Origin of the sequence: Bradyrhizobium sp. CCBAU 51745, assembly GCF_028128715.1 — a bacterium.
GTDB lineage: Bacteria > Pseudomonadota > Alphaproteobacteria > Rhizobiales > Xanthobacteraceae > Bradyrhizobium > Bradyrhizobium manausense.
Genome location: NZ_LBJP01000004.1, coordinates 56879 through 112992 on the forward strand (window position 1 = coordinate 56879; position 56114 = coordinate 112992).

Genomic DNA, 56114 nt, shown 5'->3' on the forward strand with positions numbered 1-56114 from the left:
ATCCAGGTGTCCTGCGAGACTTCCGTGATGAAGGTGTCGACCAGCGGACGGCCCTTCGGCTTGGCGTAGACGGTGGCAAAATGCGCATCCGGCAGCATTTCGCGCACGAGCTTGCCGGTCTTGCCGGTGTCGACGAGGTCATCGACAATCAACAGCCCCTTGCCGGTGCCGCCGCCGAGCTTCATCGCCTGTTCGGAAATGCCCTTGAGGACCTGGAGATCGCCCTGCTTGTCATGGTCGTAGCTGGCGATGCAGACCGTATCGATCACGCGCACGCCTAGCTCGCGCGCCACGATCGCCGCCGGCACCAGGCCACCGCGGGTGATCGCGATCACCGCGTGGAACGGCCCGACCTCGTTGAGCCGCCAGGTCAGTGCCCGGCAATCCCGGTGGAACTGGTCCCACGACACCGGAAAGGGCCTGCCTGCCCGCTCCTGCGCGCTCAGTTCCGGTGCTTCACCAGCCATCGTCGTCTCCTGCTTTCGTCTGCCGGCATTTGCTACCGGGTCACGTTCAATCCCGCCAGCATTTCCTTCACCGCCGCCATCGCTGCGGCGAGCTTATCCGCATCGCGCGAACGCACCACCAGATTGGTGTTGGGCTTCTGCTCTTCGTCCATGAAGGGATAGCTGCCGATGATGGTGTCGGGGTGGGCGGCGGCGATGGCCCTTAAGGGGCTGCCGATATCGCCCTCCCGCGCGTTGGCGCGGACCGATTCGGACAGCATGCGGACACCGGATTTTAATTTGGGTGAGACGATGTCCATCATCGCCTGCATGATCGAGGGCACGCCGGCCATGACGATGACATTGCCGATCTTGAAGCCGGGCGCGAGGATGGTCGCGCTCTGGATCAGCTCGGCGCCGTCGGGGATGCGGGCCATGCGCAGCCGGGCTTCGTTGAGGTCCTGCTCGCTCCAGCGCTCCCTGAAACGGGCGACCACTTCGGGGTGGTGGTCAATGCCGACACCGAACGCCTTGGCGACGCTGTCGGCGGTGATGTCGTCGTGGGTCGGCCCGATGCCGCCGGTGGTGAAGACATAAGTGTAGCGATGCCGCAGTGCATTCAGAGCTGCGATGATGTCGTCCTCGTCGTCGGAGACGATCCGCACTTCCTTCAGGTCGATGCCGATATTGGTCAGGTATTCGGCGATGAAGCCGATATTCTTGTCCTTGGTTCGGCCGGACAGGATTTCATCCCCGATGACCAGAATGCCCGCCGTGACGATCTCGCTCATGCCTTAAGTCCCTCACCTGTAGTCCCGAATTTGCCGGGGTAACGCGTTGAAGTCACGCGCTTTTGCTGCCGAAATAAGCAGTCCTCAGCCATTTTTTCAGGCAGGCCGCCGACTAGCCCCGGCAAATGCCCTCTCTCAATGCTTATCGCGCTGGCCCGCCCCTTGCTACCACATGAAAGTCATGCACTCTTGCCGCATGGCCAGGACGTTGCGGTCTTCACCAAGGCCAGACGACCTGCCACATGGCGCAACGCCTTGCGGAGACAAGTCGGGATCTATGGCAGTCGCGTTTGATGAAATGAATATTCCCGGCGGGGACCTTCGCCCCGCCTATCAGGAGCTGGCGCGCTGGCTCAAGGAGACGCCTCCCGAGGCGCTCGAATATCGCCGCCAGGAGGCCGAGCTCCTGTTCCGCCGGATCGGCATCACCTTCGCGGTCTACGGGGACTCCGAATCCACCGAGCGCCTGATCCCGTTCGACGTGATCCCCCGCATCATGTCCGGCAGGGAATGGACGGTGCTGGAAAAGGGACTGAAGCAGCGCGTCAAAGCGCTGAACATGTTCCTGCGCGACATCTATCACGGCCGCGACATCCTTCGCGCCGAGGTCGTGCCCGAGGATCTGATCTTCCAGAATCCGGTCTTCCGTCCGGAGATGAACGGCCAGCAGGTGCCGCACGACGTCTACGTGCACATCGCCGGCATCGACATCGTCCGGGTCGACGCCGAAGACTTCATCGTGCTTGAGGACAATGCGCGCACACCCTCGGGCGTGTCCTACATGCTGGAAAACCGCGAGATCATGATGCGGCTGTTTCCGGATCTGTTCGCCCGCCACAGGGTGGCGCCGGTCGAACGCTATCCGGATGAGCTGCTCGCCGCGCTGCGCTCGGTCGCACCGCACAGCGCTTCGAGCGAGCCGACGGTCGCGCTGCTCACGCCTGGCGTCTACAACTCCGCCTATTACGAGCACTCCTTCCTTGCCGACAAGCTCGGCGTCGAGCTCGTCGAAGGCCGCGACCTCGTCGTCAAGAACAACGAAGTGTTCATGCGAACGACGGAAGGGCTGAAACGCGTCGACGTCATCTATCGCCGCGTCGACGACGATTTCATCGACCCCCTCACCTTCCGCCCGGACTCCGTTCTCGGCGTACCTGGATTGATGTCGGCCTACGCGGCCGGCAACATCACGCTCGCCAACGCGGTCGGCACCGGCATCGCCGACGACAAGGCGATCTACTCCTACATGCCCGACATCGTGAAATTCTATCTCGGCGAGGAGCCGATCCTGAAGAACGTGCCGACCTGGCGCTGCCGCGAGCCGAAAGATCTGGCCTATGTGCTGGACAATCTCAGCGAGATCGTCGTCAAGGAGGTGCACGGCTCGGGCGGCTACGGCATGCTGATCGGCCCCGCCGCGACCAAGGCGACGATCGAGGCCTTCCGCGAGAAGCTGAAGCGCGAGCCGGAAGGCTTTATCGCGCAGCCGACGCTGGCGCTCTCGACCTGCCCGACCTGCACGGCCTCCGGCCTTGCCCCGCGCCATGTCGACCTTCGCCCCTTCGTGCTGACCGGCAGCAAGAGCACGACCATCGTGCCGGGCGGGCTGACGCGTGTGGCGCTGAAGGAAGGCTCGCTCGTGGTGAATTCGAGCCAGGGCGGCGGTACCAAAGACACCTGGATTCTGGACGAGTAGAGAGATGCTGTCGCGTACCGCCGAAAACCTCTACTGGCTCGCCCGCTATGTCGAACGGGCCGAATACCTCGCACGCACCATCGATGCGACCCTGCGCGTCACCGCCCTTCCCGCAACCTATATCGGCAAGACCAACGAATGGGATTCCGCCCTGCTCACCGCCGGCGTCGCGGAGAGCTTCTATCAGACCCATGAGGAGGCCAACGAGCACAACGTCGTCGACTACCTCTCGTTCTCGGCCGACAATCCCTCCTCGATCAGGAACTGCATCGAGGCGGCGCGGCTGAATTCGCGCTCGGTGCGCACGGCGCTGACCAGCGAGATGTGGGACACCATCAACTCGGCCTGGATCGAGTTGCAGGAGGTCTGGAGCAAGGGCACCTCGACCCGCGAAGAGCTCGCAAAGTTCCTGCGCTTCGTGCAGGAGACCTCGCTGCGTTTCGACGGCTCGGCCTACCGGACGATGCTGCGCAACGACGCCTACTGGTTCTCCCGCCTCGGCCTGCATCTGGAGCGCGCCGACAACACCGCGCGCATTCTCGACGTGAAGTATCACGTGCTGCTGCCGGAGGAGGAGCATGTCGGCGGCCCGCTCGACTTTTATCAGTGGAGCTCGATCCTGCGCTCGGTCTCCGCGTTGACGGCCTATCACTGGGTCTATCGCGAGACGCTGAAGCCGTGGCTGGTCGCGGACCTGCTCATCCTCAACGGCACGCTGCCGCGCTCGCTGGCGAGCTGCTACGAGAATCTCGTGCGCAATCTCGACCAGATCGGCGTCGCCTATGGCCGCCAGGGCCCGGCCCAGCGCCACGCCCGCGGCATCCGCAACCGGCTCGAACACAGCAACATGAACGACATTTTCCAGCATGGCGTGCATGAATTCATTCAGGAATTCATCGCAGACAATTCCAGGCTGGGCGAAATCATCACGAAGCAGTATTTGATTTGACATACGCCGTCATTCCGGGGGCGCCCGAAGGGCGAACCCGGAATCTCGAGATTCCGGGTTCGGTGCTGCGCACCGCCCCGGAATGACGCAAGAAAAACGGTCCACCATGCGCCTGCGAATCCAGCACACCACGACCTATCGCTACGAGCCGGCGGCGACGAGCGTGATCCAGATCCTGCGCATGACCCCGTGCAGCCATGACGGGCAATATGTGGCGGAATGGCAGATCGACGTCTCCACCGACACCAAGCTCGACATGCACGAGGACGCGTTCGGCAACGTCACCCATGTGCTGTCCTGCGGGCCCGTCAGCGACATCCGGATCACCGCCGAAGGTCTGATCGAAACCCACGACACCGGCGGGGTGTTGCGCGGTGCCGACGAACGCTTTCCCGCCGACATGTTCCTGCGCACCACCGACCTGACGACCGTCAATCCGGCGATGGCGGCGGTCGCGCGTCAGTTGCGCAGCGAGGCCGAGAGCGACACGCTCGGCTTCCTGCACACGCTGATGAGCGAGATCAGCGATCACATGACTTTCGACGAGGATCCGACCAACAGCGGCACCTCGGCCGCCGAAGCGTTCACGCTGAAACGCGGCGTCTGCCAGGATTATGCGCATATCTTCATCGCCTGCGCCCGCACCGGCGGCGTGCCGGCGCGCTTCGTGTCCGGGCATTTCCTGCGCTCCGACGGCACCGTGCATCAGGACGCCGGCCACGCCTGGGCTGAAGCCTATGTTCCTGATCTCGGCTGGGTCGGCTTCGATCCCGCCAACAGCATCTGCACGACCGATGCCCATGTCCGCGTCGCAATCGGGCTCGACTATCTCGGCGCGGCCCCCGTGCGCGGCACCCGTTACGGCGGCGGCGCGGAGACGCTGACCGTCGCGGTCAAGGTCGAGCAGGCCGGCCGCGGCGGGCAGTCGCAATCACAGTCGCAGCGGCAGGGATAGATTGTCATTCCGGGGCGATGCGACGCATCGAACCCGGGATCCATCGGGCCGCGGAGTTGGAGGAGAGATGGATTCCGGATTTCGCGCTTACGTGCGCCCCGGAATGACAGCCATCCCCCGGGAATCGGGGGTTGGAGCGGGCGGCGAAATTGGCTAGTAAGTCCGCGCAAACGCGTTCGGGGACTGGAAATGACCTATTGCTGCGGAATCCTGGTTCGGGACGGTCTGGTGATGATCGCCGACACCCGCACCAATGCCGGCCTCGACAATGTCTCGACCTTCCGCAAGCTGCATATCTTCTCCAAGCCCGGCGACCGCATCATGGCGATCGCCAGTGCCGGCAACCTCGCCATCAGCCAGTCGGTGCTGTCCACGCTGACCGAAGGCCTCGAAGACCCCAACACGGGCGAGATCGAGACGCTGATGAACGCGCCGACCATGTTCCAGGCCGCCCAGCGTATCGGCCGGGCGATCCGGGCCGTGCACGCGACCGAAGGGCCGGCGCTGAAGTCCGAGGACGTCTCCTTCGACGTCTCCTTCCTGTTCGGAGGCCAGATCAAGGGCGCGCGCATGCGGCTGTTCATGGTCTACACCGCCGGCAATTTCATCGAGTGCACCACCGACACGCCCTACTTGCAGATCGGCGAGCACAAATACGGCAAGCCGGTGCTTGACCGCGCCATGCATTACGACGTCGAGCTCTACGAGGCGCTGAAGACCGGCCTGATCTCGATGGATTCGACCATGCGCTCGAATCTCGGCGTCGGCCTTCCCATCGACGTGCTGGTGGTGCGCACGGACGCCTGCGAGGCCGATCTCAACCACCGCATCGAGGCGGGCGAGCCCTATTTCCACGACCTGCGCTCGCGCTGGTCGGCGGCGCTCCGCGCCGCGCATCAGAACATTCCGCGGCCGCCTTACAAGAACGAAAAAGAACCCAAAACCTGACAACAGAAAGAAAAGGCAGGAAACGATGAGTGAAGCAAAAAAGATCGCCCTGGTGACGGGTGCTGGCACCGGTGTCGGACGCGCGGCGGCACTGGCGCTGATGAACACCGGCTTCACCGTGGTGCTCGCCGGCCGCCGCCTGGAGATGCTCGAGGAGACCGCCAAGCTCGGCCCCGCGGGCAAGAGCCTCTGCGTCACCGCCGACATGACCAAGCCTGACTCCATCGCAGCTCTGTTCGACAAGGTGAAGGCGACCTATGGCCGCCTCGACGTGCTGTTCAACAATGCCGGCATGGGCGCGCCCGCCGTCAATTTCGAGGACCTCAGCCTCGAGCAGTGGCAGGCGGTGGTGAACACCAACCTCACCGGCCCGTTCCTGTGCACCCAGCACGCCTTCCGCATCATGAAGGACCAGAGCCCGCGCGGCGGCCGCATCATCAACAACGGCTCGATTTCGGCGCATGCGCCGCGGCCGTTCTCGGCGGCCTACACCTCGACCAAGCACGCCATCACCGGTCTCACCAAGGCCAGCAACCTCGACGGCCGCATGTATGACATCGCGGTCGGCCAGGTCGACATCGGCAATGCCGCGACCCCGATGACCGATCGCATGGTCAACGGCCCCGGCGTGCTGCAGCCGGACGGCACCACCAAGCACGAGCCGCGCATGGACGCGAAGGCGGTCGGCGATGCCGTCGCCTACATGGCCGGCCTGCCGCTCGATGCCAACGTGCTGTTCATGACCGTCATGGCGACCAAGATGCCGTTCGTGGGGCGGGGCTAGCGCCAAACTGCGAAAACAACCCCATGCACAGTAGACGCCGGAAGGCGTCTCCTGCCGGGGTGACGCGACGCAAGTCCGCGCGCTATCTCAACAATCGTCGTTGCGGGCGCTCAAACATCCGCCCGCCCCGCACGGATTGATCGGCCGACCTGCTGCAAGGCCTCGAAGGCTGCGAAGCGCTTCTCGTTCCAGCCTGCCAGGGCTGCGTGGGGCGTATGTATTTCTCCCAGAGCCGACATCACCTCCATCGCCTCCGCAACGCTCACGTGATCGCCGGACGCAACCGCCCCCAGCATCGCGGAGCCGAGCAACACGGGCTCGGGGGATGCCGAAGCAGCAACGGTCAAGCCGGTCGTATCGGCGAGCACCTGCCGCACCAGGCGGCTCTGGGCCGCGCCTCCGCTGACGACGATCGTATCGATGGCGATGCCTTTGTCCTGCTGGGCGCGCACGATCTGCCTCGCGCCGTAACCAAGGCCACACAGGCCGGCAAGATAGAGGGCGAGCAAGCTCTCCAGGTCCGCGCGCATATCCAGTCCAGCGATCAGCGCGCGCGCATCGGGATCGGCGAAGGGCGCGCGGTTGCCGAGAAATTCCGGCACGACATGAAGTTCGCCGACCAATTCCTTGATCATCCCCGCACCGCCGCGCACCTCCACTTCCGAAGCGAGCCAGTCGGAGGGCAACCGCTGATCCTGACCTGCCGCCTCTGTGGCCTGCGCGGAATAGGGATGCATCTGGATGAGATGGTCAATGGCTGCACCGGCGACTGACTGTCCGCCCTCATTGAGCCATAGTCGCGGCACCATGGCCGAGAAATAAGGCCCCCAAACGCCGGGAACGAACGTCGGCTCCGTCGTTGTTGTCATGGTGCAGGCGGACGTTCCGAACACGTAGGCCATGCGCGTGAGTACCGTCCCGGCAGCTCCGCGGGCGCCTACCGTGCCGACACCGCCGGCATGGGCGTCGATGAGACCTGCCGCAACTGATGTACCCGACATCAGGCCAAGGTCGCTCGCGGCCTCCGCCGTCAGGCCGGCGCCGAGCCGTGTCCCGCCGGGCACGATCTCGGTGCCGATCCGACGAAACTGCTCGTCCGCCAGCGAGCCGAGTCCGATCGCACGAAAGAAGTTGGCGTCCCAGCGGTCTTCGTGGCCGAGATAAGTCCACTTGCACGTGACGGTGCAGGTGGAGCGAGCAAGGCTCCCCGTTGCGCGCCAGGTCAGGAAATCGGTCAGGTCCATGAACTGCCAGGCGTCCGCAAAGCTGCGCGGCATGTTCTCGGCAAGCCATAGCAGTTTCGGCGTCTCCATCTCGGGTGAGATCGTCCCCCCGACATAGTCCAAAACTTTCGCGCCAGTGCGGTTGATCCGGCGCGCTTGATCGACGGCGCGGTGGTCCATCCATACGATGATATTGCGGGCCGGATCGCCGGACGGACCCACGGCAAGCGGCGCGCCGCCACTGCCTAGCACCACCAGCGAGCAGGTCGCGTCAAAACCAATTCCGGCAATACTGTCAGGCGCGATGCCGGCCTTTCCGACCGCGCCGCGCACGCTGCGGCATACGGCGCGCCAGACGTCCTCGCTCGATTGCTCGACAATATCGCCAGCCTCGCGCCAAAGCGTGATGTCGGCCCTGTCGGTGGCGACAAGCCTGCCGGAGCGATCAAAGATTCCGGCTCGCGCACTGCCCGTGCCGACGTCGATACCCAGAAAATGACGCGTCATCGCGGAGACCCTCACCATGAAGCAACGTTCAGATCGCAGATGCGAAAGCGCTAGAGATCGTTGCTCTGCGGCAGGATCACGAGGTCGCGGATCGTGACGTTTCTCGGACGGGTCAACATGAAGAGCACCGCCTGCGCTACTTCCGTGGGCTGGATGAGGCCCCCTGCCGCCATCTCTGCGTCGAGCTTCTCCTTCGGCCAGTCGCTGATGAGCGCGGTCACGACCGGGCCCGGCGCCACGGCGCCGACGCGCAGGCCATATTTCGCGACCTGCCGACGCACGGTATGGACAAAGGCCTGCACGGCATGTTTCGAGGCGGTGTAGATCGGCTCCCAGACCACGGGAACGAGACCGGCGATCGAACTGGTGACGATGATGTCACCGCTCTTGCGCTCTACCATGTGCGGCAGCACCGCGTGGATGGAGCGAAACAGCGCGTTGACGTTGAGGTTGAGCATGCGGTCCCACGCGTCGGGGTCGCCGCCAAGCACCTCGCCGCCGACATAGGTACCGGCATTGGCATGGAAGATGTCGAGCCGGCCCACTTTTTCCAGCACTTGCGGCATCATGCATGCCATGCTCGCGTGATCAGTGAGGTCGATACGCAGCGGGATCGCGTTCTCGCCAAGCTCGGAACAGACCTTGTTCAGCGCCTCCTCTGCCCGATCGACCAGCACGACACGCGCACCAGATTCGATCATCGTCCTGGCGCATTCGAGACCGATGCCAGAGGCGGCACCGGTGATGGCGGCAACTTTTCCTGCAAGTTCCTGGCCCACGGTCGGTCCTCTTGTTGGAGTTTGTTTAGGCTCGGCCATGGGAGACACGCGAGCGTCGTGCGAGCGAGTCGACGATGACCGCAACGGCAAGCACGGCGCCGGTGATCATGTACCGAAGCGACGATGAGAGATCGAGCAGCGTGAGGCCGCTGGCAATCGACTGGATGACGATGATGCCGAGCAGTGCGGAATAGGCGCTGCCGCGCCCCCCAAACAGGCTGGTGCCGCCGATGACCGCGGCTGCGATGGCGTTGAGGTTCACGTCGCCCGTGCCAGCCTGCTGGCTGGACGATGCGAGCCTGGCGGCGGCGAGGATACCGCCGGCGGCCGCGAGCGTGGAGCACAGCATGAAGGCGCTTGCATAGATCCGGCGAACATTGATGCCGGCACGACGGGCGGCCTCGCGATTGCCTCCGACCGCGCTCATCGAGCGGCCCCATTTGGTCCGCTTCAGCGCGTAGTTCATGACCACGCACAAGCCGACGAACAGGCCGAACATCCACGGGACGCCACGCGCGAGATTGAGATAGTAGACGATGAATTCGAGCACGATGACAACAAGCGCAGCCTTCAGCAGGAGGTGGCCGAGCGTGCTTGCAGACAGTCCCGCCGCGCGCCTGCGCGCGGCCATGCGGTAGCCGGTCGCGAACACGACCACGCCGGCAAGTGCCGCCAGCGTGTAGGATACGATCGGCGGCATGACCAGCATCTGCCCGAAATTGACCAGCGGCGATCCATAAGGAAGGTTGATCGAGCCGGACGAGCCGAGCAGATAGAGTTGCAGGCCGAGCCATGCCAACAGGCCTGACAGCGTCGAGACGAAGCTCGGCATACCCAGCCGATTGAACAGGAAGGCATAGAGGGCGCCGATCGAGGCGCCCAGCACCAGCGCCACGATAACAGCCACCGCCACAGGCCAATCCTGGTTGACCCAGAGCACGCCGATCAACGCAGAGGAGAAGCCACTCACCGAGCCGACAGAGAGGTCGATCTCGCCGACCATCAGGATACAAACGATGCCGAGCGAGATCACGCCTACGGTCGAGCAATCGAACAGCAGATTGACCAGATTGTCAGGCGCCAGGAAGACCGGGTTGAGGCTCTGGAATGCGGTGCAGATGATCAAGAGGCCGACCACCACCGGCAGAGAGCCGAGGTCGCCCGATCGCACGCGGTCGACAAAGGCGCCGATCGTGCCGCGGAGCGTATCAGCATGCGCGACGCGCTCGTCGCGACGGTCCAGCAACCGCGCGGTCGAGACCCGTTGCGTGTCGTCGGTCATATCAGCACCTCCCGCGACGGCTCCGCGCCGCGTCGGCTGGCACGCCGGGAGACCGAATTCTCGTCGGCCCCCGTGATGGCCGTGACCAGATCCTGGTTGGACACATCGGGTCCGAACTCGCCGTTGTTGCGGCCGAGGCGCAGCACCACGATGCGGTCGGCAACGGCGCGCACGTCCTCCATGTTGTGACTGATCACGATGACACCGAGGCCGCGGGCGCGCACGCGCTCGATCAGGTCGAGCACCTCTGCGGTCTGCGCGACGCCGAGCGCTGCGGTCGGCTCGTCGAGCAGAATGAGCTTCGGCTCGGTCAGCAGCGAGCGCGCGATCGCCACGGTCTGGCGCTGCCCGCCAGACAGCGACGCGACGGGTTCGCGCACGCTCGGAATGCGGGCCGACAATTCGTTGAGCAACGTCCAGGCCCGGATCTCCATGGACACCTCATCGAGCCTGACAGGATTGAGCTCGCGGCCGAGGAAGATATTGGCGACCACGTCGAGGTTCTCGCAGAGCGCCAGATCCTGGAAGACGGTGGCGATGCCGAGGCCGAGCGCCGTGGCCGGATCGGACAGGACGACCTGTTCGCCATCGAAGTCGATCGTCCCGGACGTAGGCTGGTGCACGCCGGCCAGAATCTTCACCAGCGTGGACTTCCCGGCGCCGTTGTCACCGACAAGCGCCACGACCTCGCCGGCATGGACGTCGAGGTCGACATCGGCAAGGGCGGACACCGCGCCGAAATTCTTCGAAATGCCGCGAAGCCTCAGCACCAGCTTGCCTGGCCCCTCCTGCGGGTGGTCGACATCCGGAATCGTGGACATGTCCGCTTACGCTTTCTCTTCGTTCGTCCCGGCCGCATTGAGCGGCCGGGACGCTGCTTCGCTCACTGCGTGATGCCGAGCTTCTTGCATCCGGCAGCATATCGGCCGGTGCAGAGCTGATCGGCGGTCTGGATCTTCTTGTCGATGATCTCCGCCTTCAGGTTCTGCTCGGTCACGACAGCCGGAATGAACAACTTTGATGGCGTATTAAAGAGCGTGGTTTCCGACTTGGGCGTGCCGCCCGAGAGGAACTCCACCGCCGCCTGGGCCGCGGCGGCTGCAACGATCTCGCTGGGCTTGGAGATCGTGTTGTACTGATCGCCGGCGATGATGAGCTGAAGCGCGGCGATCGTCGCATCGTTGCCCGTCACCGGCGGCACCGGCTCGACACCGGCGGCCTTGAGCGCGGCAATCGCGCCACCGCCCGTACCGTCGTTGGCAGCGACGACGCCAAGGATCTTCTTGCCGAAGCGGGTGACCTGGCCGCTCGCCCATTGCTGCGCCTTGGGCGGCGCCCAGTCCGGCGTGTCGTATTCGGCGAGGATCGGATAGCCGCTGTTGTCCAGGCCCGCGTGGATGCCCTTCTTGATGAGTCCCGCGGCGGCATCGGTAGGCGATCCGTTGATCTGGAGCACGCCCTCACCTTCCTTCGGCGTGACCTTGGCGTCCTTCAGATGCTTGACCAGCGATTCCGAGATGGCCTTGCCGATGCCTTCATTGTCAAAGGAGACGTAGAAGTCGGCCTTGGCGTCCGGGATCGGGCGATCATAGGCGATCACCTTGATGCCCTGGGACTGTGCCATCTTCACCAGCGAAGCGGCGGCGGCCGAGTCGACCGGATCGAGCACGATCACCTTGGCGCCCTGCGAGATCACCGAGTTGAACTGCTGTTGCTGGCGCGCGGCGTCCGCACTGGCATTCTGGTAGACGACCTTGCAGCTGGCGCAGAGCTTCTTCATCTCGGCAGCAAAGCCTGGATAGTCGTGCTGTTCGTAGCGGGTTGAGGCCTGGTCGGGCATCAGGAACGCGACGGTTGCATCCTTCACCTCCGCGGCACGCGAGGACATGGCCGTTGCGCCGAGTAGCGACAGGGCGAGAGCGGCCGAGCAAATAGTCTTGAGCGAGGGCTTTGTCATTCGGACTTCCCTTTCGGAAACTGGGTGTTAAAGTGCTGCTCGTTGATGTCTTGGAGACAAGCCATCCCTGCTTCCGCAGCCGGATGAGAACGGCGGTCAGCGCCGACAGCCTCCGAAGCCACGCGGAATTTTCGGACAGACGATCTCCTTCGCAGGCCGCCGTCGGCGCGCCCGCGTCATTCTTCCCGTAATCGTCCTCCTCCCTTGCTCCTCCCGGTTAGGCGGCGCGTGCCGCGTTGATGTTGTCCGCCAGCAACCGCCTGAAGCGCGAAGGCGGCATGCCCTTCTCGGCCAGGAACTGGCGATTGAAATTGGAGAGATTGTTGAAGCCGACCTGGAAGCAGATGTCGGTGATGGACGCGTGTTCGTCGCTCATCAGGATCTGGCAGGCGAGATTGATGCGGAGCCGCTTAACATATTGCACCAGCGACATCCCCGTGTGCCGGCGGAACGAGCGAGAGAACGCGCTTTGCGACTGGCCCGCGATCGCGGCGAGATCGGCTTCGCTGAACGGCTGCGTGAGGTTCTCGCGGATGAAGGCGAGCGCCTTGTTCATCCCCGCCGACATGTAGCCGGACGGGTCGGGCAAATAGTTCGGGCTGGACAGCGGCAGTGCACCACGGGCGCGGGAGAGCGTCCCCAGGATCATCATGAAAAGTTCGATCCGGCGCACGCCCTTCGCCGCCACGATCTCCTCCATCAGCGGGGCAAGCTCCTTGCTCGTGCTGCCGGCAAAAAGGACGCCGCGCCGGGAGGATTCCAGCAGCGCGCCGAGACCCGACAGCTCAGGCATCAGCCTCATCGTGTCGCCAATGAATTCTTCGCTGAACTGGATGATGCGTCCGCGCAGCGGGATGGTCATGTCCGCCGGCAGGTCGCTCACCCAATTATGCGGCAAGTTGGGTCCCGTGAGCACGAGGTTGCCCGGCTCGAACTGGCCGATGAAATCGCCAACGAAGTAGCGACCGCTGGTCGCGACGACCTGATGGATCTCGTATTCCGGATGAAAGTGCCACCTGACCGTGTGGAAGGGATACCCGTGCGACCAAGCCTTGAACGACTCGCCGCGCCGTATCTGGACGACTTCCAGGTCTGGTTCCATATCCGTTCCCTCCTGGCCGGCCCGGTTTGTAAACGTCTGGGCTCGGACCCGATGGCTGAATTTGGCTCAGCTCTCTCTATTGCTCGGAACCGTATCGGGTGACCGCCGCTGCCGCCACCACGATTCAGATGCCGAACCGATACTCTTTTGACATTCGTTCGGTGGGCGCTGCAATATGCCTTCAGGCTTCGACGGGCTTCCCTACTCCAGGTTCTCCACCTTCCGCAGGCTCGGAAACAGCTTCATCCAGAGCAGCGCCACGGCAACCGTGCAGACGCCGCCGAGCACGGCCGCCGGCATGGCGCCGAACAGGGCTGCCGTCAGGCCGCTCTCGAACTGGCCGAGCTGGTTCGAGGCGTTGATGAACAGGAAGTTGACCGCGCCGACGCGGCCGCGCATCTCGTCGGGGGTCGCCAGCTGCACCAGCGAGAAGCGGATCACGACGCTGATCGTGTCGGCGGCGCCGAGGATCGCGAGCGACAACACCGACAGCCACATCCAGGACGACAGCGCAAACACGATCGTGGCGATGCCGAACACGATCACCGCCTGGAACATGCGCAGGCCGACATGCCTGGAGATGGCGTGGCGCGCCAGCACCATGGTCATCAGCAGCGCGCCGACCGCGGGCGCAGCCCGGAGCACGCCGAGCCCGACCGGGCCGGTCTGGAGGATGTCGCGGGCATAGATCGGCAACAGCGCGGTGACGCCGCCGAACAGCACGGCGAACAGGTCGAGCGAGATGGTGCCGAGGATCGCCGGATTGCTCCTGATAAAGCGGACGCCGGCAAAGATATTGTCCTCCTCCGTTCCTTGCCTGGCGACCGCCTGCGGACGCGGCTGGATGAAGCCGGTCAGGATCATCCCGAAGACCCAGAACAGCAGCATCACGGTGTAGGCGAGATGCGGTGCGATCGCGTAGGCAAAGCCGCCGAGCGCAGGCCCGGTGATGGTCGCGACCTGGGCCGCCCCGCTCGCGACCGCCGTCGCACGCTGGAGCGAGCCCTGCGGCGCGATCAGCGGCAGCAGCGCCGCGGTGGTCGGGCTTTCGAAGGCGCCGGCAATGCCGAGCACGAAGGTCGCGATGAAGATCTGCACTTCGCTGACCGCGCCGAGATAGGTGATGACAGCGAGATAGAGCGCGGTGGCGGCTTCCACGAGCTGGCAGAGCTGGACCACGCGCTTGCGCTCGAAACAGTCGGCGGCGTGGCCGGCGACGAACACCAGAAGCGCGGTGGGCGCGAACTGCACCAGCCCGACCATGCCGAGGTCGAAGGCCGAGCCGGTGAGATCATAGATCTGCCAGCCGATCGCGACCGCCGCGATCTGGCTGGAAAAGCGCGACAGGCTGCGGGCGAGCAGGAAAAACAGGAAGGCGGGATGGCGGAGGAGCTCACCGGCGGTGGCCGGCGGACTGACGGATCCTGACTGCTCTGGCATCGCCTGTTCGGTCACGCGCGGACGATCGGCCCTTGATATCGACGCGCCGGGGGTGGCTGACCGGGACCCGGATGTCAACAGCAGGACGGCCCGCACCATTCCCGGCATTGCGTTTGCAACGCAGGCGCGGCCATAATGATTGAGGGTTTGGGGACATCATGCTGCGGCTGCAATCGACACTCGGCGTTTTCGCATTGCTGCTGATCGCCTTCGCACTCGCGGAGAATCGCCGCGCGGTCTCGTTGCGCCAGGCGCTGATCGGCCTCGTCGTCACCTTCGTCACCGCGATCGTGCTTTTGAAGGTACCTTTCGTGGCGCACGCTTTCGGGGCCATCAACGACGCGGTCGGCGCCATCTCGGCGGCCTCGCGCGCCGGCTCCTCCTTCGTGTTCGGCTATGTCGGCGGCGGCACCCTGCCCTTCGAGCTGAAGGTGCCGGGCGCCGATTTCATCCTGGCGTTCCAGGCGCTGCCGATCGTGCTGGTCATGAGCGTGCTGACGACGCTGCTGTTCTACTGGCGGGTGCTGCCGCCTGTTGTGCGCGGCATGGCCTGGCTGCTGGAGCGCACGCTGGGCGTCGGCGGCGCGGTCGGGCTCTCCACCGCCGCCAACATCTTCCTCGGCATGGTCGAGGCGCCGCTGTTCGTGCGGCCGTATCTTTCGCAGATGTCGCGCAGCGAATTGTTTCTGGTGATGACCGGCGGCATGGCCGGCATCGCCGGCACCGTGCTGGTGCTCTATGCGACGCTGCTTGCGCCTCTCATTCCTGACGCAGCGGCGCATTTCGTCATCGCCTCCGTGCTGGGCGCGCCGGCCGCGATCCTGGTCAGCCTGATCATGATCCCCGAGACGTCGGACAAGCGCACCGGCGGCGCGCTCGAGGATCCGGAGATGGCGGTCTCCGGCACCATGGATGCGATCGTGAAGGGCACCAGCGCCGGCATCGAGCTGTTGATCAACATCGTCGCGATGCTGCTGGTGCTGGTGGCGCTGGTCTATCTCGCCAATGCGGTGCTGGGGCTATTGCCTGCCGTGGGGGGCGCCGCGATCTCGCTGCAGCGGGTGCTGGGATTGATCATGGCGCCGGTGTGCTGGCTGATGGGACTGCCCTGGGACCAGGCGATCACCGCCGGCAGCCTGATGGGCACCAAGACCGTGCTCAACGAGCTCGTCGCCTATGTCGACTTCTCGAAGCTGCCGCCCGATACGCTCGATCCGCGCTCGCGCCTGATCATGCTCTATGCGATGTGCGGCTTCGCCAATTTCGCCAGCCTCGGCATCATGATCGGCGGCCTCGGCGTGATGGCGCCGGAGCGGCGCGAGGAGATCAACGCGCTGGGGTTGAAGTCGATCGTATCGGGGACGCTGACGACGTGCCTGATGGGCGCGGTGGTCGGGGTGTTGACGTAGGTCTGTCCGCTCGTCATTGCGAGCGAAGCGAAGCAATCCAGAATTTTCCCGCGGGGGGCAGTCTGGATTGCGTCGTCGCAAGGGCTCCTCGCAATGACGAGGAGAGAGCCTCCACCTCAACCGCACAATTTCGACTGCTCCAGGAGCCGTCGCACGTCACCCAGCTTGGCGCGGCACACCTCGGCCGCCATGGCCTTCGCCTCGGTGGTCCGTCCCCGCGCGAGCAGCAATTGCGCCAGCAAGGCCCGCGCCACCGATCGCACCGGACCGCCCGCCACATCCGACGCAGCGAGCGACATCGCGGTTTGCACTTCCGCCTCGGCGGCACTGAGGCTGTTCCGTTCAGCGAAGTAAATCGCACGGAACAGGTGAGCGCGCGGGTCCTTCGGATAGCGGTTGACGAAATCAGCGGAACGGCCGGCCATCTCGCGCGTGCCCGCCGGCATTTCCGACGCGCGGATATACTGCCCGGCATCGGCCATGTAGGACCGATAGTGAATGGCGGCGAAGCCGGCGCAAATCAGGGATCCCACAAATCCTCCGAGCAACACCATGCCAGCGCTTCGCGGCAGGCTGTCATAGGACCAGAAAGCGATCCACGGCGTGATGGCAAGCGCGGCACCAGCTACCGCACCGCCTGCATGCGCATAATAGTTGACGTTGCCGGAGGCGCCAAAGGCCAGCGGCAGCAGTGCCGGAACACCGAAGAAGAGCGACGTCTTCAGTCGCGACATCGTCGTCTCGGCGTCCGCCTCGGGCTCGAAGCTCGCAACGAACAGCGCGGCGATGAGCCCGGTAATGGCGCCTGACGCGCCGACGCCGACCGTGCCCGAGCCATTGCCCAGCAGCGAGCCGGCCTCGCCGGCCAGCGCACTGGCAACAAAGATCAGCGAAAACCAGCCACGGCCGATCAGGCTCTCTAGCCTGACGCCGACGATGAACAGCGCAACGCAATTGCCTATGAGGTGCCACTGGCTGCCATGCAGAAGCGGCGCAAGGCCAATCCGCCACCACTCGTTTTTCCCGACAACCAGATCGTAGCCGGACGCGCCCTGTGCGATCAGCGAGCGGACATCGAGTGAGCCGTCCCGCCCCATGTCGACGGCGAGACTCCGTTGCAGCGCGAAGATCACCATCAGACAGAAAATCAGGCCGATTGTGAGGAAAGGGATATCGGAGAGAAACTTGTTGTCGCGAAAAAGCGAGCTCTCACTCGCGGACTCATCGTCGTCCCGCATGACCGCGGGAGCGGCCGGCGTGGCGACGGATTGAAACGAGGCTCTCGAAGGTGGCGCCACGACGCCGCGCCGGCCAAAACTATTGGTCGCCATCAAAGCATGTCCCTGGTGTCACAGCCTTGAGTTGACGCCAGGGATATTTTCGATCGGGTTAGCGGGCTGCGATAGGGGCTGGTGAATTGGTCGGACTGGTAACGGCCCGGTTTCGCGGATCTGGGGCTTTTTAGGGATTGTGTCGGCGCATGCCGTAGCCCGGATGAAGTGCAGCGCAATGCGAGACCACACTCACCGCGGAGAGGCTTTCCCGGATTTCGCTCCACTCCATCCGGGCTACGAAGCAAGCTCTTTCCGTCGTCATTGCGAGCGGAGCGAAGCAATCCAGAAATGTATCCGCGGAAACAGCCTGGATTGCTTCCGCCTTCGCCAGAGGCTTCGGCGGACAAGTCGTCGCAAGCGCTCCTCGCAATGACGAGGAGAAAGCCTACGCCTTCAACTCCACCGTCCTGAACTCCGCCGGCAAGATCACTTCCAGCAGCTCCACATCGTCAGAATAATCCAAGATCATGTGCTTGATCTTCGGCGGCTGGGTCCAGGCGCTGCCTTGCTGCATCATCGTCTCGCCTTGCCCATCCATGTAGGTCTTCACCCAGCCCTTGAGCACATAGACCATCTGGAAGTCGACGTCGTGGAAGTGCAGTTTCGACACCTCGGCGGGATCGCAGGGGCCTTGCAGGCGGATGACGTGCGCCTGCGCGAGGCCGTGGGTCGCGTTGGCGATGCCGAGATCGCGGTACTTGGCGTAGGCGCGCAGGCCGTCGGCTTTGAAATCTTCCTCGCGGTGATGGCTGATGGCGATGCGCTGCTTGGGGCGGGCGGGTTTTTTCGCAGCGGCCGTGCGGGCTTTTGATTTCACCACCTTGCGCGCGGAGGATCGTGCGGCGGACTTGGCGGCGCTTCGTTTCTTCCCCACAGTCTGGGCTGCGCTGCGCGATTTTGTTGTCTTGGCCATGGGCGGCCTCCCGGTGTTGTTATGACGAGAGGCTAGCACGGAAACAGATTTCGTAGGGTGGGCAAAGCGAAGCGTGCCCACGTTCTGCATGTGATCACGGAGAGAGATGGTGGGCACGGCGCGCGAAGGGCGCGCCTTTGCCCACCCTACAAGAGCGGTGCTCTATCTCAATTCAACCGGAACACGCCGTCGATCGCGCGCAGCTCGGCCGGCTTGATCAGCTTGGAGTGCGCGACGGTCACCGAATGCAGCGGGCCGTCGAGCTTCTCGGTCCAGAACGCCAGGAAATCGGTCAGCGCCGGGAATTTCGGGAACATGTCGTAGTTCTGCCAGACGTAAGTCTGGAGCAATGACGGATGATCCGGCATCCGGTAGAGAATTTGGGCCGTTGTCAGCCCGTAGCCCAGCATCTGTTTCCTGAAGTCCTCGGAAACGCCCCCAACGCGCAGTCCCATGCCAAACCTCCTTTGCAGGAGCGCATACAGGGGGTGGCTTGATCCGTGCCCCGGGAGCCACCCGGAAACGATGCGCTCACATGAGAGAAATGTGACGCAAACTGACAATCCATCTCAAGCCCAAAAGTTTAACAAGCTGTTGAAATTCAATGCGTTAGCAGCAGAGCGGGCACCGTGCTAATACGGTCACCACGGTCATCACGGCGCCCTCGAAAAGGCGCTCCGAAATCGGTTAACGATGGGAAAGGTTTCTGGCACTTGGGCCTTCAGAGTGCCGAATTTTCTGCTAGAAGCCCTTGCCCCCGCAAAATTCCTGTCCTATTTCAGCTGCACCTGTGCTGGCACTCACTGGCACAGACTGCTAACATCTTGAAATCCTCAACTCGTGCAAATGCTTAGGAGGACTGCATGAAATTCCGTCCGCTTCACGACCGCGTCGTGGTCAAGCGCATCGACGCAGAAGAGAAGACCGCCGGCGGCATCATCATTCCCGACACTGCCAAGGAAAAGCCCTCCCAGGGTGAAGTCGTTGCCGTCGGCCCGGGTGGCCGCGACGAGGCTGGCAAGCTGGTTCCGATCGACCTGAAGGTCGGCGACCGCGTGCTGTTCGGCAAGTGGTCCGGCACCGAAGTCAAGATCGACGGCCAGGACCTGCTGATCATGAAGGAGAGCGACGTGATGGGCGTTCTCGAGGTCACCGAGTCCAAGAAGAAGGCGGCTTAAGAGCCCCTCTCCTCCCTCCAATCAACATTCCTAAGGAAAATTCCAGATGGCAGCCAAAGAAGTCAAATTCGCGGTTGAAGCGCGCGACAAGATGCTGCGCGGCGTCGACGTTCTCGCCAACGCGGTGAAGGTCACGCTCGGCCCGAAGGGCCGCAACGTCGTGCTCGACAAGTCGTTCGGCGCTCCCCGCATCACCAAGGACGGCGTCACCGTCGCCAAGGAGATCGAGCTCGAGGACAAGTTCGAGAACATGGGCGCGCAGATGGTGCGCGAAGTCGCCTCCAAGTCCGCTGACGCGGCCGGCGACGGCACCACCACCGCCACCGTGCTGGCCCAGGCGATCGTGAAGGAAGGCGCCAAGTCGGTTGCCGCCGGCATGAACCCGATGGACCTCAAGCGCGGTATCGACCTCGCGGTCGAGGCTGTGGTTGCGGACCTGCAGAAGAACTCCAAGAAGGTCACCTCGAACGACGAGATCGCCCAGGTCGGCACCATCTCGGCGAACGGCGACCAGGAGATCGGCAAGTTCCTCTCCGACGCCATGAAGAAGGTCGGCAACGAGGGTGTCATCACCGTCGAGGAAGCCAAGTCGCTCGAGACCGAGCTCGACGTCGTCGAGGGCATGCAGTTCGATCGCGGCTACATCTCGCCCTACTTCGTCACCAACGCCGACAAGATGCGCGTTGAGATGGACGACGCCTACATCCTCATCAACGAGAAGAAGCTCTCCTCGCTGAACGAACTGCTGCCGCTGCTCGAGGCCGTGGTGCAGACCGGCAAGCCGCTGGTCATCGTCGCCGAAGACGTCGAAGGTGAAGCGCTCGCGACCCTGGTCGTGAACCGTCTGCGCGGCGGCCTGAAGGTCGCGGCCGTCAAGGCTCCGGGCTTCGGCGATCGCCGCAAGGCCATGCTGCAGGACATCGCGATCCTGACCGGTGGCCAGGCGATCTCGGAAGATCTCGGCATCAAGCTCGAGAACGTCACGCTCAACATGCTCGGTCGCGCCAAGAAGGTGATGATCGACAAGGAGAACACCACGATCGTCAACGGCGCCGGCAAGAAGGCCGACATCGAGGCGCGCGTGGCCCAGATCAAGGCGCAGATCGAGGAGACCACCTCGGACTACGATCGTGAGAAGCTCCAGGAGCGTCTCGCCAAGCTCGCTGGCGGCGTCGCGGTGATCCGCGTCGGCGGCGCGACCGAGGTCGAGGTGAAGGAGCGCAAGGATCGCGTTGATGACGCGATGCATGCGACCCGCGCGGCTGTCGAGGAAGGCATCGTCCCGGGCGGCGGCGTCGCCCTGCTCCGTGCTTCCGAGCAGCTCAAGGGCCTGCGCACCAAGAACGACGACCAGAAGACCGGCGTCGAGATCGTGCGCAAGGCGCTGTCGGCTCCCGCTCGCCAGATCGCGATCAACGCCGGTGAAGACGGCTCGGTGATCGTCGGCAAGATCCTGGAGAACAAGGCCTACAATTACGGCTTCGATTCCCAGACCGGCGAATATGCCGACCTCGTCAAGAAGGGCATCATCGACCCGACCAAGGTGGTCCGTACCGCGATCCAGAACGCAGCCTCGGTGGCGGCGCTCCTGATCACCACGGAAGCCATGGTCGCCGAGCTGCCCAAGAAGGGCGGCGCCGGCCCCGCAATGCCCCCGGGCGGCGGCATGGGCGGCATGGACTTCTAAGGTCCAACCACCTCAAGACTTGCGAAACCCCGGCAGCGATGCCGGGGTTTTTGTTTTGGACGCGGCGGCCCGACGCTGCGTCTTGTGGCGGTCTGCAACCAAAACTACAATTCCGGCGAGTATCGTTCTGATCACCTCGGCTAGCCTTACGCGGAGCCCTGACGAGAATTGCAATGTCGCGCCGTATGATCTTTCCGCTGCTGGCAGCCCTTATCAGCGTCATCGCCGTGGGCCTGTTCGTGCCAATGCCCGCAGGTGCGTCAGACAGCAACGAGGTGATCGGGAAGATGGCCGGGACATGGCCGGATTGGCTGCAGCGAGCCGAGCAATGTCCCGCCGACGCCATGCCAGCAGACGCAGGCGCGCCTGCTTTTTCCATCGAGGAATGCACCGCCGCAGTGGAGCAGTGTCTCGATCGCTGCCGCACGGGCCATGCGGGCGACTGCTACTCGGCCGCACTCGTCGTCCAGCGGACGATCAAGACCGGACCACTCTCCGATGCGCTATTTCTGAGAGCCTGTAAGCTCGGCGTTGCTTCAGGCTGCACGAATGTTGCCGCGAGCATGGAAGACAGTGGCGACTATGCCTGCCCCATTCGAACCTATGAACTGGCATGCGGCCGGGACGATCCGTGGGCCTGCACGATGATGGGCTTTCACCTGACCAGAGGTATCGGCATCGAGAGGAACCACGACCGGGCGCGGCGCCTTATGGCGAAATCCTGTCGCTTCGGCGATACCGACGAAGCCTGTGCAAACGCAAAGGCCATTCTGAAAGAGATTGGCGACTGACGTGCGACCGCGGAATGACAGCCGGGTCTCACCGCACCATCTTGCCGATTCGCTCATACCGGATGCTTGATGCGCCCGGCTCGGCTGTTGTGCGCGAGAAGAAGATCATGCTCACGCGCCCAACGACATTGTCGATCGGGACGAAGCCGATGGCCGACATCACGCGGCTGTCAGTCGAATTATCTCTGTTATCGCCGAGCATGAACAGATGTCCTGGTGGCACAGTGTAGGTCGGGGTGTTATCGAAGTAACCATTGTCGACACAGTCGAGCGTCTCGTAGCTCACCCCATTCGGCAACACCTCGCGCCAACGCTTGGCATAGCTCAGCGCCTCGCCGCAGGCGCCTTCCTCAAGGGCGTCACGCAATCGCTCGCGTTGCACGGCCGTTCCGTTGATCAGGAGCTCGCCATCCTTGATCTGGATGCGATCGCCGGGCAACCCCACGATGCGCTTGACGTAGTCGGTCCGCTCATCCTTCGGCAGCCGAAAGACAACCACGTCGCCGCGCGCAGGCTCCGTGGCGAACAGGCGACCCGGGAACGACGCCATCCCGAACGGCAATGAAAAACGACTGTAGCCATAGGCAAATTTGTTGGCGAAAACGTAGTCGCCGGGCAGCATGGTGGGGATATTGGATCCCGACGGAATGCTGAACGGTTGAAACAGAAGGGTTCTGATCAGGAGCGCGATGACCGCTGGCAAGCAGAGCGCGGATACGCCATAGGTTACGAGGCTGCGAAAGAAACCGAATCCTTCGACGCTGCCGAGCATTAGCAGCGTCATCACAAGTGACCAAAGGCTGAAAAGGCCGATCGCAAGCCCAAGTGCCGCAGGTAGCTCTGCCGGACCGCTGGTGAGGCGGAGCCCAACTGCGCCGGCCATAGCCAAAACACCAGCCACGATTGTCGGCAACATTCCCCACGCGAACACGGTGCGCAGCTTCGCTGCCGACGCGACCCCACCCAAGATCCGCCCCACGCCCGCAGCAACCCAAGCACCGATATAGAGATTCGCGATACTGAGAGGAGCGCCGGCAACAAGGCACAGAAGGAGGACACGCCAGTCGGCCAAAGACCGCTCGAGGCCCACATTCAACAATCCTGCGACAGCGGTCGCAACACCTCCAAGCGCAGCGAAAAGGAGCACCGAACGGCTGGGAGCTCGGGAGACAACGTCCCGGATTGTCCGCCGCGGTCTCCACCATATCGTCAAAAGAGGAGACAATCTTCCCGTCCCATCGTTTGATCCTGCGCCCGACATTCCAACTCCGCCCGCCAGCACTTGCCGAAAGCCTGCGTAGCAGCCACGCAGGCGCGGCGCTACTCTGGAGTGCGGTTGTACAGAACTTCGCGTCAGGCCCGATGGCAACCGGAGCCCTGATGGAGCGCAGCGCAATCCGGGCTACGGCATGAAGACGCGGATCAATGGATTCCGGGCTCGCGCCAAGAGGCGCGCCCCGGAATGACAGAAGTGGCGCACTCCATTGAGTCGTTTTACGGCCACACGCAGGAAAAGTAGAATTTCGGCCTCGTCATTCCGGGGCGGGACGAAGTCGCGAACCCGGAATCCATTCCACCACTTGCGCATGGCCTGTTATGGATCGACCTGTGTCCACAATTGCGAGCTGAGTTTGCGGATCAATAGATTCCGGGCTCGGCGCTACGCGCCGCCCCGGAATGACGCGAGCCCGGCCCCGTCACTCCACCTTCCCCATCCGGCCCGGACGCAGCCCGCCTCCGGAATCGAGCGACCAGAAGATCCGCGTCACCTTGCCGATCAGATTGTCCATCGGGACGAAGCCCATCACCGACTTGAAGCGGCTGTCGGTGGAGTTGTCCCTGTTGTCGCCGAGTGCGAAGAAATGGTCCGGAGGGACGGTGTAGATCTCGGTGTTGTCGGCGTAGCCATTGTCGACGCAGTCATAGGTGATGTAGCTCACCCCGTTCGGCATCGTCTCGCGCCAGCGCTTGACCTTGGTCCCGGTCTCGCCGCCGCAGGCGGAGCCCGCGGCTACGTCCTTCAGCGCGACGCGCGTCACCTGGATGTCGTTGAGGAAGAGTTGTCCGTGCCGCATCTGGATGCGATCGCCGGGCAATCCGACAACGCGCTTCACATAGTCGGTCTCATTGTCCTTCGGCGACCGGAAGACGACGATATCACCATAGGCGGGATCGGCGGCGCCGAACCGACCCGAGACAAAGGATGGCGCGAAAGGAAACGAATAGCGGCCGTAGCCATAGGCATATTTCGCCGCGAAGACGTAGTCGCCAACCACCAGCGTCGGGGCCATCGAGCTGGACGGAATGTTGAAGGGCTGGAACAGCACGTAGCGAAACAGGATCAGCGGCGACCACAGCACGGGCACGAGCAGGATCAGGATGATAATCGCTTTCCATTCGCGAGGTCTGGCCCTTGGCCGGACGGTGTCCTGAAGCGTGGTCATCGCATTCCCTGCCCGAGATTGTCGTCGCCACAGGATTGCGCAACCTGTAGGCGCGCACAATCCCTGACCCGTCCGACTTGGTCGTCCTGCTGCCGGGCTGCGTTCAAAGCGGCCGCCGGCCGCCGATCAACTCTGCGCCATCTCCTGAAAACACGCCCGCACCCAGTCGATCGTCACGCGCGTTGCAGCGTCGCGCTTGAGGTGGTTTTGCACCAGCAGCCAGACGTCGCGCCGCTTCGGCAGCAGGCTGGCGCGCAGGCGCCGATCGCCGAGCAGGTCCGCGCAGACATATTCCGGCAACACGCCGGCGGCCCGATGCGCGCGGATCAGATTGCGGATGACCCGGACGTTGTCGGTGACGCAGCGCGCGCGGGCCTTCTTCGTGCGCAGGAATTGCATCTCGGGAATGGCGCCGAGCTCGTCCGGATAGGTGCATAGCATCGGCTCGCCTTCGGTCGCGGCAGGCTCGAAATAATAGAGCTTGATGTCCCCGAGCCTGGAGATCGCAAAGTCGCCCTTGTCGGGCTTGCGCAGACGGATGGCGAGATCGGCTTCCCAGCGCGAGAACCTGACGTTCTCGCTGGAGGTGAGGAATTGCAGCGTGAGGCCAGGATTGGCGCGCAGGAAGTCGCTCGCGCGCGGCGACAACACCGCCTCGGCGACCGTGTTGGTGGAGGCGATGCGCAGGCGCCCGACCGGCCCTTCCAGACTCTCGCTGAGGCGGCCGATCTCGGCGGCATGCGCGGCCATCGCCTCGACATGCGCCAGCACCGCCTCGCAGCTCCGCGTCGGCCTGCGCACGCCGTCGGCGGCCTCGAACAGGCGCAGGCCGAGCGCTCGCTCGATCCGCGACAGCCTGCGCCCCACCGTGGTCTCGTCGATGCGCAGCCGCGCGCTGGCGCCGGCATAGGTGCCCTCGTCCCTGATGGCGGCGATGATGCGCAGATCGTCCCAGTTCATGGGCTTTAAGGCTACATCGGCTGGGAGGCGTCTGCAATATCGCAGCCACCGGCTGCAATATCCCTGCATATCGGCAGGCGGCTCCGGCGTTATGCTGGCCCGGCCTTCGCCCTGGAGATTGCCTGACCATGACGACCGCGAAGACCCTGCTCGAGCTCGCCGGCGCCGACCTCACCCCGCCACGCCTTGCCGATGCCGCGCTGGTGCTGATCGACATCCAGAACGAATATCTTGCAGGCCCCCTCGCCTTGCCCGACGCCAAGCCCGCGATCGCGCGGGCGGCTGCGCTGCTGGCACGCGCACGCGAGGCTGGCGGGGCGATCATCCATATCGCCCATCGCGGCAAGGCCGGCAGCCTGTTCGATCGCGGCAGCGAGCGCGGTGCCATCGTCGCCGAGCTCACGCCTCGTGCCGGAGAGCTGGTGATCGAGAAGGAGCTGCCCAATGCGTTTGCCGGCACCGATCTTAGGTCGCGTCTTGCCGCAACCGACAGGAAGAACATCGTGCTGGCCGGCTTCATGACGCATATGTGCGTCAGCTCCACGGCGCGCGCCGCGCTCGATCTCGGCTTTCGCACCACCATCGCTGCCGATGCCTGCGCCACGCGCGACCTGCCTGATGGGCGCGGCGGCACGCTGGACGCGCGCACCATCCACGAGGTTGCGCTCGCCGAGCTTTCCGACCGCTTCGCGATCATCGCGCGCGGCGAAGCTCTGAGATAACGGAGCAACATGATGCTGCAACTCTATTTCTCGCCGATGGCCTGCTCGCTTGCGAGCCGTATCGCGCTGATGGAGGCAGGTCTCGAGGCGCGCTATCACCAGGTGCATCTTGCGACCAAGACGATCGCGGACGGCGAGCGCGATTTTCGCGGCATCTCCGCAAAGGGCGCCGTGCCGGTGCTGGTGCTGGAGAACGGCGAGCGGCTGACCGAGAGCGCGGCGGTGCTGCAATACATCGCCGACCTCAGGCCCGAGCGCGGCCTTGCGCCGCGGCCGGGAGATCTGGATCGCTACCGCCTGCAGGAATGGCTGAGCTTCGTCGGCACCGAGATCCACAAGGCATTCCTGTTTCCGACCTTCTGGTACAAGGACGACGGCTCGCTCGCCAAGCCGCGCGCGCGGATCAGCCAGACGCTGTCGGTGCCATCAGCGCATCTGACGGACCGCGAATTCCTCGTCGGCAGCAGTTTTACCGTCGCGGACGCGCATCTTGCCTGGGCTCTGCTGCTGCTTCGCCCCGCCGGCGTCGACGTCGCGCAATGGCCCTCGCTCGCTAGATATCTCGAACGCATGCAGGCGCGGCCCGTGGTGCGAGAGGCGATCGCCATCGAGATGGCATTGCGCAAGTCCGTCCCGGTCAATGCGGCGTAGCAGTCACTCTGAAGCAGAAAATCAAAAAGGGCCGCAGCGAGCGGCCCTTTTGCATGATCTCGAATTGACCAGGCCTAGTCGACCCGCGCCAGCACCGCCAGCTTGCGGATGCCCTTGTTGCGATAGGCGTCGAGGAACGCGTAATAGTCCTTGAACGAGACGCAGCCGTTGGAATCGCCGTTCGGCCCGAGCATGAAGGTGTGTGCCAGCAGGCCGTCGCGGCCGTAGATCGCGCTCTCGCCGCCGATCGGCGTGAGACGCAGCGCGGGCACGCCATGGAACAGCGCCTCGCGCGGCTTCAGCGTGTAGATGTGCGGCGGGGTGACGCCGCGCATGCGCACGCGCTGCGAGTGCGGATCGTCGAGGTTGGAGCCGAGGCCGGAATGCGCCTCGAGCCTGGTGCCATCGGGCAGGTAGACCGTCTTGGCGGTGATGTCGTAGACCGCGGTGTCGCGATCATAGGGCGGAGCGCCGCCGAGCATCGGGTTCTGCTCCTTCGGCGCGATCGCCGAGGTCACGCTGGCATCGGCCGAAGCGTAGGCGAGCAGGCCGCCGGAGGACTCACGCTTGCCCCACAGCTTCTCCACCATCGACTGGCGCGGGCCGGTGATCGACATCACCGCAGCCTTGGCGCGATCGGCAAAGGATTTTGGCTTGGCTTCCGGCGCCGGCACGATCTGGGCCGGATCGGCGGAGGCGAGTTGCACCGGCGCGTCCGAGCGCTTGCCCTTCGCGACGTCAGCGACCTTGTCAGCGACCCTCTCAGCCACCTTGGCGGGGTTGAGCGGCTTCAGCACTTCCGCGACCTTCGCGACAACGGTCGGCTTCGGCGTGGCTTCCGCGACCTGAGCCGCAGGCGCGGCGGTGGCCGCGTTCGATTCGACACCCTGCGTCGCCGCGGCGGCAAAGCGCTCGTTGAACTGTTCGCGTGAAATCGGTTTGGCCACCTGCAGCCGGTCCGGCAGCAGTGCAAAGGTTTCCCTGATCGCCTCGCCCGCCTCGCGCAGCGCCACCTTGGGCGCGCGCTTGACCACGGGCTCGTCGTAACCGGCGCTGCCGACGGTCGGATAGACGCTGGCGGCGAAGATGTTGTTGTAGACGGTCCAGCCGGCAAGCAAGACGCAGCCGGCCACGGCGGCGCCAAGCAGGTTTTGGGTGGTCATTTTCCGGGAAGGCTTCCGATAGGAATTTTTCTGCTTCCGTGCCGCGTAACTCGGCGCAGCGATACTCGTACTCATTCGCCTTGCGTCCAGGACGGTGTCACTCAGTCCCCCTTCGAAGCGCCGCTGGTCACGTTCCGGAACCAGCATCTCGCAGAGGGTCGGAGCGTCATTAAGGCGACTTTTAGTTAAATGCAGATTAAGTTCAGGCAGTTGTAGGGCAGCTCGTTAACGCTGTGCCATTTTGAGAAAAAGGCCCGCAGAACTACGGACTTAGGCGACACTGTTAACCATAATTCTCGGCCGGTTCAGCACGCTCAGAGCGCCTCGCCGACCGCACCTTTGGACCCACCAACCAAGTCATTTTCGTGGTCACCATGTCCGCAAGATAGCGGGGAAGCGTTGCGTGAGGCTGGTGCTCGGCGGGCGTCATTTCACCTCACGGCGCTGACGTCGCTGGGGTGCCCTGACCGAAAGTTGATCGCGCCAATCTGGAAATGGCCGCGGCGGCAAAATAGCTACACGCTCCGGCACTTTTCAGCAGCCTCTGCGCATGATACGGTACCGTATCAACATCGCCTTGAACTGTGCCGAGCACGTCAAACGGAGGCTGGCATGAGTGGGTTTTCGCGCGCGGGGTGTTGCGCCCTGGCGTGGTCATTGCTGTTGATCGGATCTGCGACCGCACAGCCTGCCACGGACGTGGGCTGCACCGCGTCACCCTCCGCCGCCGGCACGCAAGTCTGGCGTTGCGACAACGGCATCACCATCGTTGCAGAAAACGGCGCGAGATTTGAACTGAAGGACGTCAACCGCGACGGACATATAGACACCGTCGAGTTGAGCGGCAAAGCGCTGCTGGTCGAGGTGCCCAGGAAACCCGGCGGCAACCCCTTTAAGGTGCTGACGCCGCAAGCGATTGCCGCGGTGCGCGGCACCAAATGGGCGGTCGATGTCGCAGAGACCAAGACCTCCGTGTTCGTCGCCAATGGCCGTGTTGGTGTGACCCGGAGGGTGGCGCGCGGACGCGGCGTCGTGTTAGGTCCCGGCGAAGGCGTCGACGTGGAAGCGAGCGGTCCGCTGACTGTCAAGACTTGGGGCCAGTCCCGCGTCGATGCGCTGATGGCGAGATTGGGTCAATAAGGCCCGTACACATCAATAAGACCCGCGCACGAGACGCGGAAAGACAGATTGTAGTACGACGTAATGAATAGACGTTTTCAGATCCTGCTCGCCCTTGTCCTTGCGGCCCTGTGGGGCGGCGGCATTTTTGCCGCTCACACCTACGGCCATCTCGCCTTTCTCGATCGGCTCGAGGCGACGCTGACAGACCTGCGCACGCTCGCGCGCGGCGTGCAAGCCCCGCCCGATCTCGTCACCATCGTCGCCATCGACGACACCGTGGTGAAGCGCGGCGGCACCTATCCGCTGCCGCGGGCCGATCTGGCGCGCGTGGTCGACGCCATCGTGCAGTTCAAGCCGAAGGTCATCGCCATCGATCTGCTGCTGGTCGATCGCAGCGCTGCGATCGGCGACGCCACGCTGGCCCACACGCTCGCAACCGGCCCCATGGTGCTCGCGGCCGCGGCGATCTTCCCGAACGAGAGCGAAACCGTTGGCCCCGGCAGCGCCGGGCCGCTCGCCGTCCTGCCCCAGGCCGAGCGTTTCCTGTTGCCGTTGCCTGCTTTCGCCGATCACGCCGATGTCGGCATCGTCAACGTCGCGACCGGGCAATCCGGCTCACCGCTCTCGGTGCCGATGCTGTTCCGGACCGGCGACAAGGTCGAACTGTCGTTGCCGCTGCGGGTCGCCAGCCGCGCGCTCGACAAGAAGCTGACGATCGCGCCCGATCATCTCACGCTCGGCGATCGCGTCGTGCCTGTAGACCGCGACTTTTCGCTGCCTATCACTTACTACGGCCCGCGCCGAACCATCCGCACCGTCAGCGCGCAGAGCATTTTCGACGGCACGCTCGATCGCAAGGCGATCGAGAACCGGATCGTCGTGATCGGCGCCGCGGTTGCCGGCGGCGGCGACTTCTTCCCGACGCCGTTCGATTCCCTGATGCCCGGCGTCGAGGTCATCTCGACCGCGATCACGCATCTCGTCGCCGGCGACAGCATCGTGCGCGACCGCAAGGTTCACATCGCCGACGCGCTGATCGCGATCCTGCTGCCGATGCTGCTGATCGGCCTGCTGGCGTGGCGGCGCAGCGCGCTCGGCTTCGTCGCGGCGGCCGCCGTGATGGTCGCCTGGGCCGGACTCAATTTGTTCGCGTTCACGCATGGCGTCTGGCTCGACGCTGCGACCACGCTCGCGGCCGCGATCCCGCCGGTCGCGGTGTTCATCGGCGTGCAGACCTGGGCGGGAGCCCGCCGCACGCAATACCTCGCCGCCAGGAGCCGGTCGCTGGCGCAATTGCAGGCGCCGGCGGTGCAGGAATGGCTGGCGCGCGATCCCGATTTCCTGGCCAAGCCCGTCCGGCAGGATGCGGCCGTCGTCTTCATCGATCTGTCGGATTTCACTGCACTGAGCCAACAGCTCGATCCGGACCAGCTTCAGGACATTCTGAAGGCGTTTCACGCGCTGATCGACAAGGCCGCGATCGATTGCGGCGGCATGATCACGAGCTTCCTCGGCGACGGCGCCATGATCCTGTTCGGCCTGCCGCGCGCAATGCCTGACGATGCGGCGCGCGCGCTGAAATGCGCGATCGACCTGCACCGCGGCGTCGCGCGCTGGATCGCATCGCTGCCGCCGGCGATCGGCGCGCGGCTCGGCTTCAAGATCGGCGCGCATTGCGGTCCGATCGTCGCCTCGCGGCTCGGCGAGAGCCATCAGCACATCACGGCCAATGGCGACACCGTCAATCTCGCGAGCCGGCTGATGGAGGTCGCCGCGCAAAACGGCGCGCGGCTCGCCGTCACCGATAAGCTGCTGGACGCTGCCGAATTCCACGGCGCACCCGACGGCGTGCTGTCGGGTCCCCTGCTCACACAGGTCCGCGGCCGTTCCGGCGTCGTGACCGTCTGGTTCTGGCGCGACCAGCACAGGCCGAGCCAGACCGCCACACGTGCCGAGATGATCGACTGAACTCCGCTGTCGTTCCGGCGAAGGCCGGGACGACAACGTAGAGAGCAGCCTGCTAAGCCCTGCGCCGCAGCACGCCGAGGCCGCCGAGCAGGCCGCGCGATATCAGCTCGCGGAAGCTGTCATTGACGAGGATCTCGTCGACCTCGTCCGAGATCAATTTCGCCTCGGCCTCGGTCATGACGTTCGACGCGAACGCGCCGCCCTGCTTCATCGCGTTGAGCACATCCTTGACCAGCGGCGCCCTGCCCGACGGAATCTCCGGCGGCTGCCAATCCAGACCCTCGATGACGAACAGGCCGCCCGGCTTCAGCGCGGGAAACAGCACGCCGAGCGTCAGATGCTGATGCACCGAGGCGTGCGAGCCGTCATCGATGATGATGTCGAGCGGCTTCTCCTTGCGCGCGAGCTCTTCCAGCATGCCGCGGTCGCCCTGGTCGAGGCGATGGATCCTGACGCGCGGATGCGAGAACCAGCTGAAATCCTCGATGTCGACGCCGATGATTTCGGCGTTCGGAAAGTAGTCCAGCCACATCTGCAGCGACGGCACCTGATCCTGGGCTCGGCCTTCCACCCGGCCGCGGCACAGGCCGATTTCAAGGATCCTGACAGGCTCGAGCGCCTTGGATCGGAACAGCTCGTGATAGACGCGCGTGTAGTGATGGGCCACATCGCCCTTGGCGGTCGCGCCCTTGTCCGAGTCATATTTCGCCGCGAGCTGCGTCAGCCAGTTCGGCTCGAGCACCAGCTTCTTGAGATAGCCCGCAACGCTCTCTTCGGGGACGGCATCGAAGCGCAAGCCCCGTTCGGCCCACATCCTGCCCCAGAGATGGACACCGGTCACGCGCGGGTCGCTCAGTAACTCGAAGCCCGCACGGCCTGCGACGGCGAACAGCTCCACCTCGCGCCGGTCGATCGCGTTGAAGCTCGACGGCGGCAGGATCGACGATTGAAGCTCCTCGCCGCCTGCGACGAGCAGATATTCGCTGAGCAGCAACGGTCCCACCGCGCCATATTCGACACGATTCTCGCTGAACATCCGCTGCAGCGACAGCGCATAGAGGTTGGCCATGTGAACGGAGCCCTTGGGCGCGCGCATCACATCGCCAACGCAGACATGTCCCTGCTCGACGCCGGACCATTGCGTGGAGAACACGTGCTCCCTGCCGAAATCCAGCGGCTTGACCAGGACGATGTCCGTATCGAGCCACCAGCCGCCGAGCTCGTGAAGAACGGCATAGCGGAAGATGTCGCTGAAATAGCGGATATCGCTGTTCAGGACGGCATGCTGGTAGATAGCAGCAGGCACGAGGCTTGCCGCATCGACCACCATCACCCCTGAAGGCACGCGCGCCTGCATCGCGGCGAGGTTGTCATAGGTGTAAAGCCTGACCGGATGGCCCTGGCGGACCATCGACTGCAGCGACAGGCGCGACATATCGCTCAGCGGCACGTTCGACCAGAAGCAGTGAATGGGATCGCGGGCCTCGTCCGATCTCGCGCGGGTTCGAAGATGCGGATTGAACTCCGCCGTCAGGGCATTCCATTCGTTGCGGGGAACGGAACCGCACTCGCCGAGGAACGGCAGTTTCTGATAGGCCCGCGCGATCAGGAAGCAGAGGCTCGCCTGGTCGGCTTGCCCCACCCTGTTCAAGGCGTTGCCGAAATTCTCCCAGATCGACGGATCGACGGGATCGAGCGCCACCGCACGCTGAAACGCCTCGAACGCCTGCGCCTGCATCCCCTTGCCCAGCAGCGCCGTTCCGAACGTCGCAAGATAGGTCGCCTTCATCTCGCTCGTGAGGGCACGGCCGGCCCAGTTGATGGCGGCATCGTAGTCGCCGTTGAGCAGAGCGACGCCGGCCATCAGATGAAGCAGGCCGGCATGGTTCGCGTCAGAGGCAAGGCCTTCCCGACAACGGGCCGCGGCCTGCTCGAGCTCGCCTGACTTCAGATGTCGAAGGCAGATCTGGTAAACTTCATCCCGCGTCGGCGACGACGGCCCCGTCGAAGTCTCATCAGCCCTTGCGAGAGTGCCATCGTGATAATTCATGGAGAACCTTCCGGATCATGGGACAGCGGGCAGCAGCCCGCTTCCCAAATTCTGGGAAGCTCGCCGCATCTCGACTATCCCGCTCGTAGCTTGTTCGAAGCTTGCTTGAAGCTTGACACCGCCTTCGCTTCGCCGCGCCCGCGCGTGGCGAATCAAATGGGCCGTTGATAAGCGTGAGATCGGGCGTCCGATGGCGCATCGAACTAGGGGAAAGAGAGCCCATGAACAGCCGGCTGGATGTCCATGTCGCCGCCTACGAGGGCAAAAGCGTCTACGATTTCGACAACGAGATTTCGTTGACCTGGTATCCGAAGCGCATTGCTCGTGTCGTCAAGGATCCGCGTGCTGTCCTGGACCTCGGACTGGGGCACGGCTTCGCCACCGAACTCTTTTCGGACAGCTGCGAGCGCCATGTGGTTCTTGAAGGCTCCCCCGCGGTCATCGAAAACTTCAAGCTGCGGTTTCCGGAGAACAGAAGCGAGGTCATCGAAACCTACTTCGAGGAGTTCGAGACGGACGAACGATTCGACCTCATCGTCATGGGGTTCATTCTCGAGCATGTCGACGATCCGCTTCTGATCCTGAACCGTTTCAGCAACTTTCTGACCCCCACGGGCAAACTCTTTGTGGCGGTCCCCAACGCCGAGGTCATGAACCGAAGGCTCGGACATCTTGCGGGAATGCTGCCGGATATGGAGGCTCTTTCGGAGAACGATCTGGTTCTTGGGCACCAGCGGTACTTTACGGTCGGCTCCCTCACCAAGCTGGTGACCGAAGCCGGCTACAAAATAGAGAGAATGGAAGGCATCTATCTCAAGCCCTTCGCGACTAGCCAGCTCCTGTCGTTGCATCTCGACACCAAGATCATCCAAGCCTTGTGCGAGATGGGCGTTGACTACCCGGAACTGTCCTGCGGGCTACTGGCGCAGCTCACGCCGGACGATTCAGCACGATCATGAGGGTATTGATCGTAGGCGGAACTTCGGCGTGCGCGCAGGCGCTTATCCCGCTGCTTCGTGAACGGTACGACGTGCTGACGGCCGGGCGCAGCGGTTGCGATGTCGAGCTGGACCTCTGTTCGAACGATGTCCAGATTCCCGGCGGGATCGACTGCGTGGTGAATATGGCGGCCGCCTTCGGCGGCAAAGAATTGCCCGACACCCTGCAAGCCATGAATGTCAACGTGCTCGGCCTGATGAAGCTCTGTCACGCCAGCTCCAGGGCCAACGCGAAGCACTTCGTGCATATCTCAAGCATTTTCTCGGATCTCGCGAACGATTCTCCCTTCTCCGGAGCTTACGCCCTTTCAAAAAGGCATTCCGAGGACGTTGCGCGGTTCTGCGGCAGAGAGCTTCGGCTGCCTGTCGCGGTACTCAAACCCTCCCAGATCTATGGCGTGGGAGAGTCGTTTCGAAAACATCAGCCTTTCCTCTACACCATGATGGACAAGGCCGAGAGAAACGAAGACATCGACATCTTCGGCTCGAATGACCCTCTGAGAAACTTCATTCACGCTGACGACGTGGCCAAGGTTCTCTCGGCCGTCATTGCGATGCGGATCGAGGGCATCTATCGCTGCGTGAATCCCGACAACGTCAGATATTCGCAGATTGCGGCGGCGGCGATTTCGGCTTTTGAAAGCAAGAGCAAGGTCAGGTTCCTGAGGGATAAGCCCGACATCCCGGACAACGGCTTTTCTTGCGACGACACGTTGTTCCGGATGATCGATTATCTTCCCCGCATATCCACCGAGCAAGGCATGCAGATGGAAGCGGCTCATCGAAGGCTGGCATCGTGACGACAGTCCTGGTTTCCGGCGCCGCCGGAATCGTCGGCTACGGAATCCTGCGCTCCCTCAGACTGTCGAAGCGACCGATGACGCTCATCGGCACCTCGATCTATGCCGACTCGGTCGCGCCGGGATTTTGCGACATCTTTGAGATCGTCTCCAGGACCGATGCGCCTGATTACCTCGACCAGCTTGCCGCGCTGCTGCGCAAACATCGGGTCGACGTCGCATTCCCCGGCATCGATGCCGACATGTACAAATGGGCAGATCACGTCGCCGAACTTGAAGCGACCGGAACCAGGGTCGTTCTCAATTCGCGCGAACTGATTTCCCTCTGCTCCGACAAATGGGCCTTCTACCAGCGGCAGCAGGAATTGATGCCGAGCTACGCGATTCCGAGCTATCTGGACATCGACTTCGATGTCCTCAAGGCGAATTGCGGCTTGCCATTCCTGCTGAAGCCTCGCCGCGGCTTTGGCTCCAAGGGCATCGTGACGGTCGAGACTGCGGAGCAGCTTGCCAGGATTGCTCCCGCGACAAAGACAATTTTGATGGCCCAGCCCATCGTCGGACGAGACGACGAGGAATTTACCGTGTCCGCGTTCTGCGACGGACAAGGGAGCTTTTCCGCCTGCATGGCGCTTCGCCGAAAACTCTCCAAGGATGGATACACGGAGAAGGCCGAGGCCGTCGACCACGCCGAGTTCTCCGACGCGATCCGGGATCTGAGCAAGGCGTTTTCGCCGGTCGGGCCGACCAATTTCCAGTTCCGCAAGACTGACACGGGCCTGAAGCTGCTCGAGATCAATCCGAGGATTTCGTCATCGACGTCGATCCGCGCCGCCTTTGGCTACAACGAGGCGCTCATGGCGGTCGACATGGCCATCGAGCAACGACTGCCGGTGCAACCGGACATCAGGCGCGGCAGAGCCGTCCGCTATACCGAGGATTTCATCTTTCATGACCATAGCGTTCATCTCTGACATCCACGGAAATTTCGAGGCGCTGAAAGCGGTTCTTGCCGAGATCGACCGCATGCGCGTCGCGGAGATCGTCTGCGTTGGCGACGTGGTCGGCTATTATTCCCAGGTGAACGAATGCTGCGATGAGCTGAGAAGGCGCGGCATCCCAAGCGTTCTCGGCAACCATGACTGGTATCTCGGCTACGGTGGGTTCTGCACCAGATCCAAGAGCGTGAACGAGTGTCTGGTCTATCAGCGGAAGGTCATCACGTCCGAAAACGTGAACTGGCTGAGGGCCTTTCACCTGCAACTGCAAATGGACACTGTCCGGATCGTCCATGCCGGCTGGGGCGATCCGATCGACGAATACCTGACCGACCCGAGCGAGGACTATTTCGCGCGACTGTCCGGCACACATTTCGTAAGCGGTCATACCCACGTGCAAAGCATCCACCCCTTCGGCGGAAAGACCTATTGCAACCCGGGATCCGTCGGACAACCGCGCGACGGCGATCCGCGAGCCGCGTTCGCAACCTTCGACGGCCAGACCTTCGCGCTGCACCGGGTCGCGTACGACATGCAAAAGGTCTTTGACCGGATGGAGGCCGCGGGATTCCACGACTACTACTATGGCGGACTGAAGACTGGCGCGAAAAATCTCAGGCGGCTCGCAGATTGAGCCTCGCGAACCCGGCGTTGTCCGCTCCTCTCATCAACATGAAAACGTGTGAGCACAAATCATGACATCAAACGATCCGCAGGACGCGCAGAACTTTACCTATGCTGCCCGGGACGAAGTGGCCGCTTACAGCCGGCTGCAGGAGCTGATGAAGACATCGCCGCTGCCTCCGCGTGAATTCCACGCAAATCTCGGCCTGTTCCTCAATCGCCCGTCGCTGGCACGCATCCTCTTCATGCATGACCTTTATTCGATGACCCTGCGCACCCATGGCGTCATCATGGAATTCGGCGTTCGCTGGGGCCAGAACATGGCGCTGTTCACGACCATGCGCCACATCTACGAACCCTACAACATGAGCCGCAAGGTTGTTGGCTTCGATACGTTCGAGGGCTTCCCGTCGGTGGCACCCCAGGACGGCGATTTCGACGGGCTGAAGGTCGGCGGGCTCAGCGTCTCGCCCAATTACGAAGACGTGCTGGCAGACATCCTGTCGGCGCAGGAGAAACTCGCCCCGCGCAGCCACCTCCGCAAGTTCGAGCTGGTCAAGGGCGACGTGACCGAGACCCTTCCCGCGTATCTTGAGAAGCACCCCGAGACGATCATCTCGCTGGCCTATTTCGACCTCGATCTCTACGAACCGACGAAGCGATGCCTCGAGCTCATTCGCCCCTATCTGGCGAAGAACAGCATCGTCGGGTTTGACGAGCTGGTCCTCGCCGAGAATCCGGGCGAAACCCTGGCGTTGCGCGAAGCATGGGGCACCGAGGGCTATCGCATCTGCCGCAGCACGATCTCGCCGCAGCAGAGCTACGTCGTGTTCGAATGAGGCGTCGCTCTCGACGCCTGATCGTTTTCGGATCGACGCACCTTGAGGCCTACGTGTCCTGCTGAACCAGATCGTAATTTTCGGCGATGATCTCGCTCAACTTCGACACCGGGTTGAACATCAAGAGATCGACGATCGACAGATATGGCACATGGGGCTGCCCGAACTGCTCATAGGGAAACGGCCTGGATCGCAGGGCCCTGAATTCGATTCCGCGGGCCCTGAAAGCATCGGCATCATAGAGCTCCAGGCCGCCGATCGCGTTGATGTACTTTTGCGTGCCTTCCGCTTCGCACAATGCGAGCACCCTGTCCTGGAACTTGAGCGAATGATCGATCGGCACCTCGGACGAAATCTTGAAGGCAGTCTTCAAACCGAGATGCGCACAGGTCATCCGCAGCGAATTGAAGAGATAGCGGAATAGATTAGGATCTTGAAAGCCGACAATCTCTTCCAGAAGCGGGAAGGTCTGCTTGAAGAAGGGCGCGGTTCTATAGGCCCCCCGCCATTGATTAAGCAGCTTTGCACGGTCGAACTCGGCCGCCAACTCCCTGTCGCGAATATCAAGCGCGTCCGAGGCCTTCTTCAACGGCAGCGAGAACAACGCGTCTTTGCCGTTGACCAGCATCCGGTTGCGATTGACCCAGCCCTTTTTTACATATTTGACGTTATCGTAGACGATGAAGAGATCGACCGCACCGATGAGCTGATAGTAGCCGATATAGGGAAGAAAATACGGCTGCATGATCGCGAGTTTCATCGTGTGACGCCCTGCTAGCCCCAAATGCGCGCATCGTGGGTATAGGTCGTCGACGTCGCATTGTTGTTGCGCGGCACCACAAGCGGCGCGAAGCAGGCATACGCCTGCATGAAGCGATAGACGCTGTTTCCCATCCCGTCCAACCCGGTCGTCGGCAGCATGCGATTGCCGAGCGCCTCGATCCGGACCGGCCGATTATCCATCGGATAGCACAGCTCCAGGAGCCTGTTCGCTCCGGCCGGAGATATCAGGTTTCCGGCTGGTCCGAAGCAAGTGTTCAGCCGGAGCGCGGCCACCTGGGAATTCGCGCTCTGGAAAGCGGCATCACTTCGGTCGTCCGGGTGCGCAGGCCGAAAGACCATCATCGACTTCATGCCCTGCGCGAGCTCGAGATCGAGCACTGAATCCGTATTGTATCCGAGCACCAGGAGGTCCCAGTTTCCAAGAGTCGGAAGCAAATTCTCCAGACGTGCGATGATGTCGTGACGGATGGTACAATCGTCCTCGAAGACAAGGGCAGGCTCAGTCTGCCCGGCGATCCAGTTCAATATCCGCCACAGCGAAGCGGCGCCGCCAACGGCTCCCCTGGTGAACTGCGAACCGGGCGCGACAAGCCGCATCGCCATCACCTCCTGATCGGTCAGCTCCAGACCATTCGTCGCGGAGAAACGCTCGAAGGCGATTCCGCAGCCTGCATTCCGCTTCAGGAAGTTTTCGAATTTCTCTGGATGGCGATCGAGATTGATGACGAAGTTCTTCATTTGCCAAAAGGACCGTTCGCGGAAGGATGCCCGGAGAGCGCCACTAGAATATTGATTCGCCAGCCGCGGCTAGTGCAAACGCGCCTGTCAATCGCGGATCACGTCGCGCACGAATGCTCCACACAAGTCTCGACCTATATCGATAAGCCGTCACGAACTTGCATCGACAATCAGGACTCGAGATGACTGCCGCAGTCCCGTTTGAATCTCTCACGCCGCTGGCCCGGAGCCCGCTTCATATCGTGCGTCCCAGGTTTCCGAGAACCGAACAGTTCTTGGCCGCTTTCGAGACAGCGCTGGAGACCGGCCAGGTCACGAACAATTCCCGCTGGGTCGTCGAATTCGAGAGGCGCTTGAGCGAGTATCTGGGCGTCCCGACGCTGGTTTTCTGCAACGGCCAGATCGGGATGATGGCCATGCTGAGGGCCGCGGGGATCACCGGCGGCGAAGTGATCGTGCCATCGTTCACGTTCAGCGCAACACCGCATGCGATCAAATGGGTCGGCGCCGAACCGGTCTTTGCCGATATTCTCGACGACCAGACCATGCGTCTCGACCCTGATGACGTCGAGCGCAGGATCACGGACCGAACCGTCGCCATCCTCGCCGTCGACGCTTATGGGATCCCCAGCGATTACGCTTCGCTCGCCGGGATAGCCGAACGCCACAAGCTGAAATTTCTGGTCGATAGCGCCCCCTCTTTCGGAACGCGCATCAATGGGCAGCTGGTGGGAGGCTGCGCGGACGCGCAGATGTTCAGCTTCCACGCCACCAAGGCCTTCGCGACAATGGAAGGCGGTTGCGTCTGCAGCCACGATGCGGAATTGCTCGTGCGCGTCAAGGCGATGCGGAACTTCGGGCAAGTGGACGGCGCCGATTGTCACGAGCCGGGCCTGAACGGGAAAATGCTGGAGATAGCGGCCCTCATCGGCCTCGAGCAACTCAAGACGTTCGAGCAGACCACTGCGACACGCCGACACGCTGTCGAACGCATGCGGACCGGGCTTTGCAAAATTCCCGGTTTGCGCGTGGGGCAAGAGCCCGCAGGCGCGCAAACGAACTGGCTCTATCTTCCTGTCGTCGTCGACGCCAGGGAGTTCGGGCTCGGCCGCGATGCGCTGGCGTCGGCGCTCGAGACGCACAATGTGTTCGTCCGCAAATATTACAGCCCGCCCTGCCACCACATGACCGCCTACACGACGCAGAGGGAAGTGAGTTTGCCGGTGACGGAACGGGTCGCTTACAACGTCATTGCGCTTCCGGTCTACAACGACATGACCGACGAAGAATGCGATCTCGTCGTTTCCGCCATCCGGTACGCGCGCCAACAGGCGCAAAACAGACCGAAGCCTTAGTCGCAGAGCCGCAACCGACCCGAGACCCTCACGAACATAGAAGTCTAGGACATGCAGAAAGTTCTCGTCACTGGAGCCGGAGGCTATATCGGCATTCCTCTGTGCCAGATGCTGGCGCAAAAGGGCTATTCGGTGACTGCGCTCGATCGATGCTTTTTTGGCCGAGATCGATTCATGCAGGCGGCTTCTCACCCGAATATCAAGATGCTCGTCGACGACATCCGCACCGTCGACCCCCAGCAGTTCGAGGGGATGGACGCCGTCATCGATCTGGCCGGACTGAGCAACGACGCCTCCGCCGAAATCGACCCCGAGCTGACGGTCTCGATCAATCACCAGGGCGGCGTTCGCCTGGCTCGCGCGGCCAAGCGGGCCGGCGTGCGCCGCTATGTCTATTCGAGCTCGGCGTCGGTCTACGGCCACGGCCAGGAAGTGTCGCTCAACGAGCACGCCGTCTGTCGCCCGCAGACGCTTTATGCCGAAAGCAAGCTTCACGTCGAGGACGAACTGCGCAAGCTGCAAAGCGACACGTTCGAAACGGTCATTTTGCGCAACAGCACCGTATTCGGCCTGGCTCCGCGCATGCGCTTCGACCTCGCCATCAACGTCATGACGCTCCGCGCCTGGAAGGAGCGGGTGATCTACGTCATGGGAGGCGGCGAGCAGTGGCGGCCGTTCATCCACGTTCATGATGTCTGCCGCGCCCTCATGATGGGCATCGAGAGCGAAGCGTCGGTCGTATCAGGGGAAACGTTCAACGTCGGCAGTGACGATCTCAACTACCAGATCAAACAGCTCGCGAACTTCGTCAAGGACATCATTCCGAACATCGTCACCCACACGATCCCGGATGCGACGGACAAGCGAACCTATAATTTGTCCTTTGCCAAGATCATCCAGCGCCTGAAATTCGATCCATCCTCCCGCGTCCATGAAGGCATCGTGGAGATCAAGCAGGCGCTGGAGCGGGGCACGGTCAGCGGCGACGATCCCACCACCCATACGCTGGGCTGGTACCGGTCCCTGATCGACTGGGAAAAGCGGATCAAGGAGTTGTCGTTCAACGGCAAGATCTTGTGATCGCTCAGGGCACAAGTTCAGGCGGCGGCGAGCGGTCGAGCACGTCGCCCCTGGCGCCTTCAAGCAGATCGACACCATAGGTCTCGACCACGAGCGGCCCGCGCTTGCGCTGCAGCTCGGCGACTCGCGTCACTTGTGTGAAGAGGTCTTTGAGGAAGGGATGGCCTCCGGGCTTGATCTCGTCGACATAGAGCAGCTTGCCCGCGAGCAGCTTCGGATCGGGCTCGGGCATGTTGACCCAGCGAATGCGCTGGTTCTGCTGCACCACGCAAGCCCCGCGCGGCAGATAGAAGGCGAGCCAGCCCGTGGTACCGTAGTCAGGCGTGAGCACGCAGGTTGCGCCATTGCGGACGCGTTCGGCTTCGATATTGGCTGCGAGCTCGCGCCAGCCGACGCCGACGCTGCGCACGGTCGCGTCGCGGCGATAGCCTGAAAGCCAGCCGGTATTGGCCTGCAGGATCAGCGCGGCAAACATCACGATGCCAACAGGCGCGGCCCAGCGCAGGCAGAAATCCACCAGGCGGCGCGCCCGCGGCTTCCACTGTGCAAGGCTGGCGGCGGCCGCGGCGGCGACAATGAACGGCGGATAAACCGGCGCAAACCAGTTGGCCTCGACGCGGGCATGGAGCGAATGCCAGACGAAATAGACCACAATGGTCCAGAACATCGTCTCGATCAGCACGCGCGAGGCCAGCGCGCCGGCCCGGCGCCAGGTCAGCGCATGCAGACCCATCGCACCGAGGATGAAGACCAGCGGCGTTGCGAAAGCGATCTGGGTCGGGATCAACTCGGCAATGAAGACCGGGCGGAAATCCTCGATCCTGGCGCGGCCGAGCTGCTTGACGAACGAGACCCAATGATGATCCGCATTCCACAGGATCACCGGTGAGAACAGCGCCAGCGCGACGAAACCGCCGAGATAGGGCCAGGGCGAGAGGAACCAGCGCCGCAGCTTCGGCACCGCCGCAAGCCAGATCAGGATCGCAGCACCGAAGAACATCGCGGTGTACTTTGACAGCAGCGCCGCGCCGACGGCAGCGCCGACTGCCAGCCACCAGGCACCGCGGCCGGTCTCGAGCACCTTGGCGAGGAAGAACAGCACGAAGCTCGAGGCAACCAGCAGCGGCGCATCCGGCGTCACGATCAGCGTGCCGACCGAGGCCATCATGGTGACGTTGAGCAGGATGGCGCTGGTCGCCGCCACGCGCGCACCGCCAAACAGGATCGCGGCGGTGCGATAGATCGCATAGCTCATCGGCAGCGCGAGCAGGATCGAGACCAGTCGGACGCCGAACGCGGTATCGCCGGCGATCATGGTGCCGGCGCGGATCACGTAAGCCACCATCGGCGGGTGGTCGTAATAACCCCCCGCGAGGTTCTTCGACCACATCCAGTAATAGGCTTCGTCGAAGGTGATCGGCGTCAAGGCGGCCACCACCAGCCGCAAGACGACCAGTGCAAGGATCACCAGCGCCGTGTTACGGACGATCCGCGCGTCAGCCCCGCCCATAGCGGCGCACTATTTCTTGCGCCAGACGAACAGTCCGGACATCGCGTAGTTCCACACCACGCCCATCAGCGCGCCGGCCAAGCCGGCCAGCCACCAGATCGGCTCCTGATCGTAAACCGAGAAGGCGACGCCGACATTGGCGAGCAGGCCGACGCTGCAGACGATGTAGAACATGATCAGGCCGCGCAGGATCGCAAAACCCTTCAGCCGCTGGTCGCGATAGGTGAGGAAGTTGTTCATGATGAAATTGCTGGTCATGGCGACGATCGCGCCGGCGGCCTGCGCCTCCGCGAACGACACCTTGATCAGCTGAAGCGCGATGAACAGCGTGGCGAGATGCACGATGAGGCCGATGCCGCCGACCATCGCGAACAGGATGAAGCGCAGCGAGACGATGTCGTTGGTCAGCTTTGCCAGGACGAGGCCAAGGAAGTCCAGCGCGACCATGGAATCGAGCTTGCTCTCGCCGTGCTGGCGGGCGCCGAAGGTGTAGGGAATTTCGACGGCGCGCAAATTGCCGTGCGCGGTGGCAACGAGGTCGAGCAGAATCTTGAAGCCGTGCACCGACAGTTTCGGCGCCAATTGCTCGAAACGGTCGCGGCGGACCATGAAGAAGCCGCTCATGGGATCAGCGATCTCGACCCGGAGCATCTTCCTGGCGACTTCGGTCGCCAGCGCGCTGGCGCCGGCGCGCTTTTTGTTGAAACCTTCGCTCTTGTAACCCTCGATGTAGCGGCTGCCGACGACGAGGTCGGCCTTATCGCTTGCGAGCAGCAGCAGCATCTTCGGCAGCTGCGTCTCGTCGTGCTGGAGGTCGGCATCGATCACGGCCGCATAAGGCGCGCTCGAGGCCAGGATGCCCTCGATGCAGGCGCCCGAGAGGCCGCGGCGGCCGATACGGCGGATGCAGCGCACGCGGCTGTCTTTCTGCGCCAGCTCGCGCACGACGTCCCAGGTGCCATCGGGCGAATTGTCGTCGACGAACACGACCTCCCAGGCGACGTTAACGAGCGTCGCCTCCAGGCGCCGGTACAGCACGGTGACGTTGTCGCGCTCGTTGAAGGTCGGGACGATAACCGACAGTTCCGGCCCCTCTTGGGCTTGGCTGTGGGCGTCCGGTCTGATCGCTTCATTCATGACGGCAGCGTATATCCGCCGCGTCCAGCGATGCCAAGTTCTTGGGCTATAAGTTCTTGGGCTAGGAGTTCTTGGGCTACAAGCCGAGGTTTTTCAGGGAAACCGCCCCAAAGGGGCCCAAAAATGCCAACGACCCCGGAACGGCGGACCGCGCGTACATCCGGCGCAGGCCCAAGCTATTCCAAGGTCGTTCCAGCGCCGGAGCTTTTGGCTCAACATCGCCGTTAGAGCCTAGATGGGAACGGAAAAGCCTGATTGCAAGGGGCCGAACCCGCCCTTTTTCAGGCCATCATTGATTCGGGACTTCTCGGATCACCGGGCCCCGAGGCGCGGGGGCCACAGGCGCCGCGGGCGCCATGGCGGCGGGGGCCTCGACCTTGGCCGGCTTCGGAGGCTTGCCGTACTGGCCGATCGGCCCGAAGACGACGGCGACCGCCAGCACGACCGCGGCGACGATCGCGCCAAAAATGCCACCGACCGACTCAGACGACATACCAACCCGTCCCCGTTCCAGATGAGCCCTGTCATATCACGGATGAATGCACGGTCGGAAGGGCCAGGGGGCGAGTTGCGAATCGCGAGTAGCGAATGAAGTAAACCATGCCTTCCCGCCCTATTCGCCATTGGCCATTCGCCACTCCCCTACTTCGCCGGCGGCCGGTGCTTGACGTAAGCGGTCACGATGTCCCTCTGCGCCGACTCCACCGCCCTGTTCGCGGTCGCGAGATGGGCGCCGGAATCGATATCAGGATATTGCGTGGTGAGATAATCGAGCAGCGCGACCCGGTAATATTGCCGCTCCGATGGACAGGCCCCCGCAACAGAGCGGCCGAACTCCTGCTCCGACAGGCCCTGATTGGAGTCGCGCGAATACTCGCGCGCCAGGCAATGCCAGTAATCGTCGCGGCCCTGCATCGCGAGCTTCTGTGCGCCCTTTGCATCGTCATCATCTGCCCTCACAGAATGTGTGGCAGCAGATGTCATCATGACGAGCGCCGCTCCCAGCATCAGCATCCGCATCTTGTTCTCCTTTTTGTGCAGATCGCGGGGCAAGCTTAGACGGGATGCGACAACTGGCCAATCACTTCTGGTTTGAATAGGATGCAGCTCTCCCCTTCCCGTCGATGCGAGATCCTCCCGTGGCCAAAGCAAAAACCGCGACCAAAAAATCCGGCAACATCTACATCGGCATCGGCGGCTGGACCTTCGAGCCCTGGCGCGGCGTGTTCTATCCGGAGAAGCTGACGCAGGCGAAGGAGCTGTCCTATGCTGCCTCGAAGCTGACCTCGATCGAGATCAACGGCACCTATTACGGCTCGCAGAAGCCGGAGAGCTTTCGCAAATGGGCGAGCGAAGTGCCTGAGGGCTTTGTATTCTCGGTGAAGGGGCCGCGCTTTGCCACCAACCGCCGCGTGCTGGCCGAGGCCGGCGATTCCATCAAGCGCTTCTATGATTCCGGCGTGCTGGAACTCGGCGACCATCTCGGCCCCGCGCTGTGGCAGTTCGCGCCGACCAAGAAATTCGACGGCGCCGATTTCGGCAAGTTTCTGGAGCTGCTGCCGCGCAAGCTCGAGGGGCGCGCGCTGCGCCACGTGGTGGAAGTGCGCCATGACAGTTTTTGCACGCCTGACTTCATCGCCCTGATCCGCGAGTTCGAGACGCCCGTCGTGTTTGCCGAACACGGCAAATACCCCGCGATTGCCGATGTCGCCGGCGATTTCGTCTACGCCCGGCTTCAAAAGGGCAATGACGAGATCAAAACCTGCTATCCACCGAAGCAGCTCGACGCCTGGGCCGCACGCTTCAAGGCCTGGGCCCAGGGAAGTGAACCCGACGACCTGCCGAAAGTTGACAAGACCGAGCCGAAAAAGGAACCGCGCGACGTGTTCGCCTATGTCATCCACGAGGGCAAGGTACGCGCGCCGCACGGCGCCATGGAACTGATCGCACGGGTGAGTTGAGGAGGCTCCATGGCCAAGGCGAAGAAGCTCTTCACCATCGGCTACGAGCAAACGCCGCCGAAGGCCGTGCTGGATGAGCTCGAGCAGGCCGGCGTCAAGCTCGTGGTCGACGTGCGCGCGGTGACGTCGTCACGGCGGCCGGGCTTTTCCAAGAAGCAGCTCGCCGCAGGCCTCGATGAGCGCGGCATCGCCTATGTGCATCTTGCCGCATTGGGCACGCCAAAGGAAGGCCGCCTCGCTGCGCGCAGTGGCCAGTACGATGTGCTGGAGAAAATCTTCTCGAAGCACCTGAAGACGCCGGAGGCGAAAGAGCAGATGGATGAGCTCTCGGCCCTCGTGAAGAAGGCCGGCCCGGTCTGCCTGCTGTGCTATGAGCGCGACCACACCCATTGCCACCGCCAGATGATCGCGGAGATCATCGAGGAACGCGACGGGGTTGCGGTGAAGAATTTGGCGGGGCGGCAGGTGTAGCAGCAGCTGTAGCCGTCACCCTGAGGTGCCGTAGCGAAGCGGAGGCCTCGAAGGGCGGCGGCGTGCCACAGTCGCGGCGACACCTCGGCCGTACATCCTTCGAGGCTCGCAAGGGCTCGCACCTCAGGATGACGGGTCTATCATCGGCGCTTGGCGCGGAGAGCCTACCCCTGCCCCGCCAGCCTGAACGTCCCCTCCATCATCTGCACGCAGGCACCGCCGACATGGGCGGAGAGGATCTTGCCGTCGCGCTTGACGACGCGCGTCTGCAGGATGCTGGGGCGACCCATGTCAAAGCCCTGGCCGACGGTGAGCTTCAACTCGCCGTCCCCGACAGGATCGAGAGCGGCGAACAGCGCGGCTGCGGCGACCGTTGCGCTGCCGGTGGCGGGATCTTCGGCGAGACCGCCGGCGCCGCGCATGAACATGCGCGCCTGCCGCTCGCACGGCGCCTCCGAGGCGGGCACATCGCTTGTGTAGAACCACACCGAGCGGGCGTCGTCGCGCGGCAAGATCCTGCCGAACGCGGCCGCGTCGGGCCTTGCCCGCTTGAGCGCCTCACGCGACACCACCTCGGCCACCAGAAACGGCGTTCCGACGCCGACGACTTGCGGTGCATGATGTTCGGTCCTGATGTCGTCGGCCGCGAGCGAGATGCAGGCCGCAACATCAGCGGCGGACACTTCCGCCCATCGGGACAGCGGCTGCGGCGCCGTCAGCTCGGTGCTGATGACCCGCCCCTGCTCGCGAAAAATGTCGATCGGCACGAGGCCCGCCTTCTCCTCGAACCGCAAACGCGACTTCGGCTCCCTCGCAAGGCTCGCCAGCACGAAGGAGGTGCCGACATTGGGATGCCCCGCGAACGGCATCTCCCTCACCGGCGTGAAAATGCGAACCTCGGCGTCGTTGTCCCGGTCGCGCGGCGGCAGCACGAAGGTCGTCTCGGAATAATTGAACTCGGTCGCGATCGCCTGCATCTGCTGCGTCGAGAGCCCGGCAGCATCGAGCACCACGGCGAGCTGGTTGCCGCCGAAGGCGCGGTCGGTGAACACGTCGACAGTGATGTAGCGGCGCTGCATGGTGCTTCCTCACGCTAACGGCGGCGGCAACCCGCGCCGCCTCGCGCAGCACTCTACAAGCGCGAAACATCGCTCGTCATGCCCCAAAATTGAGAGCAATCGGAGCAATCACGCTCGCTCGTCAGAAGCGGAAAAGGGGTCGCGGCGATGCCAGCACCTGCGCGCGCTCGCGCTCGTCGACGATGAGCGTGTCGAGAAATTGCCGGTTCTTGGCGTAAGTCTGCGTCGCCTCGAACTGCGTGTGCGGCCAGTCGCTGCCCCACAGCAGGCGATCGAGCCCGTAGGCACTGCGAAGCAGCGGATAGGCCTCCTTGGCAAAGCTCTCGCCCGCTGCGCCGTTGCGATACGGCGCAGAGATCTTGACCCACACGTTCTTCGTCGCCGCTAGCTTCAGCACGGATTGAAAGCCGGGATCTGCGACGCCGAGCTTGGGATCCGGCAGCGCAAAATGATCGAGCACGACGGTGACGCCGAGATCGAGCAGACGCGGGGTGAGCACGGCGAGATCCGACGCGTTGCGCTGGATCTCGACCTGCCAGCCCATCGCCTTCACGTTGGCGAGCAGTCCCTTCCATTCGCTTGCCGAAAGGTCAGGCAAGGGCTGGCCGACGAGATTGAGGCGGATGCCGACTACGCCGGCACGATCGAGTTCACGCAGCTCCTCGGCGGGCATGGCAGGATCGACGACGGCAATGCCGCGCAGGCGGCCGGCCGTCTGCTTCAGGCAATCGACGAGATAGGAATTGTCGGTGCCGAGGAAGCTCGGCTGCACCAGCACGCCATTGCTGATGCCGCTGTGGTCGAGCTGTTCCAGATACAGCGACAGCGGCGCGTCGTAGTCGGGCGCATAGCGCCGGCCCGGCGCGAGCTTCAGTCCGCGGTGGAAGACATGGGCGTGGGTGTCGATCACAGGCATCGTCGCCTCACCTGCCGCTTTGCCCGCAGCCGCGATGGCCGCCAGGGCTGCGGCGCCCGCGCTGAATTGGCGGCGCGTCATGCCGCGTTCGGTTATCTTCATGTTGATTACTCCTCATTCCCGTCAAACGCGCGCGGCCGCAGCCTGCTCGAACACCTTGCCGCGGGTTTCGGGCAGCAGCAGAACCGCGATCAGCACCAGCGAATAGGCGAACGCGGCGTCGATGCCGATCGCGGGCCCAAGGCCGATGTGATCGCTGAGAAAGCCGACCAGGAAGGGGAACGCGGCGGAGACCACGCGGCCGAAATTGTAGCAGAAGCCGACACCGGTGCCGCGGACGCCGGCCGGATAGAGTTCGCTGAACAGCGCCGCCATGCTCGCGGGGATGCCGGCCGAGAAGAAGCCGAGCGGAAAGCCGAGCACCAGCATCTGGCCGTTGCTCAGCGGCGCAAAGATATAGACCAGCACGGTGGCGATGCAGGCGCTGGCGAAGAACGCCACGTTCGCGCGGCGGCCGATGCGGTCGCTGACGATCCCGCTGGCGACACAGCCGCAGAAGAAGGCGATGATGATGACGGCGAGATATCCGCTGGACCCGAGCACCGAGAGGTGCCGCACTTCCCGCAAGTAAGTCGGCAGGAACGTCGTCAGCGCGGCATAGCCGCCATGGGCGCCGATGCCGAACAGACCGCCGACCAGGGTCGAGCGCAGCACGTCGCGGTGGAAGATGCCTGATAGCGTCGCGAAGAACGGCACCTCTGCGTCCCTGGCGACAGCGCGCGGCGGCTCCTTCAGCCCGCGGCGGATGAAGATGATGAGCAGCGCCGGCAACAATCCGATCGCGAACAGGATCCGCCAGGCGATATCGGCCGGCGCATAGGTGAACACCAGCGCGGACAGCAGCACGGCCGCGCCCCAGCCCACGGCCCAGGCGCTCTGCACCGTGCCGAGCGCCTTGCCCCGATGCTCGGGGCGGATGATCTCGGCCATCAGCACCGCGCCGCAGGCCCATTCAGCGCCGAAGCCGAGGCCCTGGATCGCCTTGAGCACCAGGAGCTGGGTGTAGCTCATCGCGAATGCTGATGCGAAGGTCGCAAGCGCGAAGGTCGCGACCGTGATCTGGAGCGCCTTGACGCGACCGAAACGATCGCCGAGCGCGCCGCCGAGCCAGCCGCCGAACGCGCCGAAGAACAGGGTGACCGAGCCGAGCAGGCCCGCATCGGCCTTGCTGATGCCGAAGGCGGCGATCAGCGCGGGAATGGCAAGACCGAACATCTGGACGTCGAGCGCATCGAGCGCCCAGCCGCCAAAGCTTGCCCAGAAGGTGCGCCGCTCCAGCGGCGAGCTTTCACTGTACCAGTTCGACATGTTTCCTACCCCTGTACGCGTTTATTGCTTGGTGTCGTTGAAGGCCGCCATCACCGGATCTCGGCGTGGTAGCGGAAGCGATCCGCCGGCCCGCGCGAGCGGCGCCATTCGATCGGCCGCCGTTCCAGGTCGAGTGCGAGGCGCTCGATCACGATCAGCGGTGCGTGCGCCTCGAGGCGCAACAGCCGGGCCTGCATTTCGTTGGCTGTCTCGACCGTCAAAACTTCTTCGGCGGAAACCACGACCTCGCCGCAGCGCTCTTCGTAGAGCGGATACAGAAGGTCGCCGAACTCGGCGGTGTCGATTTCGAGAATTGGCGCAAAGCGCGATTGCTGCAGCCAGATTTCCTCGGCGAGCAGCGGCACATCATCGAGCAGCCGCAGGCGCGACAGGCTGATCACGGGTTCGCCGACGGGAATGCGCAGCGCGGAGGCGACCGCCGTCGTCGCTGGCACGCTCTTGCGCCTGAGGATGCGGCTCTTCGGCACGCGCCGCTCGCCGCTTTGGGACTGGAAACGGAAGAAGCGGAACAGCGAGGAGTTGAAGCGGGCGCGGCGCACGAAGGTGCCGCGGCCCTGCTGCCGCTCCAGCACGGCATCCGCGACGAGCTGGTCGATCGCCTTGCGCACCGTGCCGATGGCGACGCCGTAATGCGCCGCCAACTCGGCCTCCGATGGGATGGGCTCGCCCGGCCGCCATTCATTGCGGTTGATCCGCGCGGCGAGGTCGTCGCGCAGGAGCTGGTAGCGTGGCAGGCGGTCGTCGCGCGGGGCCGGATTCATATAGTCATATAGATGACTAGATGAGATAGGAGTCAAGCGCTACTAAAATACCGCATGCGGCAGATCCGAAGCCGGGCTGGATATTTCAGCACGCGCCTGCAAAGAAACGCGAGCGATCCCCTCACCCCAATTGAAACACGGCGACCGGCTGTTCATAGCCGCGCACCGTGACCTCGCCGAGCGCGACCGCATCCTCGCCGTCTTCACCCAGCGCCTCGCGCACGGACGCCGAGATCAGGAGCTGCGAACCAAACTCTTTATTGAGCGCCTCGAGCCGCGATGCGAAGTTCACGGTGTCGCCGATCACGGTATATTCCTTGCGCCTGGGCGATCCGATATTGCCCGCGACGACCTCGCCGAAATGGATGCCGATGCCGATGCGCAGCGGCCAGCTCGTCTGCGCGTTGATGTGATCCATCGCGATCAGCATCTCGCGGCCCGCGGCGACTGCGCGATGCGCGGCATCGGAGGCCTCCAGGGGTGCGCCGAACAGCGCCAGAAAGCCATCGCCGAGAAACTTGTTCACGATGCCGCCATGGCGGTCGAGAATATCGACCAGCACGGCGAAAGCGCCGTCGAGCCGGTCGACGACCTCCTGCGGGGTGCGCGACTGGGCGCCGGCGGTGAAGCCGCGGAAATCGACGAACATCACGGCGACGCGCCTGATATCGCCGGCGACGCTGGTCCCCTCCGCCATCAGCCGCTCGACCACCTGCGGCGAGACGTGCTGGCCGAACAGATTGGTCACCCGGTCGCGCGCGGTCGCCGCCGCGATGCTCGCGCCAAATTGCCGCCGCAACTGCGCGCCGACGGAGCCCGCGAGCACGCCGCAGAGCAGGATGACCGCGCTGCGCACGGTGTGGAAGTAGATCAAGGGTTCGCCGGCGTCGTTCGCCGAATTGAAATACAGCGCGACCGCCAGCAGTTCGCTCGCTGCGACAAATCCCGTGAAGGTGGACAGCCAGAAATCGAGCCGCAGCGTCGAAAGGATGACGAAGATGAAATAGACGAACGGCAGTACGAAGCCGAGCGCTGGCCCAGCGCCCATGCTGCGGATCTGCAGGATCAGGATCAGCGTCGGCGACGAGGTCTCGATAAAGGCGCCGATATAGCGCCTGATGACCGGCAGGTCGCGATCAAGCTTGAGGTTTCGCCTGATCTGGCTGTGGACCCAGACCTCGAACAGCAGGAAGCCTATCACAAGGCCGTATTCGCGGACCATGCCGTCCGTCCCGCGCCAGATCCGGTTCGCGATGGCAGGGTCGATCAGGAAAGTCGCCGTGAGCAAGACCAGCATGACGAGGCCCGTGGCGATCAGCGCCTGCACCCGCAGGAGCTCGGTCCGCAGCACTTCGCGGGTCAACTCGCGCTCGAACTCCTCCGACAAGACGGCTCTGCGCCGGGCTCTCAAGAAGCTGACCATTATTCCCCCGGGTCATTCCGGGGCGATGCGACAGCATCGAACCCGGAATCTCGAGATTCCGGGTTCACGCTTCGCGTGCCCCGGAATGACCTCAGCTATTGTGCCTCAATCCAGCGTGCGGCGGAAGCGCGTCACGGCGATGGTCATGGCCACCAGCATCAAGATGGCCAGCGCCAACGTATCGAACCGCAAATTCGGCATGGTGGCGCCCTTCAGCATGATGGCCCGGACGATGCGAATGTAGTGCGTCAGCGGCAGGCATTCGCCGATATATTGCGCCCAGGCCGGCATCCCCGCGAACGGGAACATGAAGCCGGACAAGAGAATGCTCGGCAGGAAGAACATGAACGACATCTGGATTGCCTGCAGTTGATTCTGCGCGATGGTGGAGAACGTGTAGCCGATCGCGAGATTTGCAGCGATGAAAAGGGTCGAAAGTCCCGCCAGAAGGAACAGATTGCCCAGCACCGGCACGCCGAACAGGAACACTCCGATATTGACGATCAGGAAGGCCTGGACGAAGCCGACCAGGATGTAGGGAACGATCTTGCCGATCATCACCTCGACCGGCTTGATCGGCATCGACAGGAGGCTCTCCATGGTGCCGCGTTCGATCTCGCGCGTCACCGACAGCGCCGTGAAGATCAGCATCGTCATGGTGAGAATGGTGCCGACAAGTCCCGGCACGATGTTGAGCCGCGATTCCGCCGCCGGATTGTAGCGCGCATGGGCGCGGATCTCGAACGGCATCGCCGGGGGATCGCCGATATAGAGATCGTGCGCGAGTGCGGTCTGCACGATCATGCCGAGCGAGCCGAGTGCGGAGCTTGCGGCGACCGGATCGGTTGCGTCGGCTGCAACCAGCAGCGCCGGCTTGTCGCCCCGCCGCACCGCGCGCTCGAAGCCGCGCGGGATCTCGACGCCGAACAGCACTTTGCCGGACTTCAGCAAATTGTCGAACTCGTCGACGTCGTGCACTTCGTAGACGAAGCGAAAATAGGCGGTATTCTCCAACGCCTTCAGGATCGAACGGGCAAGGTCCGAGTCCTCCTGCAGCAGCACCGCGCTCGGCAGATGGTGCGGCGTGGTGTTGATGGCATAGCCGAACAGCAGAAGCTGCATCACCGGGATGGCTATGATCATCGCGAACGAGACGCGGTCCCGCCGAAGCTGAATGAACTCCTTGGCCATCATGGCATAGGATCGACGCCAGAAGCCGAAGCGGTCGCGGATCTCCCGTGCAAGGCCGGTTGTCTGGACAGTGCTCATTGGAAATTGTCCTTGGAGCGGCCCATCAACTCGATGAAGACGTCCTCCAGCGACGGCGCCGATTTCTGCCAGTGCAGCTCACCCTTCTCGCGCCACGGCGCGATGCTGGCTTCGAGGGCGGCGATGTCGCGGCCCGAGACGTGCAGCGAGGTGCCGAACGGCGCCACCATGTCGATCCCGGGCTTGCCGGCAAGCTGGGCCGCGAGGCCGTTCAACTCGCCGGTGACAGTGTAGGTCACTAGCGCGGACTTCGCGATCACCTCGTCGACCGTGCCGTGCGTCAGGAGATGGCCATAGGCGATATAGGCGATCTCGTGACAGCGCTCGGCCTCGTCCATGTAATGGGTCGAGACCAGCACGGTGAGGCCACCGGCGGCGAGCGCATGGATCTCGTTCCAGAAATCGCGCCGCGCCTTCGGATCGACGCCCGCGGTCGGCTCATCGAGCAGCAGCAATTCCGGATTGGGCAGCGTGCAGGCCCCCAATGCAAGGCGCTGCTTCCAGCCGCCGGAGAGTTCGCCCGCGAGCTGCTCCTCGCGGCCCGAGAGGCCAAGCCGCCTGATCATGTCGCGCGCAGCCCCGCGCGCGTCGTCAAGGCCATAAAGCCGCGCAACGAATTCGAGGTTCTCGCGCACGGAGAGATCCTGGTAGAGGCTGAAGCGTTGCGTCATGTAGCCGACCTTGCGCTTGATCTTTTCGGCATCGCGCAGGATGTCGTAGCCGAGACAGGTGCCTTCGCCGCTGTCGGGCGTCAGCAGGCCGCAGAGGATGCGGATGGTCGTGGTCTTGCCCGAGCCGTTCGGCCCGAGGAAGCCGTAGATCGAGCCGCGCTTCACCTGCATCGACAGGTCGTGCACGACCTCGCGGCCGCCAAACGACTTGGTCAGGCCCTTGACGTCGATCGCGATGTCGTTCGCACCGTTCATCGCTTGTCCGCCACCGGAGTCTTGAAATCAAGATTCTTGGGGTTGAGATAGACGTCGATCGGCTGCCCCACCCGCAAGGCATCGGGCCGCGACGGTCGCGCCTGGACCAGATAGACGAGCTTGTTGCGCTCTTCGAGGCTGTAGATCACGGGCGGGGTGTACTCGGCCGTGGTCGCGATGAAGTAGATCTTGGCGGTGAGATCGGCCGCGCAATTGTCGCAGGCGATCCGCACCGTGTCGCCGATCGACAGCTTCGGCAGTTCCGTTTCCGGCACGAAGAAGCGCAGCTTCATGTTGCCGGGCGGCATGATCGAGAGCACCGGCCGCTGCGCCGCCACCATCTCCCCCTCGCGGAAATAGATCTGCTGGATGGTGCCTGCAACAGGCGCAAAACCCTTGCGGCGCGCTAGTCGCGTCTCCGAGGTTGCCACCCGCGCTTCCGCGACACGCAGCGACGACACGGCGGAATCGAGATTGGCTTGCGTGCCCGAACCGGTCTTGCTCAGCGAGGCTGCGCGATCATAGGTCTGCTGCGCATTGGCCAGTGTCGCCTTGTTCTGGTTGAGATCAGCGAGCTGGAGATCATCATCGACGGAATAGAGCTGCTCGCCGACCCTGACCTCGTCACCCTCCCGGACATTCAGCTTCGTTACCCGCCCGGCTTCATCCGGGCTGACATAGATCATGTCGGCCTCGACCCAGCCCTGGAAACCGGGATCGCGCTTCTCGTTGCAGCCGGCAAGTCCGGTTGCGAGCATGGCGGCCAATGCGGCTGCAAAAATCCTTCGTGACGACGTCATGTCGTCCTCCGTTCGCCAAAAATCAAATCGAGATGGACACGCAGCATCTCTTGCGCGTCGAGCGGCGCGTGCCGCGCAAACAGGCTTTGCCAGATCACCGCGATCATCGCCGGCGCGATCAGGATCTGCGGATAGCGCGCGAGCTTTGCCTGTTGGATCTCGCCACGGGCAATGCCGAGCTCGATCAGCGCGCGCATGCCGGCCATCCCCCGCGAGACCACCTCGCGGTAGTAGAAGTCCGCCACCGCCGGAAAGCGGGGCCCCTCCGCCACGATCAGGCGGACGAGATCGCCGCGCCTCGTGCCGATCACCTCTTTGAGAAAATTGCCGGCAAAGGTTTCGATCAGATCGCGCACCGAGCCCGTCGGCGGCGGCAGCGCGTTCAGCTTCGCCACCACCGGCACGATGACGGTGCGCACCAGCTCCTCGAACATCGATTCCTTGTCCTTGAAGTGCAGGTAGATCGTGCCCTTCGCCACGCCGGCGCGCCTGGCGATGTCGTCGAGCCGCGTCGCGGCAAAGCCCCGCGTGATGAACTCCTCCATCGCCGCCGCGACGATCGCATCGCGCCGCTCCGCCGCGCGCGTGGCCCGGTTCGACACCGGCGCGGCTTCGTCGCCGGCTTCCGGATTGCGCGTCTCTGCTTTGGCCGTAGCCGCTTTGGTGAGCTTCTTTGTCATGCTAAGTTTATGACTGACTAGTCAGTCAATGTCAATGAGGCCTGGGCCATTCCGCGACACAACGAATTAGCATTGACTAATGCATTAGTGTTCGCTAATTGATCGACATGATCGAAGCCGCCCCCAATCCCGTCACCGCCGTGATGCGCGCCCTCGCCGATCCGACCCGACGCGCGGTGTTCGAGCGCGTGTTCGACAGCAAGGAGATCAGCGTCGCCGAGCTGACGCGCGGCAGCGGGGTGACGCAGGGCGCGATCTCGCAACATCTGAAATCGCTGAAGCAGGCGGGCCTCGTCGCCGAGCGCGCCGAAGGCCGCAACGTCTAT

General features: G+C 63.5%; 55 protein-coding genes (2 of these 55 running past the window's edge). 23 read left to right on the forward strand and 32 right to left on the reverse strand.

Going from position 1 to position 56114, the window contains the following annotated elements; all coding sequences use genetic code 11:
* Both gpt and XH98_RS05445 read right to left on the reverse strand, forming a co-directional pair.
* On the reverse strand, window positions 1-467 hold the 5' portion of the coding sequence (gpt, locus tag XH98_RS05440) for a xanthine phosphoribosyltransferase (RefSeq protein WP_057740910.1). 61 nt of this gene lie to the left of the window's left edge; only the first 467 of its 528 coding nucleotides appear in the window; it begins with the start codon at window positions 465-467; the stop codon falls past the left edge of the window.
* A gap of 32 nt (window positions 468-499) precedes the next feature.
* Complete coding sequence (locus XH98_RS05445; protein WP_220002634.1) at window positions 500-1237, reverse strand: competence/damage-inducible protein A; 738 nt, start codon at window positions 1235-1237, stop codon at window positions 500-502.
* Between the two features lie 277 nt (window positions 1238-1514).
* On the opposite strand from XH98_RS05445, the gene XH98_RS05450 reads away from it, so the two are divergent.
* The 5 genes from XH98_RS05450 to XH98_RS05470 all read left to right on the forward strand — a co-directional run bounded on the left by XH98_RS05450 (window position 1515) and on the right by XH98_RS05470 (window position 6569).
* Window positions 1515-2933, forward strand: coding sequence for a circularly permuted type 2 ATP-grasp protein (locus XH98_RS05450; RefSeq protein WP_271597008.1), 1419 nt, complete (start codon window positions 1515-1517; stop codon window positions 2931-2933).
* 4 nt (window positions 2934-2937) lie between these two features.
* The gene (locus XH98_RS05455; RefSeq protein ID WP_057740903.1) at window positions 2938-3882 is read left to right on the forward strand and encodes an alpha-E domain-containing protein; all 945 of its coding nucleotides are present in this window, start codon (window positions 2938-2940) and stop codon (window positions 3880-3882) included.
* Between the two features lie 106 nt (window positions 3883-3988).
* Window positions 3989-4837 (forward strand): transglutaminase family protein, encoded by an 849-nt coding sequence (locus XH98_RS05460; RefSeq protein WP_271597009.1) that lies wholly within the window; start codon window positions 3989-3991, stop codon window positions 4835-4837.
* Between the two features lie 189 nt (window positions 4838-5026).
* A complete protein-coding gene (locus XH98_RS05465) occupies window positions 5027-5785 on the forward strand; it encodes a proteasome-type protease (RefSeq protein ID WP_057740901.1) in 759 nt (252 codons plus the stop codon).
* Between the two features lie 25 nt (window positions 5786-5810).
* Entirely contained in the window at window positions 5811-6569 is a 759-nt protein-coding gene (locus XH98_RS05470) for an SDR family oxidoreductase (protein ID WP_057740898.1), read from the forward strand.
* 110 nt (window positions 6570-6679) lie between these two features.
* Here the strand turns inward: XH98_RS05470 and XH98_RS05475 are convergent, their stop codons facing one another.
* The 7 genes from XH98_RS05475 to XH98_RS05505 form a co-directional block, all read right to left on the reverse strand.
* Entirely contained in the window at window positions 6680-8299 is a 1620-nt protein-coding gene (locus XH98_RS05475) for an FGGY-family carbohydrate kinase (protein WP_271618024.1), read from the reverse strand.
* A gap of 50 nt (window positions 8300-8349) precedes the next feature.
* The gene (locus XH98_RS05480; protein ID WP_220002638.1) at window positions 8350-9078 is read right to left on the reverse strand and encodes an SDR family oxidoreductase; all 729 of its coding nucleotides are present in this window, start codon (window positions 9076-9078) and stop codon (window positions 8350-8352) included.
* Window positions 9079-9103: 25 nt separating this feature from the next.
* Entirely contained in the window at window positions 9104-10360 is a 1257-nt protein-coding gene (locus tag XH98_RS05485; RefSeq protein WP_271618025.1) for a sugar ABC transporter permease, read from the reverse strand.
* Window positions 10357-11181, reverse strand: a complete 825-nt coding sequence (locus XH98_RS05490) for an ATP-binding cassette domain-containing protein (protein WP_057740892.1) — start codon at window positions 11179-11181, stop codon at window positions 10357-10359. Before XH98_RS05490 ends, XH98_RS05485 begins: the two co-directional genes overlap by 4 nt.
* Window positions 11182-11243: 62 nt before the next feature.
* Entirely contained in the window at window positions 11244-12317 is a 1074-nt protein-coding gene (locus tag XH98_RS05495) for an ABC transporter substrate-binding protein (protein ID WP_271618026.1), read from the reverse strand.
* Between the two features lie 217 nt (window positions 12318-12534).
* Complete coding sequence (locus XH98_RS05500; RefSeq protein ID WP_271618027.1) at window positions 12535-13419, reverse strand: AraC family transcriptional regulator; 885 nt, start codon at window positions 13417-13419, stop codon at window positions 12535-12537.
* Between the two features lie 201 nt (window positions 13420-13620).
* Window positions 13621-14859 (reverse strand): MFS transporter, encoded by a 1239-nt coding sequence (locus XH98_RS05505; protein WP_271618028.1) that lies wholly within the window; start codon window positions 14857-14859, stop codon window positions 13621-13623.
* Between the two features lie 158 nt (window positions 14860-15017).
* On the opposite strand from XH98_RS05505, the gene XH98_RS05510 reads away from it, so the two are divergent.
* Window positions 15018-16268: a NupC/NupG family nucleoside CNT transporter gene (locus XH98_RS05510; RefSeq protein ID WP_271618029.1), complete on the forward strand. Its 1251-nt coding sequence runs from the start codon at window positions 15018-15020 to the stop codon at window positions 16266-16268.
* Window positions 16269-16384: 116 nt separating this feature from the next.
* On the opposite strand, the gene XH98_RS05515 is transcribed toward XH98_RS05510, so the two are convergent.
* The 3 genes from XH98_RS05515 to XH98_RS05525 all read right to left on the reverse strand — a co-directional run bounded on the left by XH98_RS05515 (window position 16385) and on the right by XH98_RS05525 (window position 18970).
* Window positions 16385-17599 carry a rhomboid family intramembrane serine protease gene (locus tag XH98_RS05515; protein ID WP_271618030.1) on the reverse strand — a complete coding sequence of 405 codons (1215 nt, stop codon included), beginning with the start codon at window positions 17597-17599 and terminating at the stop codon, window positions 16385-16387.
* A gap of 388 nt (window positions 17600-17987) precedes the next feature.
* Window positions 17988-18515: a cupin domain-containing protein gene (locus tag XH98_RS05520; RefSeq protein WP_271618031.1), complete on the reverse strand. Its 528-nt coding sequence runs from the start codon at window positions 18513-18515 to the stop codon at window positions 17988-17990.
* A gap of 167 nt (window positions 18516-18682) precedes the next feature.
* Window positions 18683-18970, reverse strand: a complete 288-nt coding sequence (locus XH98_RS05525; RefSeq protein ID WP_271597017.1) for an usg protein — start codon at window positions 18968-18970, stop codon at window positions 18683-18685.
* Between the two features lie 408 nt (window positions 18971-19378).
* Here XH98_RS05525 and XH98_RS05530 point away from each other — a divergent pair, with 408 nt between their 5' ends.
* The 3 genes from XH98_RS05530 (at window position 19379) to XH98_RS05540 (ending at window position 22171) form a co-directional block, all read left to right on the forward strand.
* Window positions 19379-19693, forward strand: a complete 315-nt coding sequence (locus XH98_RS05530; protein WP_057740880.1) for a co-chaperone GroES — start codon at window positions 19379-19381, stop codon at window positions 19691-19693.
* A gap of 46 nt (window positions 19694-19739) precedes the next feature.
* Entirely contained in the window at window positions 19740-21380 is a 1641-nt protein-coding gene (gene groL / locus XH98_RS05535; protein WP_220002647.1) for a chaperonin GroEL, read from the forward strand.
* Window positions 21381-21553: 173 nt separating this feature from the next.
* Entirely contained in the window at window positions 21554-22171 is a 618-nt protein-coding gene (locus tag XH98_RS05540; RefSeq protein ID WP_271597018.1) for a hypothetical protein, read from the forward strand.
* Window positions 22172-22199: 28 nt separating this feature from the next.
* Here XH98_RS05540 and lepB (XH98_RS05545) read toward each other — a convergent pair whose 3' ends face one another.
* The 3 genes from lepB (XH98_RS05545) to XH98_RS05555 form a co-directional block, all read right to left on the reverse strand.
* A complete protein-coding gene (lepB, locus tag XH98_RS05545) occupies window positions 22200-23243 on the reverse strand; it encodes a signal peptidase I (RefSeq protein WP_333931563.1) in 1044 nt (347 codons plus the stop codon).
* Between the two features lie 625 nt (window positions 23244-23868).
* Window positions 23869-24615, reverse strand: a complete 747-nt coding sequence (lepB, locus tag XH98_RS05550) for a signal peptidase I (RefSeq protein ID WP_271618032.1) — start codon at window positions 24613-24615, stop codon at window positions 23869-23871.
* A 126-nt stretch (window positions 24616-24741) separates the two neighbouring features.
* Window positions 24742-25575, reverse strand: coding sequence for a LysR family transcriptional regulator (locus XH98_RS05555; protein ID WP_271597020.1), 834 nt, complete (start codon window positions 25573-25575; stop codon window positions 24742-24744).
* Between the two features lie 128 nt (window positions 25576-25703).
* Here XH98_RS05555 and XH98_RS05560 point away from each other — a divergent pair, with 128 nt between their 5' ends.
* Both XH98_RS05560 and XH98_RS05565 read left to right on the forward strand, forming a co-directional pair.
* Entirely contained in the window at window positions 25704-26297 is a 594-nt protein-coding gene (locus XH98_RS05560; RefSeq protein ID WP_271618033.1) for a cysteine hydrolase family protein, read from the forward strand.
* Window positions 26298-26309: 12 nt separating this feature from the next.
* Window positions 26310-26948, forward strand: coding sequence for a glutathione binding-like protein (locus XH98_RS05565; RefSeq protein WP_271618034.1), 639 nt, complete (start codon window positions 26310-26312; stop codon window positions 26946-26948).
* A 74-nt stretch (window positions 26949-27022) separates the two neighbouring features.
* Here XH98_RS05565 and XH98_RS05570 read toward each other — a convergent pair whose 3' ends face one another.
* Entirely contained in the window at window positions 27023-28111 is a 1089-nt protein-coding gene (locus tag XH98_RS05570) for a DUF2778 domain-containing protein (RefSeq protein WP_271618035.1), read from the reverse strand.
* 612 nt (window positions 28112-28723) lie between these two features.
* Between XH98_RS05570 and XH98_RS05575 the strand changes: the two genes are divergently transcribed.
* A complete protein-coding gene (locus XH98_RS05575; RefSeq protein WP_271618036.1) occupies window positions 28724-29251 on the forward strand; it encodes a FecR domain-containing protein in 528 nt (175 codons plus the stop codon).
* Between the two features lie 63 nt (window positions 29252-29314).
* A complete protein-coding gene (locus XH98_RS05580; RefSeq protein WP_271597024.1) occupies window positions 29315-31201 on the forward strand; it encodes a CHASE2 domain-containing protein in 1887 nt (628 codons plus the stop codon).
* A 52-nt stretch (window positions 31202-31253) separates the two neighbouring features.
* Here the strand turns inward: XH98_RS05580 and XH98_RS05585 are convergent, their stop codons facing one another.
* A complete protein-coding gene (locus tag XH98_RS05585; RefSeq protein WP_271618037.1) occupies window positions 31254-33251 on the reverse strand; it encodes a glycosyltransferase in 1998 nt (665 codons plus the stop codon).
* Window positions 33252-33472: 221 nt separating this feature from the next.
* On the opposite strand from XH98_RS05585, the gene XH98_RS05590 reads away from it, so the two are divergent.
* From XH98_RS05590 to XH98_RS05610, 5 genes are all read left to right on the forward strand, one after another.
* Window positions 33473-34210 carry a class I SAM-dependent methyltransferase gene (locus tag XH98_RS05590; protein ID WP_271618038.1) on the forward strand — a complete coding sequence of 246 codons (738 nt, stop codon included), beginning with the start codon at window positions 33473-33475 and terminating at the stop codon, window positions 34208-34210.
* On the forward strand, window positions 34207-35049 hold the full coding sequence (locus XH98_RS05595) for an NAD-dependent epimerase/dehydratase family protein (RefSeq protein ID WP_271618039.1): 843 nt from the start codon (window positions 34207-34209) through the stop codon (window positions 35047-35049). The genes XH98_RS05590 and XH98_RS05595 overlap by 4 nt, the downstream gene beginning before the upstream one ends.
* Window positions 35046-36023: an ATP-grasp domain-containing protein gene (locus XH98_RS05600; RefSeq protein ID WP_271618040.1), complete on the forward strand. Its 978-nt coding sequence runs from the start codon at window positions 35046-35048 to the stop codon at window positions 36021-36023. Before XH98_RS05595 ends, XH98_RS05600 begins: the two co-directional genes overlap by 4 nt.
* Window positions 36001-36681, forward strand: a complete 681-nt coding sequence (locus XH98_RS05605) for a metallophosphoesterase family protein (protein ID WP_271618041.1) — start codon at window positions 36001-36003, stop codon at window positions 36679-36681. Before XH98_RS05600 ends, XH98_RS05605 begins: the two co-directional genes overlap by 23 nt.
* A gap of 61 nt (window positions 36682-36742) precedes the next feature.
* Entirely contained in the window at window positions 36743-37510 is a 768-nt protein-coding gene (locus tag XH98_RS05610) for a class I SAM-dependent methyltransferase (protein ID WP_271618042.1), read from the forward strand.
* Between the two features lie 49 nt (window positions 37511-37559).
* Here XH98_RS05610 and XH98_RS05615 read toward each other — a convergent pair whose 3' ends face one another.
* Window positions 37560-38270 carry a WbqC family protein gene (locus XH98_RS05615; protein WP_271618043.1) on the reverse strand — a complete coding sequence of 237 codons (711 nt, stop codon included), beginning with the start codon at window positions 38268-38270 and terminating at the stop codon, window positions 37560-37562.
* A gap of 14 nt (window positions 38271-38284) precedes the next feature.
* Window positions 38285-39031 (reverse strand): glycosyltransferase family 25 protein, encoded by a 747-nt coding sequence (locus tag XH98_RS05620; protein ID WP_271597032.1) that lies wholly within the window; start codon window positions 39029-39031, stop codon window positions 38285-38287.
* 182 nt (window positions 39032-39213) lie between these two features.
* Between XH98_RS05620 and XH98_RS05625 the strand changes: the two genes are divergently transcribed.
* Together XH98_RS05625 and XH98_RS05630 are read left to right on the forward strand one after the other, a co-directional pair.
* Complete coding sequence (locus XH98_RS05625) at window positions 39214-40386, forward strand: DegT/DnrJ/EryC1/StrS family aminotransferase (protein WP_271618044.1); 1173 nt, start codon at window positions 39214-39216, stop codon at window positions 40384-40386.
* A 51-nt stretch (window positions 40387-40437) separates the two neighbouring features.
* On the forward strand, window positions 40438-41466 hold the full coding sequence (locus XH98_RS05630; protein ID WP_237865770.1) for an NAD-dependent epimerase/dehydratase family protein: 1029 nt from the start codon (window positions 40438-40440) through the stop codon (window positions 41464-41466).
* Between the two features lie 4 nt (window positions 41467-41470).
* On the opposite strand, the gene XH98_RS05635 is transcribed toward XH98_RS05630, so the two are convergent.
* From XH98_RS05635 to XH98_RS05650, 4 genes are all read right to left on the reverse strand, one after another.
* Entirely contained in the window at window positions 41471-42976 is a 1506-nt protein-coding gene (locus XH98_RS05635; protein ID WP_271618045.1) for a glycosyltransferase family 39 protein, read from the reverse strand.
* Window positions 42977-42985: 9 nt separating this feature from the next.
* Window positions 42986-44113, reverse strand: a complete 1128-nt coding sequence (locus XH98_RS05640) for a glycosyltransferase family 2 protein (RefSeq protein WP_057748801.1) — start codon at window positions 44111-44113, stop codon at window positions 42986-42988.
* Between the two features lie 289 nt (window positions 44114-44402).
* Window positions 44403-44606 carry a hypothetical protein gene (locus XH98_RS05645; RefSeq protein WP_057748802.1) on the reverse strand — a complete coding sequence of 68 codons (204 nt, stop codon included), beginning with the start codon at window positions 44604-44606 and terminating at the stop codon, window positions 44403-44405.
* Between the two features lie 149 nt (window positions 44607-44755).
* On the reverse strand, window positions 44756-45133 hold the full coding sequence (locus tag XH98_RS05650; RefSeq protein ID WP_271597035.1) for a hypothetical protein: 378 nt from the start codon (window positions 45131-45133) through the stop codon (window positions 44756-44758).
* Window positions 45134-45237: 104 nt separating this feature from the next.
* On the opposite strand from XH98_RS05650, the gene XH98_RS05655 reads away from it, so the two are divergent.
* Window positions 45238-46074, forward strand: a complete 837-nt coding sequence (locus XH98_RS05655; protein ID WP_271597036.1) for a DUF72 domain-containing protein — start codon at window positions 45238-45240, stop codon at window positions 46072-46074.
* Window positions 46075-46083: 9 nt separating this feature from the next.
* Window positions 46084-46545 carry a DUF488 domain-containing protein gene (locus XH98_RS05660; protein ID WP_220002669.1) on the forward strand — a complete coding sequence of 154 codons (462 nt, stop codon included), beginning with the start codon at window positions 46084-46086 and terminating at the stop codon, window positions 46543-46545.
* A 164-nt stretch (window positions 46546-46709) separates the two neighbouring features.
* Here XH98_RS05660 and XH98_RS05665 read toward each other — a convergent pair whose 3' ends face one another.
* The 9 genes from XH98_RS05665 to XH98_RS05705 form a co-directional block, all read right to left on the reverse strand.
* On the reverse strand, window positions 46710-47624 hold the full coding sequence (locus XH98_RS05665; protein ID WP_271597037.1) for a PhzF family phenazine biosynthesis protein: 915 nt from the start codon (window positions 47622-47624) through the stop codon (window positions 46710-46712).
* Between the two features lie 121 nt (window positions 47625-47745).
* The gene (locus XH98_RS05670) at window positions 47746-48642 is read right to left on the reverse strand and encodes an amidohydrolase family protein (protein WP_271618046.1); all 897 of its coding nucleotides are present in this window, start codon (window positions 48640-48642) and stop codon (window positions 47746-47748) included.
* Between the two features lie 21 nt (window positions 48643-48663).
* The gene (locus XH98_RS05675; RefSeq protein WP_271618047.1) at window positions 48664-49908 is read right to left on the reverse strand and encodes an MFS transporter; all 1245 of its coding nucleotides are present in this window, start codon (window positions 49906-49908) and stop codon (window positions 48664-48666) included.
* A 50-nt stretch (window positions 49909-49958) separates the two neighbouring features.
* The gene (locus XH98_RS05680; protein WP_271618110.1) at window positions 49959-50690 is read right to left on the reverse strand and encodes a GntR family transcriptional regulator; all 732 of its coding nucleotides are present in this window, start codon (window positions 50688-50690) and stop codon (window positions 49959-49961) included.
* Between the two features lie 121 nt (window positions 50691-50811).
* The gene (locus XH98_RS05685; RefSeq protein WP_271618048.1) at window positions 50812-52113 is read right to left on the reverse strand and encodes an adenylate/guanylate cyclase domain-containing protein; all 1302 of its coding nucleotides are present in this window, start codon (window positions 52111-52113) and stop codon (window positions 50812-50814) included.
* Between the two features lie 105 nt (window positions 52114-52218).
* Entirely contained in the window at window positions 52219-53382 is a 1164-nt protein-coding gene (locus XH98_RS05690; protein WP_271618049.1) for an ABC transporter permease, read from the reverse strand.
* Window positions 53379-54308 carry an ABC transporter ATP-binding protein gene (locus XH98_RS05695; RefSeq protein ID WP_271597042.1) on the reverse strand — a complete coding sequence of 310 codons (930 nt, stop codon included), beginning with the start codon at window positions 54306-54308 and terminating at the stop codon, window positions 53379-53381. Before XH98_RS05695 ends, XH98_RS05690 begins: the two co-directional genes overlap by 4 nt.
* The gene (locus XH98_RS05700; protein WP_271597043.1) at window positions 54305-55108 is read right to left on the reverse strand and encodes an HlyD family secretion protein; all 804 of its coding nucleotides are present in this window, start codon (window positions 55106-55108) and stop codon (window positions 54305-54307) included. Before XH98_RS05700 ends, XH98_RS05695 begins: the two co-directional genes overlap by 4 nt.
* Window positions 55105-55788, reverse strand: coding sequence for a TetR/AcrR family transcriptional regulator (locus tag XH98_RS05705; protein ID WP_271618050.1), 684 nt, complete (start codon window positions 55786-55788; stop codon window positions 55105-55107). Before XH98_RS05705 ends, XH98_RS05700 begins: the two co-directional genes overlap by 4 nt.
* A 107-nt stretch (window positions 55789-55895) precedes the next feature.
* Here XH98_RS05705 and XH98_RS05710 point away from each other — a divergent pair, with 107 nt between their 5' ends.
* Window positions 55896-56114, forward strand: the 5' portion of a protein-coding gene (locus XH98_RS05710; RefSeq protein ID WP_057748836.1) for an ArsR/SmtB family transcription factor. Its footprint extends 117 nt past the window's final position; the window shows 219 of its 336 coding nt (coding positions 1-219); it begins with the start codon at window positions 55896-55898; its stop codon lies off the right edge, out of view.

Coding starts and splice junctions, on each gene's coding strand:
- XH98_RS05695 (WP_271597042.1), bottom strand. CDS start 54,308: ATGAACGGTGCGAACGACATCGCGATCGACGTCAAGGGCCTGACCAAG.
- XH98_RS05500 (WP_271618027.1), bottom strand. CDS start 13,419: ATGGAACCAGACCTGGAAGTCGTCCAGATACGGCGCGGCGAGTCGTTC.
- XH98_RS05670 (WP_271618046.1), bottom strand. CDS start 48,642: ATGAAGATAACCGAACGCGGCATGACGCGCCGCCAATTCAGCGCGGGC.
- XH98_RS05665 (WP_271597037.1), bottom strand. CDS start 47,624: ATGCAGCGCCGCTACATCACTGTCGACGTGTTCACCGACCGCGCCTTC.
- XH98_RS05700 (WP_271597043.1), bottom strand. CDS start 55,108: ATGACGTCGTCACGAAGGATTTTTGCAGCCGCATTGGCCGCCATGCTC.
- XH98_RS05460 (WP_271597009.1), top strand. CDS start 3,989: ATGCGCCTGCGAATCCAGCACACCACGACCTATCGCTACGAGCCGGCG.
- XH98_RS05580 (WP_271597024.1), top strand. CDS start 29,315: ATGAATAGACGTTTTCAGATCCTGCTCGCCCTTGTCCTTGCGGCCCTG.
- XH98_RS05660 (WP_220002669.1), top strand. CDS start 46,084: ATGGCCAAGGCGAAGAAGCTCTTCACCATCGGCTACGAGCAAACGCCG.
- XH98_RS05585 (WP_271618037.1), bottom strand. CDS start 33,251: ATGAATTATCACGATGGCACTCTCGCAAGGGCTGATGAGACTTCGACG.
- XH98_RS05495 (WP_271618026.1), bottom strand. CDS start 12,317: ATGACAAAGCCCTCGCTCAAGACTATTTGCTCGGCCGCTCTCGCCCTG.
- XH98_RS05590 (WP_271618038.1), top strand. CDS start 33,473: ATGAACAGCCGGCTGGATGTCCATGTCGCCGCCTACGAGGGCAAAAGC.
- XH98_RS05620 (WP_271597032.1), bottom strand. CDS start 39,031: ATGAAGAACTTCGTCATCAATCTCGATCGCCATCCAGAGAAATTCGAA.
- XH98_RS05555 (WP_271597020.1), bottom strand. CDS start 25,575: ATGAACTGGGACGATCTGCGCATCATCGCCGCCATCAGGGACGAGGGC.
- XH98_RS05625 (WP_271618044.1), top strand. CDS start 39,214: ATGACTGCCGCAGTCCCGTTTGAATCTCTCACGCCGCTGGCCCGGAGC.
- XH98_RS05530 (WP_057740880.1), top strand. CDS start 19,379: ATGAAATTCCGTCCGCTTCACGACCGCGTCGTGGTCAAGCGCATCGAC.
- XH98_RS05650 (WP_271597035.1), bottom strand. CDS start 45,133: ATGCGGATGCTGATGCTGGGAGCGGCGCTCGTCATGATGACATCTGCT.
- XH98_RS05570 (WP_271618035.1), bottom strand. CDS start 28,111: ATGACCACCCAAAACCTGCTTGGCGCCGCCGTGGCCGGCTGCGTCTTG.
- XH98_RS05565 (WP_271618034.1), top strand. CDS start 26,310: ATGCTGCAACTCTATTTCTCGCCGATGGCCTGCTCGCTTGCGAGCCGT.
- XH98_RS05645 (WP_057748802.1), bottom strand. CDS start 44,606: ATGTCGTCTGAGTCGGTCGGTGGCATTTTTGGCGCGATCGTCGCCGCG.
- XH98_RS05450 (WP_271597008.1), top strand. CDS start 1,515: ATGGCAGTCGCGTTTGATGAAATGAATATTCCCGGCGGGGACCTTCGC.
- XH98_RS05655 (WP_271597036.1), top strand. CDS start 45,238: ATGCGAGATCCTCCCGTGGCCAAAGCAAAAACCGCGACCAAAAAATCC.
- XH98_RS05475 (WP_271618024.1), bottom strand. CDS start 8,299: ATGACGCGTCATTTTCTGGGTATCGACGTCGGCACGGGCAGTGCGCGA.
- XH98_RS05490 (WP_057740892.1), bottom strand. CDS start 11,181: ATGTCCACGATTCCGGATGTCGACCACCCGCAGGAGGGGCCAGGCAAG.
- XH98_RS05605 (WP_271618041.1), top strand. CDS start 36,001: ATGACCATAGCGTTCATCTCTGACATCCACGGAAATTTCGAGGCGCTG.
- XH98_RS05510 (WP_271618029.1), top strand. CDS start 15,018: ATGCTGCGGCTGCAATCGACACTCGGCGTTTTCGCATTGCTGCTGATC.
- lepB (WP_271618032.1), bottom strand. CDS start 24,615: ATGACCACGCTTCAGGACACCGTCCGGCCAAGGGCCAGACCTCGCGAA.
- XH98_RS05680 (WP_271618110.1), bottom strand. CDS start 50,690: ATGAATCCGGCCCCGCGCGACGACCGCCTGCCACGCTACCAGCTCCTG.
- XH98_RS05520 (WP_271618031.1), bottom strand. CDS start 18,515: ATGGCCAAGACAACAAAATCGCGCAGCGCAGCCCAGACTGTGGGGAAG.
- XH98_RS05465 (WP_057740901.1), top strand. CDS start 5,027: ATGACCTATTGCTGCGGAATCCTGGTTCGGGACGGTCTGGTGATGATC.
- XH98_RS05675 (WP_271618047.1), bottom strand. CDS start 49,908: ATGTCGAACTGGTACAGTGAAAGCTCGCCGCTGGAGCGGCGCACCTTC.
- XH98_RS05445 (WP_220002634.1), bottom strand. CDS start 1,237: ATGAGCGAGATCGTCACGGCGGGCATTCTGGTCATCGGGGATGAAATC.
- groL (WP_220002647.1), top strand. CDS start 19,740: ATGGCAGCCAAAGAAGTCAAATTCGCGGTTGAAGCGCGCGACAAGATG.
- XH98_RS05630 (WP_237865770.1), top strand. CDS start 40,438: ATGCAGAAAGTTCTCGTCACTGGAGCCGGAGGCTATATCGGCATTCCT.
- XH98_RS05505 (WP_271618028.1), bottom strand. CDS start 14,859: ATGCCAGAGCAGTCAGGATCCGTCAGTCCGCCGGCCACCGCCGGTGAG.
- XH98_RS05455 (WP_057740903.1), top strand. CDS start 2,938: ATGCTGTCGCGTACCGCCGAAAACCTCTACTGGCTCGCCCGCTATGTC.
- XH98_RS05470 (WP_057740898.1), top strand. CDS start 5,811: ATGAGTGAAGCAAAAAAGATCGCCCTGGTGACGGGTGCTGGCACCGGT.
- XH98_RS05595 (WP_271618039.1), top strand. CDS start 34,207: ATGAGGGTATTGATCGTAGGCGGAACTTCGGCGTGCGCGCAGGCGCTT.
- XH98_RS05525 (WP_271597017.1), bottom strand. CDS start 18,970: ATGGGACTGCGCGTTGGGGGCGTTTCCGAGGACTTCAGGAAACAGATG.
- XH98_RS05685 (WP_271618048.1), bottom strand. CDS start 52,113: ATGGTCAGCTTCTTGAGAGCCCGGCGCAGAGCCGTCTTGTCGGAGGAG.
- XH98_RS05540 (WP_271597018.1), top strand. CDS start 21,554: ATGTCGCGCCGTATGATCTTTCCGCTGCTGGCAGCCCTTATCAGCGTC.
- XH98_RS05640 (WP_057748801.1), bottom strand. CDS start 44,113: ATGAATGAAGCGATCAGACCGGACGCCCACAGCCAAGCCCAAGAGGGG.
- XH98_RS05635 (WP_271618045.1), bottom strand. CDS start 42,976: ATGGGCGGGGCTGACGCGCGGATCGTCCGTAACACGGCGCTGGTGATC.
- XH98_RS05515 (WP_271618030.1), bottom strand. CDS start 17,599: ATGGCGACCAATAGTTTTGGCCGGCGCGGCGTCGTGGCGCCACCTTCG.
- XH98_RS05560 (WP_271618033.1), top strand. CDS start 25,704: ATGACGACCGCGAAGACCCTGCTCGAGCTCGCCGGCGCCGACCTCACC.
- XH98_RS05575 (WP_271618036.1), top strand. CDS start 28,724: ATGAGTGGGTTTTCGCGCGCGGGGTGTTGCGCCCTGGCGTGGTCATTG.
- XH98_RS05610 (WP_271618042.1), top strand. CDS start 36,743: ATGACATCAAACGATCCGCAGGACGCGCAGAACTTTACCTATGCTGCC.
- XH98_RS05690 (WP_271618049.1), bottom strand. CDS start 53,382: ATGAGCACTGTCCAGACAACCGGCCTTGCACGGGAGATCCGCGACCGC.
- XH98_RS05615 (WP_271618043.1), bottom strand. CDS start 38,270: ATGAAACTCGCGATCATGCAGCCGTATTTTCTTCCCTATATCGGCTAC.
- XH98_RS05485 (WP_271618025.1), bottom strand. CDS start 10,360: ATGACCGACGACACGCAACGGGTCTCGACCGCGCGGTTGCTGGACCGT.
- XH98_RS05705 (WP_271618050.1), bottom strand. CDS start 55,788: ATGACAAAGAAGCTCACCAAAGCGGCTACGGCCAAAGCAGAGACGCGC.